Below are 56,570 nucleotides of genomic sequence, written 5' to 3'. Positions count from 1 at the left end.
GACCTGGGTGGGGCCGGCGTCGACGATGGAGGCGTGGCGCGAGCCGATGAAGTCGCTCGACACCGCGTCGGGGGCGGTCGTGAAGTCGATCTGCCGCTTGAGCGGGGAGGTGAGCGAGACCTCGCGGAGGTGGTCGAGTACCTCGGCACGGGTGGTCTCGCGGCCCAGCTTGAGGCTGAGGATGGCGATGGAGACGTCCGGAACGGGGACGCGGATCGAGCTGCCCGTGATGGTCGCCTCCAGGTCGGGCAGCGCCTTCGCGACGGCGGAGGCCGCGCCCGTCTCGGTGATGACCATGTTGAGCGGCGCGGAGCGGCCACGGCGGTCGGAGCCGTGGTAGTTGTCCAGCAGGTTCTGGTCGTTGGTGAAGGAGTGGATGGTCTCCACGTGTCCGCGCAGGACGCCGTACTCGTCGGCCATCGCCTTCAGCGGCGGCACGATCGCGTTGGTGGTGCAGGAGGCACAGGAGATGATCTGCTCGTCCGGCTTGATCATGTCGTGGTTGACGCCGTGCACGACGTTCAGGACGTCGCCCTTGCCGGGGGCGGTCAGCACGACCTTGGCGATGCCGGGCCGCAGGTGCTTGGACAGGCCTTCGCGGTCGCGCCACTTGCCGGTGTTGTCGATGAGGATGGCGTCATCGATGCCGTAGGCGGTGTAGTCGACGGAGGTCGGGTCGTCCGAGTAGATGACCTGGATCTCGTTGCCGTTGGCGACGATCCGGTCGTTGGCCTCGTCCACGGTGATCGTGCCCTGGAACTGGCCGTGGATGGAGTCGCGCCGCAGCAGCGAGGCGCGCTTGACGATGTCCTGGCCCGCTCCCTTGCGGACCACGATGGCGCGAAGCCGCAGGCCGTTGCCGGAGCCCGCCTTCTCGATGAGCAGCCGGGCGAGCAGGCGGCCGATGCGGCCGAAGCCGTAGAGGACGACGTCGCGCGCCTCGCGGCGCTCGATCTTGTTGTCCCCGGTGGCGCCGGCGACGGCCTCCGCGGTGAACTCCGCCGCGCTGAGGCCGCGGTCGTCGGCCTTGTGGGTGGCGGCGAGCATGCCGATGTCGATCTGGGAGGGGCCCAGGTCGAGGGTGGTGAGGGCCTGGAGGAAGGGCAGGGTCTCGGTGACCGAGAGCTCCGCGCCGTCGATCTGCCGGGCGAATCGGTGGGTCTTGAGGATGCTCACCACCGATTTGTTCACCAGCGAACGGCTGTGCAGGAGGACGGTGACGTCCCGCTCGCGGTGCAGCTTGCCGATGATCGGAATCATCGATTCCGCGATCTCCTCGCGGTTCTTCCAGTTGGTGAACGCGTCGTCATTGACAGTCACAGGTTTATCTTTCGAGCTAGGAGGCGCTCATATGGTAACCAGACGTTCATTCGATGCCTCACCCCGGTCCGGCACGCCGCCCTCACTCCCCCACGCGCGCCGGCCGCCCCGTGCGCCGCGAGCGGTCGGCGGCCTCCGCGATCAGCAGCGCGGCCAGGGCGTCGGCCCCGGTGCAGGGGCTGGGCCGGAGCCCGGCCGCGACCTCGGTGAAGGCCGCCATCTCGGCGACGTACGCGTCGTGGAAGCGGCTCAGGAACCCGTCGTAAGGAGCGGTGCCGGACGGCGGCCCGCCGGCGGTGGTCCGCAGGGGCGCGCGGTCGCCGTACCCGGTGGCCAGCGTGGACCGCGATCCGGCGAGCTCCATGCGCGCGTCGTATCCGGCGCCGTTGTAGCGGGTGGCCGTGCAGCCGGCGAGGGTGCCGTCGTCGAGCGTGAGGACGGTGACCGCGGTGTCGACGTCACCGGCCGCCGCGAAGGAGCCGTCGCCCCGGTTGGCCCCGACGGCGCTGACCTCCACGACCTCGCGGCCGGTGACCCAGCGGACGCTGTCGAAGTCGTGCACGGCGCAGTCCCGGAAGATGCCACCGGACAGCGGCAGGTATCCGGCCGGCGGGGGCGCCGGATCGGCGGTGCACGCCCGTACGGTGTGCAGCCAGCCCAGCTCCCCGGCCGCGACCGCGTCGCGCAGGGCGGCGTACCCGGCGTCGAAGCGGCGCTGGAAGCCGATCTGGAGCGGCACCCCGGAGCCGGCGGTGTCGGCCAGCAGGGCGCGGGTGGCGGCGAGGGTGGCGGCGGCCGGCTTCTCGCAGAAGACCGGCACCCCGGCGGCGGCCGCCGCGCGGATGAGCGTGTCGTGGACGGCGGTGGGGGCGGCGATCACGACACCGTCCAGGCCCGAGCCGAGCAGCGCGTCCAGGTCACCCGCCCAGTCGGCGCCCAGCTTCCCGGCCAGCTCGCGGGCCTGCTGCTCGACGGCGTCGTGCAGGACGAGCCGGTCGACGGCGGGCAGGGCGGCGAGGGTGGCGGCGTGGAACGCGCCGATGCGGCCCGTTCCGATGAGTCCGATGCGCATGCGCGGGTGCCTCCGGGGCGGATGGGGGCCGGCTGGCCGACGCTCCTGGTCTTCGTCCTTGTATCGTCGCCGATCGCCTGCGCGATGACGCTGACGGCTCCTGAGGCACTCGGACGGCTGTCGAAGCGGACGCCGTACGCTGTGGTGAGCGGCGGGCCCTCCCGGCTCAGCCGGCGAGCAGCCGTTCCAGGGTCCGCCAGAGCGCCGCACCGCCCTCGAAGACCACGGCGGTCAGCCCGAGCTCGCGGGCCGCCCGGACGTTGGCCTCCCGGTCGTCCACGAAGAACGCCTCGCCGGGGGCGGCCCCGAGCAGCCCGAGCGCGCCGGCGAAGGCTTCCTCGGCGGGCTTGGTCGCGCCGAGCGCGCACGAGAAGGCGAGCACGTCGAAGCGGTCGTTCACCTCGGGCAACCACTCGGACAGCCCGGCGCGCAGCAACGCATCGTTGTCCGTGAACAGGGCCGTCGGACGATCCCGTACGAGGTCGACCGCGGCGAGAACCTCGGGGTCGGGCTCGAACGCCCGGCACCAGACGCGGCGCAGTTCCCCGGCCGTACCCGCGAAGCCGAGGCGCCGGCGGATCTCCCGCTCGACGTCGTCGGCGCTCCCCTGCCCCCGGTCCCAGGCCGGGATGAGCCCGGAGGTGTAGAGGTCCGACTCGACGCGCCGCGCGGAGAGCCCGCACGCCGCCCCGAGGAGCTCCAGTCGCCGCTCACGGTGAAAGCGGCACACCACACCGCCGAGATCGAAGAGAAGGGCTTGCGGCTTCTTCATGGGCGGCAGCCTAGTAGTGCTTGGTCATGGTGGTGCGGGGTCCGGTATGTCGCGGTGGCAGGCGGGGCAGGCGGCGGTCCAGGCCGCGCGGAGTGTCCGCAGCTCGCGAACGACTCGGTAGAGGCTCAGGCCGACGCCGTCCCAGCCCGAGCCGGTCAGGGGGAACATGCGGACGGCCGCCACGCCGTTGGCCAGGGCGGTGCCCACGCTGAAGTCGGCGCGCGCCTTCTCTGTCCCCTTGAGCCCGGCCCGAATCGTGTACGTCTGCTGTTCCGGGACGAGGCCCTCCTTTCGCTCCTTCGCGTACGGGATGGGGCCGACGGCGTCACGGCGTGCATGGTGTTCCTTGGTCGGGCGGCTGCCTGCGGTGTGGCAGGCCCGCCCTGCGGCTGTCTTGCAGGCCGGGCATCCGACACGGCGCATCCACGAGCGCACGAGATCCCTATCGGCGCCGGAGCGGAGGTGGCGTCGCCACTCGCCGCCCCACGGGAGGCTCTGCGGTCCGTTCTCCACGCCCCTTGCCCCCCGGGTGCGGTGGTGTGTGCCGTCGTCGATGCCGTGATGATGACCGTACCTGCGGTGACGCCCCTCAGCGGTCGATCGGGAGAACGCCGTCCAGGCCGCTCTCGGAGAGGATCTGTCGGACCGTGTCGTCCAGAGTGCCCGCCGCGTCGACGACGGTCTCCAGGCCGTTGGGGAGCAGGTCCTTCTCTCGGTACCAGTCGCGTAGATGATCCTCGTTGACGTGCGCGAGGTACGTGGCGTCTGGTTTCGTCGCGTGCCGGAGCACTGTCTCCTCGAAGGGCACGTGGAGGTAGTAGCACCGTGTGACGCCCTGGTGGGCGCGCACCAGGCCCTGGAGCATTGTGCCGTAGCGGTCGGCGTACAGGATGCCCTCCAGAACAACGTGGAAGCCGTTGTCGAGGGCGTAGCGGGCGGTGAGGTCGATCAGGCCGATGTTGGCGCCGCCGGGCCGGTCGCGTTCGCGCAGTACGACCCGGCGGAGGTTGTCCTGGGCGACGATGGCGAGGTTGCGGCCGAACTTTTCGCGCAGGCCGGCCGCGACGGACGACTTGCCCGAGGCGCTGTTGCCGCGGAGCACGATCAGGCGCGTGTCGCTGGTCCCCACGGTGCCGTGCGCGGTCTCAGTCACCGCGGCTGACCTGGATGCGGTTCTCGTGGAAGTGCTCCCAGTCCATGACCAGGCGGAAGCGGCGGTGGGCCTCCAGGCGTTCCGCGTCGGCCGGCTCCTCGCCTCGCTGGACACGGGCGTCGCCGGATTTCACGAGCTCCACGAGAGCGAGCCGGACGTCGTCGACGTTCTGGCCTGTGGCTGACGCCAGCCGGTCCAGGGAGGTGAGGGTCTCTGTCGGTTCACCCAGATCGTCGATCAGGTGGTCGACGAGGGTGTCGAGGAGCGGGCCGGTGCGCATCGTCCAGCGGATCCCGTCGAGGCGCTCGGCGAGTTCGGGGTCCAGAGGCAGCAGGTCGCCGGGCAGCGGCAGCGCGGCGGGCATCGACCACCGGGTGCCGTCCGGCGTCTCCTCGCGGCGGGCCAGGCCCCACGTCAGGTAGAGCTCGGACAGGTCACGCACGGTGGTGGGCACCGGGTAGCCGGCTGTCGTCAGCATGGCGCTGAACTGCTCCCAGCGGGCCGCCTCGCATGCCTCGCGGCCCTCCGGCGCGGCCTCGTAGTCCCATTCCTCATCCGTCCAGGAGAAGGTGAGGGGACCGTCGAGGTCGCCACCGATCATGTCCCAGTGCCCGTCGAAGATCTCGTGCACCAGGTCGTCCAGGGAGCCGGTGAAGCCGGGCTGGCACGCCGTCCCGATCAGCAAAGTCAGCGGGAAGCCCTGGCGGGGCAGGACATGCTCCCAGCCCGCCGCCCACCAGTCGTTGTGCATGACCATGTCCCGGCGCGGCCCGGGAACAGACGCCTTCTCAGTCATCCGCAGCTCTTCCTCGCAAACACCTCGATGCTCGCAGCGTACGCAGCGAGACACAGCAGGTTCTCACGGACGTCCCGCCCACGCCTGGTAATACGGGGCGACGCGCAGCCGCTCGCCGGAAGCCCGCACAGCACTCCGACGCGGGTGCGGCCCTCCAAGGCCTGCAGACCGCTGGCCTCCGGGCCCCAGGAGGCGCCGGTCGATGAGGAGCGGCGGGCGCATCCACGTCCCGTGGTCCTCCCAGTGCCGGCCGACTTCCACTCACCCCTCGGCGAGGGCGGCGCGTAGGCGTTCCCCCAGGGCAGTCGTCTCCGCATCCGTGTAGGACAGCGTGCCGTTCTCGGTCATCAGGGCGTGGAACTGCTGTTTCCTGTACGGCGTTCCCGGAGGCAGGCCGGCGATGTGCCAGTGCAGGTGCGCGTTGCCCTGCTGGCTGCCCACGGAGAGCAGGTAGGTGCGCTCGGGCTCGACGACCGCTTCCACCGCGAGCGCCACCTTGCGGACCACCGACATCAGCGCGAGGTAGGCGGGCTCCTCAAGATCGCGGACAGCATGCTCGATGTGAGCCTTCGGAGCCACAAGCACCTTCCCCGGCACCGTCGGATACCGGTCGAGAAAGGCGATGTGCTGGTCGTCCTCGTACACCGTCACATGTCCGGGCTCGCCCGCCACGAACGCGCAAATGAAGCAGGGGCCGTTACGCACCCTGGCCTCGTATGCCTCCAGGTCCATAGGGCTCCGATCCGCTACCACAGACTTTCCCTCTCGACTTGGTCGCCGGTCGGCAGTCTGTCATGGCGTCACCGCAGGCATTGAGGGCCTCAGGCAGATGCTCCGGCGCGACCACCAACAGCGCCCGGGCTTCCGGTCCGTCACAGCCTCGCTCCGGCCCGGGTACTGCTCCTGGTCGTGGCGCTCGGGACGGTGGTGGAGTGTCTGGGCGAGCTGTACGGCGATGAGGGCACGTCACAGGCGGGGCAGTCCAGGCGCGGCCTGAGGGAAGCCATCGGGCTGCCAGCTTTGGACGGCGTTCTCGACGGCTCGGGCCCTGGACGACACCGGCGCCGCACTCGAAGTCGAGCGGGGCACGGTCTTCCGATGGGCCACCCACTGCAGCACCAGGCGGAGGCACCCCCGCATCGGCCAGATCAGCCCGAACACCCTCGAACGACGGACAGTTACGCTGACTACCGCCGTACGAACCGGTGTTACGGATCTCGGGCCAAGCCCCGGGCAGCAGGCGGCGGGGCCATGGCGGCGTTTCCACAGGCCCCCCACGCGCAACAATAGGAAAGGGAAATTATGAGCCTGGCATTCAAGACCTCGGTCGTAGGAGCAGTCCTCGCCTCAACCGCCGTACTGGCGGCTCCGGGAACCGCATCGGCTGATGAACCCGTGACCCGCTGTGAAGTAGGCCAGATCTGCCTCTACGATGGCCACAACCTCACCGGTAACAACCTGCAGCTCCAGTATCGGGTGGACATCCCCAACATCGGCTGGGCGTGGAATGACCGAGCCAGCTCGGTCTGGAACCGCGGCGAGGGGTTCGTCTGCATCTACACCGACGCCGACTACCGCGGTTACCACTACACCATTGAGCCGGGTGAGAAGCAGGAACTTCTCTTCCTCTACGACAACGCAGTGAGCTCCCTCGAGTACGGTGGCTGTGGGGGCTGAAACAACTGGCCGGCCGATCCCCTCAACCGCCCGCCCCGCCAGAAGCGCTGGGAGGCGAGGCTCGCCCCCCCTCGCACGCGGGTGTACGCGTGCACCTTGGGCCGGATCGGACCGGAACCGCCCGGCCGGGGTAGATAAGTAATCGCCGCCCGCAGGGCACCGGACCCCGGCGCCGCTCCCGCCGACAGCCCTGGCGAACCGGAGCCGCGTCCGGCCGCCGGACGTCGCGTACTCGAGGCCGGCCAGCCACCCTGATGTGAAGCGGCTCCCCATCCTGGGCCGATGCGGGGAGCTGCTTCACGCGAACCGGCCTGGGACTGCAAGGCTCGGCGGTCCTCCTGGGCACGGACATGGAGGTAGAGCCCGGTAGAGCGGATGAAGGAGGGCAGGAGTCCGAAAGCTGCCCTTCCTCGCAAGCTTCCGAGCCCGGACTCCTGCGGCCCTGCTACGCCGATCGAAGCGCCTCGCACCGCCGTGGACCAGGGACGACGGCCACGGCTCGGCCGAAGAACGCCGGCATCCACGCTGGTGAGGGAGTCCGCGTTTCTGATGACACCAGCGCATGGGCACGGTGCTCACCGATCCCCGGGCGCTGATCCGAGTGTGGTCCTCCTGCCTTTGCCGTCAGGGACGTTGCCGCACAGCGGCCTTCTGGGCGGCAGCGCTGCACCTCGACGTCGGCGACACCGTGGCACACCCTCTCCAACCGGGGCGGCATGGGCCCGGCCTTCGCACCGAGCGAAGGCAAGCCCTGGAAGGCGGTCGACGTGCGCATCAGCAGGGCGCACCGTCGGCCCGCGAGCCCGGTTGAGGGGTGAAGACGAGCAATGCTCAGGACTTGTGGATCGGCTCTGGAGGACGCATGAAGGGCTACCTTCCCGAGTGAATGATCGTCAAGTCACCGAGTGGGCACGTGCTGCGAACGCGGGTCCGGAAGGCGCGCCCGTGCTCAGCGTAGTCAACGAAGAAGGCACCACCGAGGCCGGTTCTCTGATTGCCGAGATCGTCCGGGACAGCCCTGGGCGATGGTCTTCAAGCTCGTCGAGTCCGCCCGGGCGCGACGGCGCGCGGTCAACGCGCCTCACCTGGTTCTTGGCCCGTGCCGGAGCCCGCTTCGAGAAGGGCGTCCTCGTCGAGCGCGAAGAAGTCTCAGCAGCCTGAGCTACGTCGTGATCAGAGGACTTGGCACCTGCACGTTCATGGCCGGCCTCATACGGATGGCCGACAGCGCCCAAGCAGTCCGCTCACCTCGCCGGCGAGGGCGACCGAGGCATCGATCTCGACCTTGCGGATCGACACGCTCTCCACGAGGAAGCCGAACGGCATGCCGAGCCTGCGGCAGAAGGCGGCCAGGTCACGGGCGTTGGCCAAGCAGTACTCGTACGACTCGGCCAGGGTGTCGTCGGCGTGGACCAGCGAGTTCTCGATCCAGCGTGGCACGTCGACTCCGAGCCATTTGAGGAACCTCAGCGTCTTCACCGAGCCGCACACCGAGAGCGTGAACACGACGGGCCTGGGTGTGAGCCGCCGCTCGCGGCAGGCGTAGTAGTAGTCGGAGACCATGCTCTTCACCGCATCGGCGTTGTAGACGACCTGCGAGATGAAGTACGCGCATCCCGCCTCCTGCTTGGCAAGCAGCCGCAGATGCTCGTCGGGGCGCTCGGTGATGGCGACGCCGCCGAGCAGCAGCTCCGGGCGGACGTCGCGGCGCAGAGCCTGTGCCTCGGACAGGCGAGTCCGCACCGTCTTGTCTTTCGAGGCCGCACCGACGAAGACGCTGAGTACTCGGTCCGTGTCGGCCATCTGCAGCCAAGTCCGCAGCTCCGCCTCGGGGTACTTACCGACGCACCGGTAGATAACCACAGGGCGGTTCCATTCGCCGAGGTATTCCGCGTGGTAGGTGGCGGGGTCCACGGTCGGCAGGTACGGAAACGGCCGCTCCGCAGGATTGCGGTCGCTCTCGTCGTCGATGTCGTAGAGCGCCAGACCGTCCAGGTCAAGGAGGTCCAACCGCGCCAACGTGGCCGCGGTGATCTCCCGTATCCGCTCGGGAGCGGCACTCAAACGCGGCGGCGTGATACCGAACAGCAGGATGCCGCTCTCGGCCTCGGCCACCAGCGCCCGGAGAGCCGTCCTGCCTCTGTGGTCCATCATGTCGCGGAAGCTACCAGCTCATTCACCAGGCAGCAGGCGAACGCCGCTCTGTGAGACCGGATCCGACCGCTCGTGCCCGAGGGGGCCATAACAAGGCGCCGATGGAAGGACCGCGTTGATCAGATCCACAGGATTTGACATTAACTCTCCCCACGGGGCACCGCGATATGGCCGGGCACCCCCTGGCCCCTCAACTTCCTTGCCGGGCACCATCGTTGCATGCCGAGTTTCAGGGATGCGCCCGGAAGGGGCCCCGCGGTGACGGACCCGGTCGGGACCGTGGACACCGACGACATCTCGCTGCCGGACCGGTTCGGCTGGTGGAGCGACATGGTCGGGCGGGAAGTCATGCCCGTGTCGATCCGCAGTCCGCACGCTCGCGATTTCCGGGGCCGGGCGGAGTGCGTGGACCTCCCCGGCAGCCGGCTCGCGACCTTCGGCTTCTCCCCCCTGACGGCCCGGCGCTCCCCCGCCCAGATCCGCGGGGAGGACCCCGAGGACGGTTTCCTGGTGCTGGTACAGCAGGGCGGGGTCCGCCTGGAGCAGGGCCGCAACGACATCGGCCTCGGGCCGGGCGACCTGTCCCTGTTCTCCAGTTCGAAACCGCTGGCCTGCGCCTTCGTGGACACGGGTGCCTCCGTCCGCATCACCCTGCTGCGTCTCCCGCTGGCGCTCCTCCCCCTGTCCGGGAGCCGCGCCGACCGCCTGCTGGCCGAGCCGCTGGCGACCGGGACCGCCTCCGGCGCACTGCTCGTCCCGTATCTGACCGCCTTGCCGAAGGCCGCCCGGACCGCGGGCCCCGCCGAACTCGCGAGGCTCGGCACCGTCGCGGTGGACCTGGCCACGTCTCTCCTCGCGACGCGGCTCGACGACCGGCGCGCGCTGCCCGCCGAGTCGCGCCGAAGGGTGCTCCTGGCCCGGATCGACGCCTTCGTCGACCAGCACCTCGACGACCCGTCCCTCGGTCCGGCGGCCGTCGCCGCCCACCACCACATGTCCGTACGGACCCTGCACCATCTCTTCCGCGACGAGCCGGAGTCCGTCGCCGCCACCATTCGGCGCCGGCGGCTGGAGCGGTGCCGCGCCGACCTGGCCGAGCCCGGCCTGCTGCACCTCTCGATCGGCGAGATCGCCCTGCGCCGGGGCTTCCGTCACCCCGCCGACTTCAGCCGGGCCTTCCGCAGGGCGTACGGGTTCCCACCGAGCGAGGTCCGGGCCGGCATGCGCTGAATGCGTACCAGGTCTGCGCTGCTCGCCAAAGACAGGGCGTCCCGGGGCGGGCCACATTGGGGCGCACCACGCCGCACGTCGTGGGGACGGCGAGAACCGGGCGTGGCACCTCGCGGGGGCCGGACGCCGGGATCGGGGGGAGCGCATGGAGGCATCCGCGTTGGCGGCCATGGTCGTCGCGATCATGACCGCCACGGCGACCGAGGCCGCGGGCGCCGTCGGCCAGGGAGCGGGAACCGCGCTCACCGACGCCCTGCGCGCCCGGCTGGCCGCGACGGAACGGGGGCGGACGGCCCTGAACACGCTGGACCGGGCCCCGGACGACCCCGCCGCACTGACCTCGGCCAGGTCGGCGATCCAGGAGGAGATCGAGGCCGACCCGGAGCTCTCGCGCCAGCTGCGGGTGCATCTGAACGTCCCCTCGACCCACGCCACGGGCAGCGTGATGATCAACGGCAGCAAGGTCTCGCGCAGTTCCATAGCCCTCGGGCCGCTGACGGTCAACAACACCCGGGCCGGGCGGGCGGTCATCGCGTTGATCGCCGCCCTGCTGGTCGCCCTGGTCGTGGTGGCCGTCTACGGAGGAGCAAAGGTGCTCCTGCCCGACGACTCCCCCGGGTTGTCCCAGGGCGGCGGCGGCCGCAACGCCGTGCGCACCCTGAACGCCGACGAGGTCAGGCGGGTCATCCCGGACCTCGCGAGCATGCCCGGCGACTGGAAGAGAGACGGGTCGGTCGAGTCCGGCGAGAACAAGAAGGCGGGGTGCTCGGTGGCCCAGGGGAAGTTCGTCTCCGCCTACGGGCGCGACAGCTCGGGAACGGTGGTCCGCAGCATGTTCCGCGTGTGGTCCTGCTCCAGCGCGGCGGCGAGCGCCAAGGCTTTCGAGGCGAGCCGGGCGGCCCTGGCCGACGGGACGGACGAGCTCCCCCTGTCGGAACTCGGCGATCAACGTGCCGCTGCGACCACGCGCGATGCCGCCCTGGACGAGACGACGGCCCGTGCCGCGATCCGCGTGGGCACGGTACTCATCGGACTCGAATACGGGCCGGCGCTCTCCACCGATCAGGAGTGGACCGCGGAATTCGAACAGCTGGCCACGGTGGTCGCCGACCGCGCCCAGCAGGTCCAGAACGCCTGACCGCCGGTTCGGGTCGCGGCACCCGGCCGTGAACGATCGAGGGCCGGTCCTGGATTCCTCCAGAACCGGCCCTGACCCACGACTGTCTCCAGTCGGGACGACAGGATTTGAACCTGCGACCCCTTGACCCCCAGTCAAGTGCGCTACCAAGCTGCGCCACGTCCCGATGCCCGCCTGACCTGGGGTTTCCCCCTGGCCGAACGCGCATGAGAACAATACCGCACTTCATCGGGTGGTCACGAACCGCTTTCCCGCAGGCCGCCCTCCGTGTCCGGGCGGGCACGCTCAGTGGATCAGCACCTGGGAGAGGGCGACCCGGCCCGTGCCGGTCGTCACGACGCGGACCGTGCGGGTGCGGCTGTCCAGGCCCACGACGGTGGGGCGCAGGGCCTTGCCGCTGACGTGGACCGTGGTGTCGTCGGTGACGATGTCGAAGTCGGACGTCGTCGTGGAGGCGTCGTTCCAGACCTCGACCTGGCGGATGTGCCGGGTGGCTCCGAGGTCCGCCTGCCACCAGGCGCCGGGCTCGGCGAGGGTGCGGGTGTCGGTGGTGGTGTCGCCGTCCAGGGCGAGCGCGGCGCCGGCGGTGCCGTCCGTCGAGGACTGGGTGGCCGTGCCGGTGCGGGCCAGGTCGGTACACAGCTGCTCGACCGGGCCGCCGTGGGCTCCGGCGAGGGCGGCGACGGCGAGGGCGGCGGCCGGGAGGCGGTCCAGGCCGGTGTGGTTGCCGGTCATGACGGAGCCGGTGCCGCCGAGCACGGGGGCGGCGGTGTCGGTCCAGTTACCGCGCGCGGTGTTGTGGATGCCGTAGTCCGCCCAGTTGGAGACCCACTTGTAGCCGATGCGGGTGATGACGTTGTTCTCGACGGTGATGTACGAGGACTGCTCGTCCAGGTAGATGCCGTTGCCGTCGCGCTCGGTGTTTCCGTACGCGGAGCGGTTGATGTAGTTGCCGCTGACGACGGTGCCGGGCTGGGCGCCCTGGGTGTAGACGGCGCCGCCGTCGTGCTGCTGGCGGGCGACCTCCATGACGTCGGTGATGCGGTTGCCGGTCACCTTGTTGTCGCGCAGGACGGACTTCTGGGCCTCGGGCTGGTTCCAGCCCCAGCCGACGGAGACCGCCGAGTACGGGAGGTGGTCCAGACTGTTGTGGTCGACGGTCAGTTCGGCCTCGTAACCGGCCCAGATGCCGACCGCGTCGGTGTACTCGACGCCGGTGCGGCTGATCGTGTTGTACGCGACGGTGTTGCGCTCCCCGGCGAGTGCGGGCTCCGGCATGGGCTCGGTGTCGCCGACGTAGACCGCGCCCGAGGAGAGGTCGGTGAAGGTGGAGCGGGTGAGCGCGCTGTCCTTGGAACCGGCCTCCAGGATCGCTCCGGCGCCGCCGAGGTGGGTGAAGCTCGCGGAGTCGACGGTGACCCGCCGGCCGCCGCGCACGGTGAGCGCGGCGGCCGGTTTGGTGTAGTAGCGGCCCGCGTGGTCGACGGGGCCGGTGGCTCCGGTCAGGGTGAGACCGGCCTGCATGCCCGCGTAGCCCTCGTCGGTGCCGGGCTGCCGGTAGGCCGCGTACGCGAAGCCGATGCCGCTGACCGTGAGGTCGTGGGCCCCGTCGACGGTGAGCAGCCGTTCGGTGTCCGGGGTGACGGCCCGCGCGTGGCGCATGTTCTCGCCCTCGCGCGGGAGGTAGGTGACGGTGCGGTCGGCGGAGCTCCATACGAACTCGCCGGGCTCGTCGAGAAGTTCGGCGGCGTTCTCGAAGAACGCGACACCGCTGTAGCGCGCGGAGTCGACGGCGGTGGAGTCCCAGGCGGGGCCGGTGCGGTCGGTGCCGCTCGCGGAGTTGGTCCAGCAGGGCTGGGCGAAGGTGAGGGTGTCGCCGCCGACGCCCGCGATCCGGCAGTGGTAGTTGCGCCAGCGGACACGGATGACGGCCTCGGCGTCCGTGGGGTGCGCCCAGTGGCCGATGCCGGTCGCGGTCGCGCCGGTCATGCCGGTGGCGGTGGCGTCGCAGGTGGCGGCGGGGCACGCCTCGCCCCGGGCGCGGGTGGCGCGGCGGCCGTCCACGAAGAGCTGGCGCGGGGTGACTCCGGCGGGGACGGGGGCGGTCCAGGTGCCGTCGGCGTTCTTCCGCCAGCCGGTGAGGTCCCGGCCGCCGGAGAGCACCGGGTGGGCGCCGGGGGCGGCGGTCCAGGTGGTGCCGGAGTCGGCGGCGCCGAGCTTCAGGGGCGCGTCGAGCCGGTAGGTGCCGTCCTTCAGGAGGACCCGGACGGCGCGGCGGTGCTCGGTGCGGGCCAGGTCACGGGCGCCCTCCAGGGTGCAGGGGCGGGCGGCCGTGCAGGCGGAGCCGCGGCCGTCCGGGGCGGCGTACAGGGTGCGCGTCGCGGGCGCGGCTCCGGCGGAGGGGGCGGCGAGCAGGGCGGTCAGGAGGGCGGCGGTGGCGGACGCGGCGGTGGCCCGTACGACGTTCAGGGCGCGGTTCACACGGTGGCCTTCCAGTCGGGGTGGCCGGGCATGGGCGGGTTGGCGGCTCCGAAGAGCCAGTCGCGCAGGAACGGGTCGAGCGAACGGTCGCGGGTGACGTCCACGGTGTGCCGGATGAACTGCTCGGAGGTGTACGTGGAGTCCTTGAAATGTCTCACCCACTCGCGCATCACCGTGTCGAAGGAGCGCCGGCCGATGCGCTGGTTCAGGGCGTAGAGGACGAGGGCGCCACCGTCGTAGATGTTGGTGCCGCCGAGCGCCTTGGGCAGTCCGGGCGGGCCGTCGGCGGCGCGGACGGCGTCGAGCTTCTCGTACGTGGCCTTCATCTTGTCCGCGAGGACGGACCAGCCGCGCTCCTCGCCGTACAGACCGGCGTAGTAGACCGCGGGGCCCTCGTTGAGCCATGCCTGCTGCCAGTCGTGCGGGGTGACGGAGTCGCCGAACCACTGGTGGACGAGCTCGTGGACCATCGTGGTCTCGTAGCCGGGCTGCCCCTGGGCGTTGAGTTTGAACCAGTTGGTGCCGAAGAGGGACAGCGTCTGGTTCTCCAGCGCGTCGGTGTAGCCGTCGTAGATGTGCACTCCGTAGACGGAGAACGGGTAGCGGCCGAACTTCGCCTCCAGCCAGGCCAGATGGTCAGCCGTGCGGGCGACGACCGGGGCGTACGTGTCCTCCTGGCCGCGGGGCACGATGTGGCGCAGGGGCAGGCCGCGGTGGCTGTGGCCGTAGAGGTAGGTGCCCTTGACGACGGCTATGCCGATGAGCTCGGTGGCCATGCGCTCGCGGAGGGCGAAGTGCCAGACGGTGGAGCCGTCGGCGCGCGGGCTACGGTGCGTCAGCTCGCCGTTCGCGGTGGCGACGAAACCCTCGGGGGCGCTGATGTGGAAGGTCCAGGTCGCCTTGTCCGACGGGGTGTCGTTGCAGGGCAGGAAGGTGTCGGCGCGGGAGGACTGGGCGGCCGAGGCGAAGCCGCCGTCGCTGCCGAACCGCCAGCCGGTGAGGCCGAGCCGGGGCGCCTTGCCGTTGCCCCGGTACCGGATCTCGACGGTGAACGCCTGGTGGTCGCGGAGTGGGCGGGCCGGGGTGACGGTCAGCTCCTGGCCGCTGCGGCCGGCGGTGAGCTGCCAGGGGGCGGGGCGGCCGGAGACGGTGACGGCGTCGATGGTGTGGCCGTCGGTGTCCAGGTTGAAGGCGGACAGGTCCTGGGTGGCTATGGCGCTGATCTTGACCGTGGCGGTGAAGTCGTACGTCACCGGGGTGAAGTCGAAGGTGAGGTCGTAGTGGGTGACCTGGTAGCCGCCGTTGCCGAGGGTCGGGAAGAGCGGGTCGCCGACGCCGTCGGAGCCGGGCTGCGGGTGGAAGCCGTGCGGCCGGGCGGCGGCGGGGGCGCCGAGGGCCGGCACGGTGACGGCTGCCGCGACCGCCGCGCCGCCGAGCGCGAGGACCGAGCGTCGGGTGGTCACTTCTTCCCCTTCTGGAAGGCGTCCTCGAACTCGCCGCGGGCCTTCTCTCCGCCCTTGGCCAGGTAGTCCTTGACCAGCTGGTCGTAGGCCGACATCGGCTTGCGGCCGGCGACGATGTCCTTGATGACGTCGCCCTTGAGCGTGCTGAGGCTGCCGTAGCCCTTGGAGTCCCAGGTGGGCGAGGAGTAACGGAGCGTCGCGTCCGGCACCATCATCGGGATCATCTTGGTGAAGGCGTCGTGGACGTAGCGCACGCCGTCCTCCGAGTCCGCACTGAAGACCGCGGGCACGGCGGACGCCGTCATCCTCCAGGGCACGGTGACGTCCTGGGTGCCCCGTTTGGTGAGCGCGGGGTTGCCCTTGGCGTCGCGGGTGAAGTCCTTGCCCTCGACCCCGTAGTTGATGAGGGTGTACTCCAGGCTGCCGAACGGCGAGGCCACGAAGTCGGCGAACCGCAGGATCTCCTTGACCCGGTCGCCGGACGCCTTGCTGATGTGCGTGTTCTGGAGCGAGACGTTGTCCATCCACGTCACGGCATCCTTGCCGACGGGCACGAACGGGCGTGGGTCGAACTTCTTGTCGATCGCCTTCATGGTGGCGACGTAGCCGACACCGGGCGCCAGGTAGCCGGGCATGCCGTCGTAGACGTACGCGCCCTTGCCGTTCTTGAACATGTCCGTGTACTGGGCTTTCTGGGCCCCGGACATCTGGAGGGTGCCCGGGTAGTAGCAGCCGGCCTTGTACAGCAGCCGGGCCGTCTCGACCGCCTTGCGGTACTCCGGGGTCTCCAGGTCGAGGGTGAACTTGCCGGTCTTCTCGTCAACCCGCCAGGAGGCGGGGGCTCCGGCGGACATGGCGATGACGGTGGTGGCCCCGGCGATGATCGCGTACTGGTCCTTCTTGGGCCGGGTCAGCTCCTTGCAGACCTCAACGAAGCGGTCCAGGTCGGTGATCTGGTCCAGGCTGGTGACGCCGACCTCTTCGAACAGATCGTGGCGGTAGAAACCGGCGCCGCCGGTTCCGGAGCGGGCGATCGGGATGCCGTAGAGCTTGCCGCCGAAGATCGCGCCCTGCCAGGCGGCCTCCGGGATGGCGGCGAGGTTGGGGTAGTCCTTGACCGCGTCCCCGGCGAGGTGCGGGGTGAGGTCGGCGCACTTGGCCTGGAGGAAGGCGGCCTTGTTGTCGACGCCACCGCTCTCCGGGTACATGAAGAGATCGGGCAGGCTGTCGCTCGCGACCATCGTGGAGAACTTGGTGCTGTAGTCGTCGGAGGGCACACCGGTGATGTCCACCCGGGCTCCGAGCAGCTTCTCGATCTCCTGCCAGGCCACGTTCTTGCCGCGCGAGGGCGGCGGCGGCGCGAAGGTCTCCATCGTGGCGCTGATCGCCTTCGCGCCCTTGAGCGGAGTGCCCTTCGTGGCCCGCAGCGGCTTGGCCGGGTAACTGAAGAAGCCCTGCGGAACGCCGGCCGCGGTGCCCGCCAGGTCGGGCTTGAGCCCGATGTTGCGGACGGCGCTGTGCGGGAGCAGGGACGCGCTCTTGGCCTCGGCCTTCGCGGTCGTGCCGCCGTCGCCGCAGGCCGTGAGCAGCGGAGCGGCGGCCAGTCCGAGGCCGACGCCGGCGCCCAGGCGGAAGAGCGCTCTGCGGTTGATGGGGGTGGAGCTCGACACCTGGATCTCCTTGGAAGAGGGAAGGGAAGGAGCGGGGGGGGCTGCTGCGCTCAGCCCTTGACGGCTCCGGTGAGCACGCCCTTGGTGAAGTAGCGCTGGAGGAACGGGTAGACGCAGAGGATCGGGACGACGGCGATGACCAGGACCGCCATCTGCACGGCCTGCTGCGGGGCGAGCACTTCGCCGGCCGAAGCGGCGTCGAGGCTCTGGCCCTGGAGGACGTAGGTCCGCAGCACCATGGGCAGCGGCCACTTGTCGGAGTCGTTGAGGTACAGGAGCGAGTTGAAGAAGGCGTTCCAGTACGTCACCGCGTAGAAGAGGCTGATGACGGCGAGGACAGCCTTGGACAGCGGCAGGACGATGCGGACCAGGATGCGGAAGTCCCCGGCGCCGTCCACCTTCGCCGCGTCGTACAGCTCCTCCGGCAGGTTCATGAAGAAGGACCGCAGGACGACCAGGTTGAAGGCGCTGACCAGGGTGGGCATGACGAGCGCCGCGTAGGTGTCGTACAGGCCGAGCCCCTTGACCAACAGGAAGTTCGGGATGATGCCGGCGTTGAACAGCATCGTGAAGAGGGCCGTCATGAGGATGAAGCGGGAGCCGGTGACCTCGCGGCGGGAGAGCCCGTACGCCATGCCGACGGTGACGAGCAGACTGGCGAGGGTGCCGAACACGGTGATGCCCACGGACACGATCAGGGCCCGGCTGACGACGCCGCCGGTGAAGATCGTGCGGTAGGCGTCGAGGGTGGGGTGGTCCGGCCACAGGACGAGGCCGGAGCTCTTGATGATGTCGGTCTGCGAGGCGAAGCTCGTCCCGATGACGCCGACGAGCGGGTACGCGACGGCGAGGACGACCACGACGACGGCGACGGCCTTCGCGGTCTGACCGGCGCGGGTCGGGCGCTCCATCCACGGCGGACGGCCGTCGGACCTGCGTACGGGGGCGGGCGGGGACTGCGGCGCGGTGGTCCGGGCCGTGGCGCGCGTCTTCTCAGCGGTCAGCACCGCGGTACACCCCTTCGTGGCCGAGTCGGTGGGCGAACTTGTTGGCGCCCAGTACGAGTGCGGTGCCGATGACCGCCTTGACGAGTCCGACGGCGGCGGCGACGCCCCAGTCGTTGTCCCTGATGCCGTGGTAGTAGACGTAGGTGTCGAGCACCTCGCCGGCGTCCGGTCCGACCGCGTCGCGCTGGAGCAGGATCTGCTCGAAGCCGACGGAGAGGATCTGGCCGAGGTTGAGGATGAGCAGCAGGATGAGTACGGGGGCGATGCCCCGGCAGCGTCACGTGCCACAGGCGGCGCCGGGGCCCGGCTCCGTCGATCGCGGCGGCCTCGTACTGCTGCCGGTCGATGTTGAGGAGGGCGGCGAGGATGATGATCGTGCCCCAGCCGGCGTCCTTCCAGGCCACCTGGAGGGTGAGCAGCCAGGGGAAGGCGTCGGGGTCGCTCATCATGTCGTAACGCGGCAGGCCGAGACCACCGAGGACGTCGGGCAGCACGCCTGCGCCACCCAGGATCTGCTGGAAGATCGAGACGATGATGACCCAGCCGATGAAGTGCGGCAGATAGACGACGCTCTGCACGAAGCGCCGGATGCGGTCGCTCGCGATGCTGTTGAGCAGCAGGGCCAGGGCGATGGGCACCGGGAAGAAGAACACCAGCTGGACGAGGGCGATCTCCAGGGTGTTGAACGTCGCGCTCCAGAAGGCCGGTTCGCTGAACGCCGCGGAGAAGTTGGCGAAGCCGACCCAGACGCTGTGCATGTACCCGAGGTACGGCTGGTAGTCCTGGAACGCCACCACGTAGCCGAGCAGCGGCACATAGTGGAAGACGATGAAGTAGAGCAGGCCGGGCAGGGTGAGCAGCAGCATCACCCGGTCGCGTCTGAGGCGCTGTCCGAGTGTGAGCCGGTGCGGGGCGGCGAGGGCCGGGCCGGGCGGCGGGGCAGGCTCCTCGGCCTGCTTTCGCCGCGTTCGCCGCTTTTCGCGCGGCAGCGGGGGTGCTGTGTCAGCCATGGTGGGTCCTGTTCGGCTGGGTGGCGCGTGGTGTGCCTTCTGCGGCGGCAAGTTAGTAAGCGGTTAACCCAAGCGTCAAGGGATCCGAGCGAACGTCTTCGCCGACTGTCGGTCTTCGGGGCGATTTCCGGGGCGACGAATGCGAACAAAGCTCCTGCAACGCCGCATTGAGGCAGGTCGTGCGCTTGACGGTCGGCCGTCGACCTCCCTAGCGTGCCGGTCACTTGATAGAACACGATTACTATCCGGAGGCAGGGTGCGAACCACCGAAGAGGCACCGGCCCGTTCCGGTACCGAGGCAGCGAAGCCGCCCGGGCGGCGGCCGCGCACGGTTCTGGTCATGAGCACGGGGCTACTGGACGACGTCTTCCCGCCCGCCGTCCGGTCGCGTCTCGAGGAGACCGCCGAACTGCTCGATCCGGCGGTGATCAGCGAGTTCGACTCGCCGGCCGCCGCCCGGGCGCTGTCCGAGGCGGAGGTGCTGCTGACCGGCTGGGGCTGTCCGCCCGTGGACCCGGCGCTGCTGGACCGGGCGCCCGCGCTGCGGGCCGTCGTCCACGCGGCCGGCACGGTGAAGACGTTCCTGTCGCCGGCGGCCTTCGACCGCGGGATCGTCGTCTCGTCGGCCGCCGCGGCCAACGCCGTGCCGGTGGCCGAGTACACCCTCGCGGCCATCATCATGGGCGCCAAGCGCGTCTTCCCGCTCGCCGGCCTCTACCGGGCCCGCCGCACCCACCGCACCGCCGCCGACCTGGACCGCCACCACTGGCTCGGCACCCACGGACTGACCGTCGGCGTGGTCGGCGCCTCCCGCATCGGGCGCCGCGTGATCGAGCTGCTGCGGACGGTGCTGGACGCGGAGGTCCTGCTCCACGACCCGTACGTCGGCGCCGCCGAGGCCGCCCTTCTCGGCGTGACCCCGGTCGACCTGGACACCCTGGTGGCGACGAGCGACGTGGTGACCCTCCACGCCCCGGACACGCCCGAGACCCGGAACATGGTCGACGCCCGCCGGATCGGCCTGATGCGGCCCGGGACGCTGCTCGTCAACACCGCGCGCGGCCCGCTCGTGGACACCGAGGCGCTGACAGGGCACCTGGTCAGCGGCCGGCTCGACGCGGTCCTCGACGTGACCTCGCCCGAACCGCTGCCGGCCGGCCACCCCCTGTGGGACCTGCCCAACGTGTTCCTGACCCCGCACCTGGCGGGCGCCCAGGGCAACGAGGTGGGACGGCTCGGCGCGCTCGCCGTGGACGAGCTGGCGCGGTACGCGCGGGGCGAGCCGTTCGGGCATCCCGTGCACCGGGCGGACCTGGGGCGGATCGCGTGACCGCCCTTCCGCCGCGGGCTCCGGTACCGCGGCCGGCCACGCCCGCCACGGCACTAGGCTCGTCGTCACACAACAGCCTTCAGGGGGTGAGCCGGATGCGCCGGCAGAGCACGGCCGGGGACGGACAGCGGCGGGCGACGGTCACCGACGTCGCCCGGCGCGCGGGCGTCTCGACGGCCACCGTCTCACGCGTCCTGAACCGCAACTACCCCGTCGCCGACGCCACCCGGGAGCGCGTCGAGTCCGCCATGCGCGAGCTCGGCTACGTGGTCAACGCGCACGCCCGTGCCCTGGCCGGCGTCTCCAACCGCACCGTGGGCATCATCGTCAACGAGGTCATCGACCCCTTCTACGCGTACATCGCGCGCGGCGTGGAACGGGAGGCGGCGCTCGGCGGACGGCTCTGCCTGGTCTGCTGCACCCAGGGCGACCCGCAGCGCGAACTGGCCTTCATCGACCTGATGCACGAGCGCCGGGCGGACGCGGTGGTCGTCGTCGGCGGCTCCATCGCCGACCGCGGCTACACCTCGGAGCTGGCCCGCCGGGCGCGCGAACTGGACGCGGGCGGCTCGAAGCTGGTCCTGTGCGGCCGGCCCCCGCTCGGCGAGTCCGCGCCGACCGCCGCCGTGGAGTACGACAACGAGGGCGGCGCCTTCGCGATCACCGACCACCTGCTGATGCAGGGCCACGAGCGCATCCTCTACCTGGGCGGTCCGCCCAAGCTCTCCACCACCCGTGACCGGCTCGCCGGGCACCGCCGCGCCCTGGAGCTGCGGGGAGTCCCCATCGATCCCGAGCTGGCCCAGCCGGGCGCCTTCAGCCGTGGCTTCGGGTATCGCAGGATGGCCGAACTCCTCCGGGACGGGCCGGAGTTCACTGCCGTGTTCGCGGCCAATGACATGGTCGCGGCCGGTGCGGCACAGGCCCTGGAGGAGGCGGGCGTGCGGGTTCCGAAGGACATCTCGCTGGTGGGGTACGACGACATCCCGGTCGCCCAGGAGCTGCGCCCCCGGCTGACCACCGTCCATGTGCCGCTGGAGGAGATGGGCCGCCAGGCGGTGCGGCTCGCCGTGTCCGGCGGGGACGAGGACGACTGGCGGGAGCCGACCACCGGGGCGCTGCGGCTCGGCACGCACATCGTGGTACGCGATTCCGTGGCGCTCCGCTCCGGCAGACCGCCACGGAAGTGACCGGTTACTTCCCCGCTGTCCGCAGTTGGCCATAGAAAATCACAGTAACTTCCCGACTCCTCTTGCGGCTCGACAGCAACCGCTTACATGCTGACGGAGCACCCCCGCCGTTCCGCACGCCTTCGCCCCTCGTTCATGACTGCAGGGAGAGTTCCGCATGCGTCAGCACACCCCCTCGCACACCCGCTCCGTCGCCCCGACCGCCTCCCCCGTGGGCCGCCGCGCCGTCCTCGGCGCCGCGGCGGGCGCCGGAGCCGCGGCGGCCCTCGGCCTCACCGCCACCGCCGCCCACGCCGGGCCCGCGACCGCCCGCCCCGTCTCTGTGACCGTCACCGGACGCCCGGCCGCCGAGGCCGAACGGCTGCGCCTCGCCCAGGCGTTGCGTGGTTCGGAGTTCCAGCCGACCGGCCTGTACGTGCCCCCCGGCACCCCGCTCGCGCTGACCGTCCAGCCGTACGACGACCTGGTCCCCACGCTCTGGATCGGCGCCTGGGACTACTACGGTGAGGTCACCGAACCCCGCAGTTACCCGCTGACCGCCGGTGCCAACACGGTGACCGACCCGCACGGCGGCCCGGTCTACCTGACGCTCACCGGAGACGGCGAACGGGCGGGCGTGCTGTTCCGGTCCGGTGCGGTCCGGATGCCCGTCCTCACCCTGGGCCGCACCACCGAGGCCGACTACCAGCACCAGCTGGACACGCTGACCGAGTCCCCCTGGGTGGAGTTGCACGCCCCGCACACCATCATGACGCTGACCCGCGAGGGCGCGCTGCTGTACCGCGACGAGGACCACGCGGCGCTGCTCCGGCTGGTCGAGACCATCATCGACTCGCACGCCCGGATCAGCGGGCTCGACGGCTCGAAGCCGGTGCACCGGCGCAAGGCGGGGCCGTACCACTTCACCGAGGTCAGCAAGGTGCCCACCGGCGTCGGTGCCTACGCCACGCACGGCTACAACGGCTTCCCGCGCGCCTACCTGGACCGGGCCACCACCGTCGAGGGCCTGCGCACCCGGGGCTGGGGGCTGTACCACGAACTCGGTCACCTCCATCAGCAGATGGCGTACAAGCCGGGCGGCCTCACCGAGGTCACCGTGAACATCTACTCGCTGGCCGCGCAGCGCACCCTGAAGCAGCCGTCGAACCTGCTCACCGTCGACCCGGCGACCGGGCTCACCGTCTTCCAGAGCTCGCGGGCGAAGTTCGGGACGGCCGGCCTGTCGTACGAGAAGTCGTTCGGGGCGTACGAGAAGCTGGTGCCGCTGCGCCAGCTGGAACTGGCCTTCGGGGAGGACTTCTGGCCGCGTCTGCACAAACTGGTGCGCGAGGAGAACCCGCAGTCCGCCTACACCGAGGACGCCAAGCGCTACCGGGCCCTGGCCACCTTCTCCAGCCGGATCGCGGGGTACGACCTGACGGACTTCTTCGTGAACACCTGGGCCTTCCCCATCGACGCCACGGGCCGCGCCGAGCTCGCCGCGCTGCGTCTCCCCCAGCCGCCCGTCGACCCGAGCACGCTCTCCGACTGAGACACGACGACGAGGAAAGGGAGTCATCATGCGACTGAGCAGAAGGACCCTTCTCGCCGCGAGCGGGGCCACGGCGTCGGTGGTCCTGACGTCGGGTCCGGCCGGGGCGGCGCCGACCGGAGCAGCCGAGGAGGATCCGGTCAACGACTTCGAGGTTCTCCTGGAGCGGGCCGGAACCCTCCTCACCGGCGGCGCGTTCGACCCCGCGGACCCCGACTTCGCCGCCGGCGTCGCCGCCCTGGACAGCACGACGGGCGCCCTGTGGGACACCCTGGACCGGACCGCCGGGCGGACGGCGCTGTGGCCCGATCTCGTGCCGCTCACCGACCCGGGCAACTTCGGCCAGAGCTACACGCGGCTGCGGACGCTCGCCGTCGCGTGGGCCACGCCCGGCACCGCGCTCTCCGGAAGCCCGGAGACGGCCGACGCCCTGCTCGGCGCGCTGCGGTTCGCGTACGACACGGCCTACCACCCCTCGGCGCGTGAGACCGGCAACTGGTGGTTCTGGGAGATCGGGGCGCCGCGCGCGCTGATGGACTGCTGCGTGCTGCTGCGCGAGCGGCTGCCGGCCGCCGACCTCGCGGACTTCCTCGCGGTCGTCGACCGGTTCTGCCCCGACGCGGACCGCCGCACCAACTCCCCCACGCTGCCGGAGACCGGCGCCAACCGCACCGACAAGGCGGTGATCGTGGCGCTGCGCGGGCTGCTCGGCAAGGACGCGGACAAGGTGGCGTCGGCCCGCGACGCGCTCTCCGACGTACGCGACTCTGGCCGCAACAGCCTTTTCCGCTATACGACTTCCGGTGACGGGTTCTACGAGGACGGCTCGTTCGTCCAGCACTCGGAGGTGGCGTACACCGGCTCCTACGGCACCGTCCTGCTCGGCGGCGCGGCCTGGCTGCTCTCGCTCCTCGCAGACTCGCCGTGGGCGGTGGCCGACCCCGAGGTGTCGGTGATGTACGAGGCCGTGGAGCGGAGCTTCGTCCCGGTGATCTTCGACGGGCTGATGATGGACGCGGTGCGCGGCCGGGCCGTCTCGCGGGAGCGGGCGGGCGACCACCGGGACGGGGCGGCGGCCGTCGCCGCGATCCTGCTCCTGGCGACCGGCGCCCCGGCCGGCCTGGCGGACCGCTGGCGCTCGCTGGTCAAGGGCTGGCTCACCCGCAACCGCACCACCCCGTTCACCGCACTGGCCACCCTGCCCCAGCTCGCCCTGGCCAAGGCGGTGCTGGCCGACCGCGAGATCCGCCCCGCACCGCGCACCACGGGCAGCTTCGTCTTCGCCGACATGGACCGCGTCGTCCACCGCCGCCCCGGCTGGGCCTGCACCCTCTCGCTGTCCTCGAAGCGCATCTCCGCGTACGAGGCGGGCAACGGCGAGAACCTGCACGGCTGGTACACCGGCGACGGCATGACGTACCTCTACGACAGCGAGGACCTGGGGCAGTACAACGACGGCTTCTGGCCGACCGTCGACCCGTACCGCCTGCCGGGGACCACGGTCGACACCCGCCCGCGCGACGACCTCGGCACCGGCGCCGGCACCTCCACCTACCGGCCGCCGAACGCGGTGGCGGGCGGCGCCGCGCTGGACGGCCGGTACGGCGCCGCCGCGATGGAGCTGATCGGCGCCGCGGGCAGCAGCCTGCGGGCCAGGAAGGCGTGGTTCCTGCTCGACAACACCGTCGTGGCACTCGGCGCGGGCATCACCTCGCACGACGGCCGCCCGGTCGAGACCGTCATCGAGAACCGCAACCTGGGCGCGGACGGCCGCAACCGGCTGCTCGTGGACGGCGTCCCGCACTCGGGAAACGACGCCTCCGAACGGGTCCGTTGGGCGCACATCGAGGGGGTCGGCGGATATGTGCTGCCGGGCGGGGCCGCCCTGCACACCCTGCGCGAGGAGCGCACCGGCACCTGGCGGTCCATCGACACGGGCGCGGACACCGGCGGCAGCACCGACCCCGTCACCCGCCGCTATCTGACCCTCTGGCTCGACCACGGCACCTCGCCGGACGGCGCCGGGTACGCCTATGTGCTGCTGCCCGGTGCCTCGGCGGCGGCGACCGCCGTCTGGTCGGCGTCCCGGCCGGTTCGCGTCCTCGCCAACGACGCCACCGCCCAGGCGGTGGAGGACCGCAGGACCGGCCTGACCGCCGTGCACTTCTGGGCCGCCGGTACGGCCGCGGGCATCACCGCTTCCGGTCCCGCGACGGTCCTGGTGCGGCGGCGCGGTGGACGGGTGTCCGTGGCGGTCGCCGACCCGGGCCGGACGGGGACCTCCGTCACGGTCGGGCTGCCCTTCACCGTCCGCGGGGCGGCCGAGGCCGACGACACCGTCGAACTCACCCCGGGTCGACGGCCGTTGCTCACCGTCGCCGTCGGCGGCTCCCGCGGCCACACCCACCGCGCCGAACTCGTCCAGTAACCCCGCACACACCAGGAGCACCACCGCCATGTCCGTCGCCCCGCATCTGCACCTGCCGCCCACCGACCGGATCCTGTCCTCCCGCACCGGCTGGACCCGGGCCCACTGGGAGGCGACCGCCGACCGGATGCTGGACGCGCTGACGCCGTACGCGACACCGGGCTTCGCCCAGTACCGGCTGCCCGGCCGGAACAGCTGGTCCGGTGTCGTGTCGGACGGGCTGGAGGGTTTCGCCCGGTCGTTCCTGCTGGCCGCGTTCCGGATCGCGGGCGCGGGCGGGGCGGTCGACCCCGCGCTGACCGAGCGGTACGCGGCGGGGCTCGCCGCGGGCACCGACCCGGGGAGCGGGGAGGCGTGGCCGCGCCTCACGGACTGCTCGCAGCAGCTCGTGGAGGCGGCGTCCGTCGCGATCGCGCTGCACGAGACCCGGCCGTGGATCTGGGACCGGCTCGACGCAGGGGTGCAGGAGCGGGTCGCCGACTGGTTCTCCGGCTTCGTCGGCGGACGCACCTGGGACAACAACTGGCGCCTCTTCCAAGTCGTTTCGGAGCAGTTCCTGGCTTCGGTCGGCGCCCCGTACAGCCGGTCCGACATCGAGGGCGGCCTCGACAGGATCGAGGACTGGTACGTCGGTGACGGCTGGTACACCGACGGCAGCGGGCGCAACTTCGACTACTACATCGGCTGGGCCATGCATCTGTACCCGCTGCTGTGGGCGCGGATCGCCGGCCCGGACGGCGACGGGGGCCGGGCCGCCGTCTACCGGGAACGCCTCGGCCGCTTCCTGGAGGACTATCCCCGCTTCTTCGGCGGGGACGGCGCCCCGGTCCACCAGGGCCGGTCACTCTGCTACCGCTTCGCGGCGCTGGCCCCGGTGTGGATGGGCGCCCTCGCGGACTGCACCCCGCTCGCGCCCGGGCTCACCCGCCGCCTCGCCTCCGGGGCGCTGCGCCACTTCGCGGAGCGCGGGGTGCCCGACGAACGGGGGCTGCTGACGCTCGGCTGGTACGACACGTTCCTGCCCACCACACAGCCGTACTCCGGTCCGGCGTCACCGTACTGGGCGAGCAAGGGCTTCCTCGGGCTGCTGCTCCCGCCAGGCCACGAGGTATGGACGGCGCGCGAACTGCCTCTGCCCGTCGAGGAGTCCGACACGTACACCGCCCTGCCGGCGCCGGGCTGGCTCCTGCACGGCACCCGGCACGACGGGATCGTCCGGCTCGTCAACCACGGCAGTGACCACCACCCTCTCCCGGAAGCGGGCGACACCGACCCGGACGCGGGGGCGGGCGACGACGATCCGCACTACGCGAAGCTGGCGTACTCGACGGCGACCGCCCCGGAGTCCGCGCCGCACGCCTTCACCCGGAACATCGACAACCACCTGGCGCTGCTGGCCCCGGACGGCACCCCGTCCCGGCGGCGCCGCATCCACCCGCTCCGCTGCGAGGACCGCGTCGCCGCGTCCTGGTCGGCGGCCCGGCTGCCCGGCGACGCGCGCGCGTACCGGATCTCCACGACGAGCGTGCTGCACGGCCCGTGGGAGATCCGGGTCCACCGGGTCGAGGCGCCCGAGGGCGCCGTGGTCCGGGAGGGCGGTCACGCCGTGGCGCACCGGACGAGCCCGTTCGCCGCCTCGGGGCCCGGCTGGGCGCTCGCCCGGACCGCCGACGGCCTGTCCAGCGCGGTGGTCGGGCTGTACGGCTGGGACGGCGGGCCCGAGGACGCCGAGGTGGCTCGGGACGTCGAGGCCAACGCGTACGGACCGCACTCGGCGGTCCCGTATCTGCGCGGCACTCCCCACCCGGGCGGCGTCACCGTCCATGTCACGCTCGTGGTGCTGTCCCGGGACAGCGTCCACCCGGAGGCGCTGCGCTCGGCCGTACGGGTGCGGGTGGCCGGGGACGCGGTGACGCTGGGCTTCCTGGACGGCCGCACGGTCGAGGTCTGATCAGAAGCGGGGGGCGTGGTCCTCCCTGCGGTCGAGATGGCTGACGATCTCCCTCGCCAGGGACTTGATGGTGTCGAGCCCCGCCCTTCCCCAGGGGCGGGGCACGGTGTCCACGGCGCAGACGGCGCCCAGGGCGATTCCGGTGCGGTCGATGAGCGGTGCCCCCAGGTAGGAGCGGATGCCTATGTCGTCCACGACCGGGTTGCCCGCGAAGCGCGGGTAGTCGCAGACGTCCTCCAGGACGAGCGCCTTGCGCCGGACGACCACGTGCGGGCAGTAGCCGTGGTCGAGGGCCACGTACCGGCCGTTGCGGCCGCTCCCCGCCGCGGTGGCCCCCAGGTCCGAGCCCTTGCGGGTCCCGGCGGGGGTGTGCAGTCCCGCGTAGAACTGGCGGTTGCCGTCGATGAAGTTGACCATCGAGAACGGCACGCCCGTCACTTCGGCCACCCGGTCGGCGAAGGCGTCGAAGTTGTCGAACGAGGCGTCCTCCCGCTCCCCGAGGCCGAGGCTGCGCAGCCGACGGGTGCGGGCGGGCGCCTCGCTGTCCACGGGGGTCAGCAGCAGCCGCCCGGCGGCGCGCGGGATCACGACCGGGCCCCGAATCCGGCGTGCCCGGGGAGCGGCACGGCGTCGTCGGTGGCGTTGATGAGGTGCTGGACCAGTGTCACGAGGGTGCCCGTGCCGGAGCTGGCCATGCGGGCGTCGCAGAGGACCACCGGCACCTCGGGCGACAGGTCGAGCGCGGCCCGTACCTCCTCGGGGCCGTAGCGGTAGGCGCCGTCGAACTCGTTGACGGCGACGACGAACCCGATGCCGCGCCGCTCGAAGAAGTCGACGGCCGCGAAGCACTCCTCCAGCCTGCGGGTGTCCGCGATCACGACCGCTCCCAGCGCGCCCTGCGAGAGTTCGTCCCACATGAACCAGAAGCGTTCCTGGCCCGGTGTGCCGAACAGGTACAGCACATGCTGGTCGTCCAGCGTGATGCGGCCGAAGTCCATCGCCACGGTGGTGGAGGTCTTCGACTCGACGCCCTCCAGGCTGTCGGTCGCGGCGCTCGCCTGGGTCAGCAGTTCCTCCGTGCTCAGCGGCGCGATCTCGCTGACGGCGCCGACGAATGTCGTCTTGCCGACCCCGAATCCGCCGGCGACCAGCACCTTCAACGCGACGGGGAAGCCCTCGGGCGCGGCCGGCGGCGTGGTGTGTGCGGCGGTGGCGGTGTCCTGCCCGTACCCGCCTCCGGAACCGTCGTCCGCGTAGCCGTAGCCATAGCCGGAGCCGTCCGGGTAGCCGTAGCCGTCAGAGCTGTCGTCGTAAGCCATCGAGCACTGCCTCCAGCAGATGTCGGTCGGTGGGCGTGTCATGGAAGGCGGGCGCGTGGGCGGTGACGGCACCGCAGTCGACCAGGTCGGAGAGGAGGACCTTGGTCACGACGGCGGGCAGCCGGAGGTGTGCGGCGATCTCGGCCACCGACGTGGGGCCCTCGCAGAGGCCCAGGGCCACCGAGTGCTCGGGGCCGAGGTGGGTCTGCGGAACGCTCCCGGTGGCCATCACGAGGGACAGCAGGTCGAGCACGGCCGTGGGACGGGTACGGCCGTTGCTCACCGTGTAGGGGCGGATGAGGCGGCCCGCGGCGTCGTCGAGCAGCGGCCCGTCCTGGGTGACCGCCATGGTCACAGCCCCGCGGTGCCCGGTGTCCCGGCCGTCTGTCTCACCGGGGTCATCAGATAGGGCCGCACACTCTTCACCAGCATGGTCATCTCGTAGCCGAGGACGGCGGCGTCGGCGTTGCGGCCGGCGAGGACGGCCAGACAGGTGCCGGAGCCGGCGGTGGCGACGAAGAGGAGCGTCGAGTCGAGCTCCACGACCACCTGCCGGACCTCGCCGTTGTCCCCGAACCTCGCTCCGGCGCTGCGGCCGAGCGAGTAGAGGCCGGCCGCCAGCGCCGCCATGTGGTCGGCGCTGTCGGCGTCCATGCCGTGAAGGGACTTCACCAGCCCGTCGGCGGAGAGCAGGACCGCGCTGCGGGTGTACGGCACGCGCTGGACCAGGCCGCTCAGCAGCCAGTCGAGGTCCGAGGCCTGACCGGACGGCATATCGGTCGCCATGGGGCATTCACTCCTTGATGGGGTTCACTGCGAGTGGGTCGTGGTCGCCGGGGCGGGGACCGGCTCCGCGCAGTTGCGCGGGGGCGGCGCCCCGGACGGGGAGCGGCCGGGCCGGCGCGCCGAGCTGGTCGGCCGTCGTCCTGTGCGTGGCACCGGCCGGTGGATCCGTCGCGGGCTCCTGCTCGGCCTCGGCCCGGGCCTCGGCGAGGTCGATCCCGCGCCGGAAGGCGGCGACGAGCCCGGGGTCGTGCAGGACGGTTTCCTCCCCGGACCTGGGCGCGGGGGCCTCCCTGAGCTGCGGGACCAGGTGCTCCTGGTTGGCGCGTCTGGGCAGCAGGGGCCGGTCGGCCGCGGTCCCCGGTCCGGTCCGGTCGTCGGGCGGTACGTGGTCCGCCGGGCGGTCCGTGCGCTCGGCGCGGAGGGGCAGGGGCGGGGCCTCGCCCTGGCGGCCCGGGCCGGGCTGGGGCGGGGTGCGGTGCGGGCCGGGCTGCTGGCTGGGGACGTAGGGCCGGCGTTCCGGCTCGGGGGCGGGCGCCGGCTCGCGGGGTGCCGGGCGGTCCTCCAGGGGCGGCGGGCGGTGCACGGGGCCGGGGGGCGGGACGGGCGCCTCCTCGGCCGCACCGCCGGCGTCCTCGTCGGCGCCGAGCAGGGTCTGCGGGAGGACCAGGACGGCCTGGGTGCCTCCGTAGATGTTGCTCTGCAGCCGTACGGCGATGCCGTGCCGCCGGGCCAGCGAGGCGACCACGAACAGGCCGATGCGGCCGTCCTGGAGGAGGCGGGCGACATTGACCTGGTCGGGGTCGGTGAGCAAGGCGTTCATCCGCTTCTGCTCGTCGCCCGGCATGCCGAGTCCGCGGTCCTCGACCTCCAGTGCGAGCCCGGCGGTGACGCGCTGGGCGCGCAGCAGGACCTGGGTGTGCGGAGCGGAGAACACCGTGGCGTTCTCCACGAGTTCGGCGAGGAGGTGGATGACGTCGGCCACGGCGTGCCCGCGCAGGGTGCCGTCGATCGGGGGGACCAGCTTGACCCGGGGGTACTGCTCGACCTCGGCGATCGCCGAGCGCAGCACCTCGGTCATGGTGACCGGGTTGCTCCACTGGCGGCGGGAGACGGCGCCGCCGAGCACGGCGAGGTTCTCGGCGTGGCGGCGGATGCGGGTGGCGAGGTGGTCGACGTGGAAGAGGCCCTTGAGCAGGTCGGGGTCCTCGACCTCGTTCTCCAGCTCGTCCAGCAGCTGGATCTCGCGGTGCACGAGCGACTGGAGGCGGCGGGCGAGGTTGACGAAGACCTCGACCTTCTGGTCCTCGCCGCTGGACTCGGAGAGCCGGGAAGCCTCGACGACCGCGACCACGGCGGCCTCCTGCTGGCGGCCCAGCTCCTGGGCCAGCAGCTCGAAGGGGTCGCCGCCGGGCGGCGGGCTCTGCGGGGCGCGCCGGACGGGAACGGGCTCGCCGTTGCGCAGCTGTTCCACGACGCGCTGCAGTTCGGCCTGGCTCTGGGCGCTGGTCCGGCGCAGCGCGAGGCAGCGGCCGAAGACCGTCGTGGCGGCCCGGTTGGCGGCCAGGAAGGCGGCGAGGACCGCGGTGAGCGCGAGGGCGGCCGCCGAGCCGAGGGCGATCCATAGTTCCGTGGACGGGCGTGCGTGGCCCGCGCGGGCGGTGAACACGACGGCCGCGGCGCCGGCGAGGGCGACCGCGAGGGCCGGCAGCACGGCGGTGCGCAGGAGTTGAGGGCGCATGCGCACCTCGGGGGTCGGGCGGGCGGCGCGCGGTCTGGCCGCGGCCGAGTGGGAACGGGCGCCCGTTCGGCCGTGCCGCCCGCCCTCTCGTCGGTCCGGTCGCGCGTCGGGTGCGCGAAGTTGAGACATCAGCGTCCTCGGTACGTGGGGCCCCAGGCATCTGCGTTCACGTGGTGGCACCTACGGTGGTCGGGCATTCTCGGGTCATCGGCCGGGCAGGCCCGGAGAATATGAGCCCACCGTTGATCACCGGGCACACACGGTAGTCGCCAGAAGTGCGGGCGCGATGGGCAGTTGTGGAACTTGCCCGCCATCCGTCCCGCTCTGGTATGAGCGCTCGTACGGGCGACCGATTCCGACGGGCCCGTTTCCGGGGCGCGGACGCGCGCAGGCCCCCTCGACGCGGATCGAGGGGGCCTGCCTGGAACGTGAGCCGCCCGGTCTCAGGGCTGAGGTGTCCGGTCGCGTTCCCGGCCGGGTTCGCGGGCGGCGGCCGCCGGATCGTGCAGTGGTACGTGGACCGGGGGCCAGTTGCCCCAGCCGGGGGCGGGCTCGGCCGCCACGTCGCGCCACCACGGCTCGACGGGCGGCGGATCGGCGGGCTCGAACGGCTGGCCGGGGCGCGGGGAGACCATGGTGACGCCCACGGACCGGGTGGCGCGCATCGACCATTCGGCGGGCTCGGCCCACGGGTGCAGCGCGAGGTTGAACGTCCCCCAGTGGATCGGCAGCATGACACCCGCCGCGGGGTCGTCGCCCTGGAGGTCGAGGTGGGCGCGCACGCCCTCGTCGGGGCTCATGTGGATGTCCGGCCAGGCGCCCGGCTCGGGCATGTCGTCCGTACGGTCCTTGGGCCAGTACTGGCTGTACGCCCCGATCTGGATCATGGTCGCGTCGAACGGACCGTGCTCGGCGCCGATGGTCCGGAAGCCGGAGAAGTACCCGGTGTCGCCGCTGTGGTAGATCCGGTGCCCGGGTCCGGCGACGGCCCAGGAGGCCCAGAGCGTGTGCTGCTGGTTGCGCAGGCCCCGTCCGCAGAAGTGGCGGGCGGGGGTTGCGGTGAGGCTGATCCCGGCGACCGTGGTGGTCTCGTTCCAGTCGAGCTCGCGGAGCCGGCCGGGCGCGACGCCCCAGCGCTCCAGATGCGCGCCGACGCCGAGCGGAACCGCGAAGACCGTGTCCGTGCGGGCCAGGGCGCGGATCGTCGGGAGGTCCAGGTGATCGTAGTGGTCGTGCGAGATCACCACCACGTCGACCGGCCCCAGGGCACCGAGCGGCACGGGGGCCGGGTGCAGGCGCCGGGGGCCGGCGAAAGCGAAGGGGGAGCAGCGCTCGCCCCAGACCGGGTCGAACAGCACGCGCCGGCCGTCGATCTCGGCGAGGACGCCGGAATGCCCCATCCAGGTGATCCGGAGCCCGGAGGCCGGCGGCTTGGCGAGGTCGGCGACGGTCGTGGCGTGCACGGGGACCGGGGCAGCCGGGGCCCTGAGCACCCGCTCCTCCTTGCGGAAGTAGACCCGGGCGAAGTCCAGGGTGGAACCGGAGGGTCTGATCCGCGCGCCCACCGGGTTCTGGAAGACACCGTCGGCGAAGTTGGGGGAACGGCGGATGCGCTCCATGCGCGCGCCGTCCGGGTCGGCCCCGAAGGCAGCGGGGCGCAGCGCGCGCAGCCGGGTGCGGAGCGGAAGCCTGTGGTCAGCGCCGGTCACGGGGTCTCCTGAGGGGTCGGGGTCGTCCCATTATGGACAAGGGGTACGACAGTGCGAGAGCGGAACAGCCGGGTGGGTGGCGTTCCGCACCGACCGCCTTGGCCGCGTCGCCGTCCGTACACATGCCCGCCCCGAGCACGCGGCCCCCGCTCCCGCTCCCGCCGGGGAGCCGGAACCGCGCCTCCCGCCGCTCGCGCACCGGCGCCTTCCGGCCACCGGGGCCGCACGGCGGCCGAGGCCGCGTTGACAGGGCGGCCCCCGGCTCCCGATACTGACCCGCGATTCAGTAATGCGGCGGCTGACGCCGGCCCGCCGGACCGCCCGCCCAGGACCGCCCGCCGACAGTGACCGAGGAGCACTCCCGATGACGACGCCTCCGGTGTCCCCGCCCGCCCCGCTCATCTCACTGACCTGGACCGACCACGCCACCGGCTGCCGGGGCCACCTCGTGGTCGACCGGCTGGTGCGCGGGGTGTCCAGCGGCGGCCTGCGGATGCGCCCGGGCTGCACGCTGGAGGAGGTGGCCGGTCTGGCCCGGGGCATGACGATGAAGGAGGCCCTGCACTTCGACGCGGACCGGCCCGGGGCCCGCTACATACCGCTGGGCGGCGCGAAGGGCGGCATCGACTGCGACCCGCGCGACCCGGCGGCGTACGGCGTCCTGGTCCGCTACCTGCGGGCGATGCGCCCGTACATCGAGAGCGTCTGGACGACCGGTGAGGACCTGGGCCTCTCCCAGGACCTGGTGGACCGCGCGGCGGCGGAGGCGGGCCTGGTGTCCACCGTCCAGGCCGTCTACCCGCTGCTCGAGGACGAGGCCGCGGCACGGCGCCGGCTGGCCGACGCCTTCGCCCTGGAGGTGGACGGCATCGGCCTGGACGAGCTGGTCGGGGGCTGCGGGGTCGCCGAGGCGGTGCTCGCCGCGCTGGACCGGGACGGGGTCGCCCACGACGGTGCGCGGGTGGCGCTCCAGGGGCTCGGGACCATGGGCGGGGCGACCGCCCGCTTCCTGGCCCGGGCGGGGCTGCGGGTGGTCGCCGTCGCCGACGTCAAGGGCACGATCGCGAACCCGGCCGGGCTCGACGTCGAGGCGCTGCTCGCCGCGCGCGACGCGCACGGCACCGTGGACCGGGGCGCCCTGCGCGCCGCCGACCGGGAGCTACCGGCCGACGCCTGGCTCGTCCAGGACGCGGAGGTGCTCGTCCCGGCCGCCGTGTCCTACGCCGTGGACGCGGTGAACCAGGCCGGGATCAGGGCCCGTTGGGTTGTGGAGGCCGCCAACATGCCGGTGCTGCCGGAGGCGGAGGCACTGCTCGCGGCGCGCGGGATCACCGTGCTGCCCGACGTGGTGGTCAACTCCGGGACCAACGCCTGGTGGTGGTGGACCCTGTTCGGCGACATCGGGGCCGACGCGGACGAGGCGTTCGCGCACACCCGGCGCGCGATGCGCGAACTGGTGGGCCTGGTGCTGGCCCGCGCGGCGGCGGACGGCTGCACACCGCGGGCGGCGGCGCACGCGGTGGCCGCCGGCCGGCTGCCGGTGATGGCCGAGCGCTTCGGCTGGTACCGCTGACCGGTGCCGGCTGTCCGCGCCCGTCCGCCGGGCCTGCCCGCGCCCGGCATTGGTTAGGGTGACCGCGTGGCAAGAGTGCGGTTGGGAGTGGCGGAGCGGCGCGAGGAGTTGCTGCGTGCCGCCGTCGAACAGATCGAGGTGCGCGGTGTCGCGGCCGTGCGCATCGCCGACGTGGCGTCCGTGCTCGGGGTGAGCAACGCACTCGTGCTCTATCACTTCTCCACCAAGGAGAAACTGGTGGCGGCCGCCTTCGCACACGCCGCCGAGTGTGATCTCGCCCATCTGCGCAAGCTGTTGAGCCGCCGCACGACCGCCGTGCGCAGGCTGCGCGCGGCCGTCCGCTGGTACGCGCCGACGGGCCAGGCCAAGGGCTGGCGGCTGTGGATCGAGGGCTGGGCGGCCTCCCTCCGCGACCCGGCACTGCGCGATGTGGCCGGCGATCTCGACCAGCAGTGGAAGGCCGAGCTGGCCGAGGTCATCGAGGAGGGGGCGGCGGCGGGCGAGTTCCACTGCGACGACCCGATGTCCGTGGCGTGGCGGCTGACCGCCCTGCTGGACGGCCTGGCCGTCCAGATGACCTCGTACAACGGTCCGCTGTCCCGGGCCACGATGCTGGAGTGGACCGAGCAGGCACTCGCCCGTGAACTGGGCATCGACCACGAGGCTCTGACGGCCTGAACGCGCTCCCCCTCCCTTCTCCGGCCCCCTCCCCCGGTCAGGTCTGCTGAAGCGGCTGGTAGACGTCGCCGTCGAGGCCGAAGGTCCAGGCGACGCCCTCCCTGGCCGTCCTGGTCCTGGGCGGCACCCGGAGCCAGTACGTGCGGTGGGTGCCGTCCGGCTCGGGCGTCGAGTTGACCACCTCGACCATGACGACGTCCTCGTCGCCGGAGAGCGCGATCCGCCAGAGGATGCCCGTCTCGTCGCGGTGGACCGGTTCGGCGCCCGACTCGGTGAGATAGCGGTCGTAGCCGTAGTACTCCAGCATCACGCGGCGCAGCTCCGCGTTCTCCTCGGAGCGGATGCGCTCCGGGGTCAGCGCGGCCAGCTCGTCCAGGAACTCCGAGGGCACGGGCATGCCGCGCCAGGAGTACAGGGCGAAGCCGTCCGGGTAGGAGAGCGCCGGTCCGTCGCCCCGGTCGAGGCGGCCCGCCTCGTCGCGGTGCAGGGCCTCGGGGCGCTCGCAGAGCACCACGACCCGCTCGTAGGGCCACCACCAGCCCGCGTTCCGCGCCACCGCCGCCAGCCCGTCGAGCCGGTCGCCCCGGCCGTCGAACGCGGCGAGCCACGCCGCGTCGTGCTGCCCGAGGACCGCGTCGAGCAGGACCAGGCGCACCCGGGACTCGGCGTCCGCGTCCTCACCGGCGAGATCGGCGACCACCCCGGCCCGTATCCGCTCGGCGAGCCCCGCCGTCGTCTCCCAGAGCTGGGCCCCGGTGGCCGACCAGAGGGCGGACCAGCCGGCCGGGCCCAACGCGTCGTACACCCGGCGCCGTTCCTCCGCCCAGGGGCGGGTGCGCACCTCGTCGCGCACGGAGCGCCCCGGGTCGGTCAGCTTGCCGACGGCCTCCACGGCCTCCCTGGGCGAGCCGGCCCAGACGAACTCCTCCGGCTCGGCGAGCCCCGCGCCACGGTAGGCGAGCCGCACCCCGTCCTCGGCGGCCGCCCGGTCCGCCGCGCCCGTCGCCGCCGCCACGGCCCGCCAAGAGTCCACGTACTGCATCGTTCTGCCCGTCCCCTGTTTCCGCTGTTCCGCTGTGATTCCCTGCTGCCGCACCGTGCGGTCCCGCTGCCGTGCCCGTCCCCGCCGCCGCTCAGTCGGCGACGATGCGGACCGCCCCCGGCGCGTACTCCCGCTGGCGCACCACGCGGAACCAGCCCTGGGGCAGCGGGATCGTCGCGTGCTCCTCGTGGACCACGCGCCCGCCCTCGGGCAGGTGGAGCAGCATCGGGCCGAAGACCCCGCCCTCCCGGATCAGCCGGCCGGGCCCCGGCACGGCGTGCGCGTGTCCGGTCACCTCGCCGAGCGCGAGCACCAGCCGGCCCCGCGCGTCGCGCAGTTCGCCCGTCGCCTCCAGGAGGTGCGTGGGCACCGCCGACTCCTCCAGTGGCACGATCAGTACATCGCCCTGCCGGTACACGGACCTCTCCCCTCCGTGGCGGCACCCGGTGCGCCGGCCACAACGAAAACGCTACGGCGGGGGTCTGACAATCGGCCCTCCAGCCGCCCCGGGCGGGGGCGGTCGCCGCGTTGTCAGTGGGCCTTGATAGACCTTGCGGACATCAATCCGTCGCCGTCATCAGGAGCTCAGGGCATGTCCGTGGACCACCTGCACGAGTTGCTCGGCCTTCCGGCCGTCGATTTCCAGTCCGGCACGGACGGCGGCCCCCGGCCCGCCGCCGATGCCGCCGCCTGGCGGGTGTCGATCGACGCCTACGAGGACGAGGGCACCTGGGAGGAGGAGTTCGACGCCTTCCTGGCGGAGGTCGATCCGGCGGGCGTCCGGGCCCTGATCATCGGGCAGTGGGGCGAGTCGTACGAGGAGAAGTCGTCGTATCCGATCGGTCTCGTCATCGCGGCCGCGGACCGGCTGACGTCGCTGGAGGCCGTGTTCGTCGGGGACCTGACGATGGAGGAGGCGGAGATCTCCTGGATCGAGCAGAGCGATGTCACGGCGCTGCTCGACGCCTTCCCCGCGCTGGTGGAGCTGGGCGTGCGCGGCGGCTCCGAGCTGGTGTTCCCGGCCGCGAAGCACGAGCGGCTGCGGGCGCTCACCATCGAGACGGGCGGGCTGCCGCGCGAGGTGGTGCGCGGTGTTCTGGAGAGCGAACTGCCCGCGCTGGAGCAGCTGGACCTGTGGCTCGGTGTCTCGGCCTACGGCGGTGACGCGGACGTGTCGGACCTGGCACCGCTGCTGGCGGGGACGCGCTTCCCGGCCCTGCATCATCTCGGCCTGCGCAACAGCGAGATCCAGAACGAGATCGCGGCCGCGGTGGCCTCGGCCCCGCTGGTGGCCCGGCTGAAGACCCTGGACCTGTCCTGTGGCACGCTCGGCGACGAGGGGGCGGCCGCCCTGCTGGAGGGCCAGCCGCTGACCCATCTCGACGTGCTGGACCTGCACCACCACTTCCTCACCGAGGCAATGGAGCAGCGCGTCACCGAGGCGCTGGCGCCGCACGGGGTGCGGGTGGACCTCTCGGAGCGCTGCGAGCCGTGGGACGACCGGGGCCCGGCGGGCCGGTACGTGACGGTGTCGGAGTGACGGCGCGATGATCGACATCGATCACCCCTGCTCCTTCCATCACCTGCCCGTGTTCACCCTGCCGGAACCGGGCGACGACCGCCCGCTGCCGGCGGCGGACGCCACGGCCTGGCGGCTGGACTGCGGCTGGGAGGGGCAGGAGTTCGCCACTCTCTGGCAGCACTTCCTTAAGACGGTCGACCCGGCGCAGGTCCGTGCCCTGGTGATCGGCCCCTGGTGGCACGGCGACTACAGCTCGCTGGCTCCCGTGGTGGAGCTGATCACCTCGGACGCGGCCCGTTTCCCGGCGCTGCGCGCGCTGTTCCTCGCCGACGTCGTGGGCGAGGAGTGCGAGGTTTCGTGGCTCCGGATGTGCGACATCACGCCGGTGCTCCAGGCCTTCCCGCGCCTGGAGGAGCTGGTGGTGCGGGGCGGTGGCAGCGGGCTGGGCGAGGAGACGCTGAAGCTGCACCCCGTGCGGCACGAGGCGTTGAAGGCCCTGCGCTTCGAGTCCGGCGGTCTGCCCGGCCATGTCGTGCGCGCGGTCGGCGCCTGTGAACTGCCCGCGCTGGAGCGGCTGGAGCTGTGGCTCGGCTCCCAGTGGTATTCCGGCGACGCCACGGTGGCGGACCTGGCCCCGCTGCTGTCCGGGGGCGGCCTTCCCCGGCTGCGTCATCTCGGACTCCAGAACAGCGAGATCCAGGACGAGATCGCCGTCGCGGTCGCCTCCGCCCCGGTCGTCGCGCAACTGGACTTCCTGGCGCTCTCGATGGGCACCCTCAGCGACACGGGGGGCCTGGCCCTGCTCGAAGGCCAGCCGCTCACCCATCTCGGCGGCCTGGACCTGCACCACCACTACCTCGGCAACGCGGTGATGGAGCGCTTCAGGCACCTGTCCGAGCGCTACGACGTCCACGTCGACCTCTCCGAGGCGGACTACTGGGATCCCGAGGACGACGAGCCCCGCTATGTCGCGGTCAGTGAGTAGCGGCGGTCCGCCGCGCCTCGCGGTCGTCGGCAACCCGGGCAGCCGCCGCGTCGCCCTGTTCCAGGACGCGGTGGCCGCCGCCGGCCTGCCCGAGGCGCGTACGGTCCCCTGGCTCGGCGTGCTGCGGGACGGGGCGCGCTTCCTGCCCGGGGAGACTGTGCGCATCGAGTCACCGGGCGAGGACGCGGAGGTGGACCGGCTGCTGCGCGACGCCGACGACCCGACGCGGGTGGAGGGTTCGGCCCTCTGGTACGAGCGGTTCACGGCCGCCGTACGCGAGGTGGCGCGCGCCGCCCGGGAGGCCGGCGCACAACTGCTGGACGCCCCGGCGGACATCGCGGCGCTCTTCGACAAGCGACTGTGCCACGGGCTGCTGGACGCGGCCGGGGTGCCCGTTCCCGCCTCGCCGACCTCGGGACCGGCCGGGGCCCCCGTGCACGGCTGGGACGACGTACGGGACCTGATGGCCGCCCACCGCATGCCCCGGGTGTTCGTGAAGCCCGCGCACGGCTCCTCGGCCTCCGGTGTGCTGGCCGTGGAGACGGCCGGCGGGGGCCGGGTCCGGGCAGCCACCTCCGTCGAGCGGGACCCGGCCGGCCGGCTCCACAACTCGCTGCGGGTCCGCCGGTGCACGACGGAGCGCGAGGTCGCGGCGGTGATCGACGCGCTGGCGCCCGACGGGCTGCACATCGAGCGCTGGCTGCCCAAGGCCACCCAGCGCGGCCGGGCCGCCGACCTGCGCGTCGTCGTGGTCGCCGGCCGGGCCACCCACGCCGTGGTGCGCACCAGCGCTTCACCGATGACCAATCTGCACCTGGGCGGGGCGCGCGGCGACCTGGCCGGGGTGCGGGCGGCCGTCGAGGCGGCGGGAGGCAGTTGGGGCGATGCCCTGGCGATCTGCGAACGGGCCGCCGCCGCCTTCCCGGACACCCTGTGCGTCGGCGTCGACCTGCTGCCGCTGGCCGGCTGGCGGCGCTTCGCCGTCGCCGAGGTCAACGCCTTCGGGGACCTGCTGCCGAACCTCACCGGCCTGCCCGGCGGCGGTGCCGAGGGCCTGGACACCTACGCGGCGCAGATCGCCGCCGTACTGGAACGAGCAAGGAACGACCGTGTCAGCACCACCCCCTGAGTACAGCTCCGAGCACGTCTCCGAGCACTGCTCGGACCCCGATATGAGCGAGGTCGTGGGCAGCCACGACCTGCTGTTCGTCACCCTGGACACCCTGCGGTACGACGTCGCGGCCGAGCTCGCCGCCGCCGGGCGCATCCCCAACCTGGCCCGCCATCTGCCGGGCGGTGTCTGGGAGGAGCGGCATGCCCCGGGGAGCTTCACGTACGCCTCCCACCAGGCGATGTTCGCGGGGTTCCTGCCGACCCCGGCCACGCCCGGTCCGCATCCCCGGCTGTTCGCCGCCCGGTTCGCCGGCAGCGAGACCACGGCGGAGCGCACCTTCGTGTTCGACACCCCGGACCTGGTGTCGGGGCTCGCGAAGGAGGGGTACCGCACGGTGTGCGTCGGCGGTGTCGGCTTCTTCAACCTCCAGGGGCCTCTCGGCTCGGTGCTCCCCGGGATGTTCCAGGAGGCGCACTGGGAGCCGGAGTTCGGTGTGGCCTCGCCCACCTCGTTCGAGGCGCAGGTGACCCGCGTCGAGGAGGTGGTCGCCGCCCTTCCGCCGGACCGGCGGCTCTTCCTCTTCGTCAACGTCTCCGCGCTCCACCAGCCGAACTGGTTCCACCGGCCCGGGGCGACCCGGGACACCGGTGACAGCCGCGCGACGCACGCCGCCGCCCTGGAATACGTGGACGCCCACATCGGCCGGCTCTTCGCCGCCGCGAGCAGCCGCCGCCGTACCTTCGCCATCGTCTGCTCCGACCACGGCACGGCCTACGGCGACGGCGGCTACACCGGTCACCGGCTCGGCCACGAGTCCGTCTGGACCGTCCCGTACGCCCACTTCTTCCTGGAACCGGGGGCCGCCCGATGACTCTGACGCACACCGTCCGACCGTACGAGAGCTATGTCTACGCCTACCCGCACAAGACGGCGTACCGCCCGCTCGCCGGACAGCCCGGCGGGCGGCCGGCGCTGCACGAGCTGTGGGCGGGGGAACGCAAGGACGCGCTCTCGCTCTATATGCACATCCCGTTCTGCGAGGTCCGCTGCGGCTTCTGCAACCTCTTCACCCGGATCGGCGCCCCCGGCGAGCTGGCCTCGCGTTATCTGGACGCACTGGACCGGCAGGCGAGCACCGTACGGGAGGCGCTGGGCGACGGTGAGCCGGTGCGGTTCGCGGCGGCGGCGTTCGGCGGGGGCACGCCCACGTTCCTGACAGCGGGCGAGCTTGAGCGGCTGTGCGACATCGCGGAGAAGCGGATGGGCGCCGATCTGCGGTCCGTTCCGCTCTCCGTGGAAACGTCCCCGTCCACCGCGACGGCCGACCGGCTGGCCGTGCTCGCCGAGCGGGGCGCGACCCGGATCAGCATCGGGGTGCAGAGCTTCGTGGAGGCCGAGGCGCGCGCGGCGGTGCGCCCGCAGCACGCGGCCGACGTGGAGCAGGCCCTCGGCCTCATCCGGGACACCGCGATACCCGTGCTCAACATCGATCTGATCTACGGCATCGACGGCCAGACCGAGCGCACCTGGCAGACCTCGCTGGACGCCGCGCTGCGCTGGCGGCCGGAGGAGCTGTACCTCTACCCGCTCTACAAGCGTCCGCTGACCCCGCTGGGCCGGCTGTCGAAGAGCGAGGCCGACGCGGCCTGGGACGAGCAGCGCCTGCGCCTGTACCGGGCCGGTCGCGACCACCTCCTGGCCCACGGCTACGAGCAGGTGTCGATGCGGATGTTCCGCCGCGCCGACGCCCCGCGCGCGGAGGGGCCCGACGACTACGCCTGCCAGACGGACGGCATGATCGGCCTGGGCTGCGGCGCCCGTTCCTACACCTCGCGGCTGCACTACTCCTTCGACTACGCGGTCGGGACGAGCGAGGTCCGGGGCATCATCGACACCTACACGGCCACCGGGGACTTCTCCCGCGCCGAGGTCGGGCGGTACACGGACGGGGACGAGGCACGACGCCGCCATCTCCTCCAGTCGGTGCTCCAGGCGCGGGGCATGCCCGTGGCCGAGTACCGCGAGCGGTTCGGCACCTCGCCGTACGAGGACTTCCCGGAGGAGCTGGCCCGGTTCGGGGCCCGGGGCTGGCTCGACGGCGGGGCCCCGGCCGAGGGACTGCTGCGGCTGTCGCCGGAGGGGCTGGCGTACTCCGACGCGCTGGGCCCGGAGCTCTTCTCCCCCACCGTGCGGGCCGCGATGGCCGCGTACGAGCTGAAGTGAGTCACCCGTGGACCTGACCATTCTCTACCGGGGCCCGCTCGCCTCCTGCGACTACGACTGCCCGTACTGCCCGTTCGCCAAGCGGCGCGACACCCCGGAGCAGCTGCGGGCCGACCGGGCGGCGCTCGAACGGTTCACCGCGTGGGCGGCGGCGCAGACCGGTGACCGGATCTCGGTGCTGTTCACACCGTGGGGCGAGGGCCTGGTGCGCTCCTGGTACCGCCGGGCGATCGTGGAGCTGGCGGGCCTCCCGCACGTGCGCCGGGTCGCGATCCAGACGAATCTGAGCGGCCGGACGCGGTGGCTGGCCGAGGCGCCGGAGGCGGCCCGCGAGCGGATCGCGCTGTGGTGCACGTACCACCCGGGGCAGACGCCGTACGAGCGTTTCCTCGGCCGGTGCGCGGAGCTGGAGGACCTCGGGGTCCGGTACAGCGTGGGCGTCGTGGGGTTCGACGCCCATCTCGGTGAGGCGCGGCGGCTGCGCGCGGCGCTCGCGGACGAGGTGTACCTCTGGGTCAACGCGGCGGAGGGGCACACCTACACGGACGAGGAGGCGGAGCGGTGGACGGCGATCGACCCGCTGTTCCCGTACAGCCGCCATCCGCACCGCTCGGCGGGGCTGCCCTGCCGGACCGGTGAGTCGGTGATCTCGGTGGACGGGGACGGCACGGTGCGCCGCTGCCACTTCGTCCGGGCGGAGCTGGGCAATCTGTACGACGGGAGCTATCGGCGGGCGCTGGGGCCGCGGGCCTGCCCGCTCGCCGTCTGCGACTGCCACATCGGATACGTCCACCTGGAGACGCTGCCGCTGTACGACGTCTTCGCGGGCGGGGTCCTGGAGCGGATCCCGGCGGCGCTGCCGCTGTCCCCGGTCGCCGCGACGCGGTCGCGGGGCGACTGAGGACAGCGGGGGCTGTTCAGAGCGGCAGCAGGTCCGGCCGCTTCGGCTCGACGTGGTCCCCGGAGGACTCGCCGCGCAGCCGCCGCCCGATCCACGGGACCAGGTACTCGCGCGCCCAGTGGATGTCGTCGCGACGGATCTCCAGCGTGCCGCGCGGGGGCTGTGGCGGCCACGGCTGGTCCGGGTCGGCCGGCACGTCGAGGCCGAGGACCTGGGCGGCGCGGAGCGCGACCCGGGTGTGCCCCTCGGGCGACAGGTGGAGCCGGTCGCCGTCCCAGGCGCGCCGGTCCTGCACGGAGCGCAGCGACCAGAGGTCGAGGACCGGGCAGTCGTAGCGGTCGGCGATGGCCCGGACGTGAGCGGTGTAGGTGGCGATCTTGCCGCGCAGATGGCGCAGCACGGGGACGCCACGGGTGTCGAAGCCGGTGGTGACCATGACGGTGCCGACCGACCGCGTGAGGTCGGCGACCGCCCGCTCGAAGCGTTCGGCCACGTCGTCCGGGTCGGTGCCCGGCCGGATGATGTCGTTGCCCCCGGCGCAGAAGCTCACCAGATCGGGGGCGAGTTCCTTGGCGCGGGGCACCTGCTCCTCGACTATCTGGTCGAGGAGGCGTCCTCGTACGGCGAGATTGGCGTACCGGAAGTTCCCGTGCGCGGAAGCGGGCGAGCCCTCGGGGCCCGTCGGTGTGCCGGGCTCGGGAAGCCGGTCCGCGAGGAGTACCGCGAGCCGGTCGGCCCAGCCGACGAATGTTCCGTCGGGGCCGGGGTCGCCGACTCCCTCGGTGAAGCTGTCGCCAATCGCCGCGTACGACCCGATGGCGCCCTGTCGGTCGATGACGCCCTGTTGGATGTTGCTCGAATCGTTTGCCACAAACGCATATCCTGCACCCCGGAATGTGACCTACGCGACCGTAATAAGGGGTTGACGGGGGGTGAGATAAACCACCCGGTCAGTTTTCGGTAAAGAGGGAATAAGCAGAGGGACGGAGTGCCGCGGCACTCCGTCCCTCTTTGCCGATCAGTGACCCGGATCACCGGGCCGGTACTGCCTGGATCAGACGTAGATCCCGTGCGACGCCAGGTAGGCGATCGGGTCGATGTCCGAGCCGTACTCCGGGCCTGTGCGGACCTCGAAGTGCAGGTGCGGGCCGGTGGCGTTGCCGGTGGAGCCGGAGAGGCCGACCTGCTGGCCCGCGGTCACGGTCTGGCCCGCCGAGACGGAGAGCGAGGACATGTGGCCGTACTGGGAGTAGTGGCCGTCGGCGTGCTTGATGACGACCTGGTTCCCGTAGGCGCCGCCCCAGCCCGCGGTGACGACGGTGCCGGAGGTGATCGCCTTCACGCTGGTGCCGGTGGAGACGGGGAAGTCGATCCCGGTGTGGCTGCCGCTGGACCAGTTGGCACCGGAGGCGCGGTAGGCGGTGGTGTGGTTGCCCGGGACCGGGTGGACGTAGCCGGAGGCGTTGTCCTGGGCGGCCGGGGCTTCGGTCTTCGCCTCGGTCTTCGTCTCCGCCTTGGGCGCCGCGGTCTTCGCCTCGGTCTTCTCCGCCGTCTTGGCGGGGGCCTCGGACGGCGTGGCGGCTGCGGCCTTGGCGCCGAGGGTCAGCTTCATGCCCGGGAAGATCAGGCTCGGGTTCTCGCCGACGACCTCGCGGTTGTCCTGGTACAGCTTCTGCCAGCCGCCCTTGAGGTGGTACTGGGCCGCGATCTTCGACAGGTAGTCGCCGGAGACCACGGAGTAGGTGGTGGTGCCGGTGCTCTTCACGGGCGTGGCCGGGGCGGTGTGCGCGGCGGCCGACTTCGAGGTGGCCGGGGCGGTCTGCTCCGCGGCGTGGGCACCGGTGGCGCCGAGCAGCGGAAGCGCGATGACGGCGCCGCCGGCGCTCGCGGCGACGACGCCGCGGGCGATGGTGCTGGACTTGGGACGGCGGTGCTTACCCGAGTTGGGCATGAAGAATTTCCTCTCCGGCGCCTGCGAGGTGAGCTGTCGGGTTCGGGCTGGAGATGCCCGGCCGCGCCTGGCGCGACTTCACCCCTAGCCGTCCGGTCGTCCCGGTCGGCGGCTTACCTGGTTCCCCCGCTCCTGCCACACGGTGAGTGGATGCGAATTCCGGACGGCGGCAGGATTGGGCGTTCCATCCGGATGGACATGGAACGTAAGCGAGCCGGGACGACGGAAACAAGCCACGGGTTCGGCACCGGATTCCGCTTCGGAATTGCGGTGCGGAATTCCGGTCACACTCCGTGGATTACGGATCTTGGCTTTCCGCGCGGCGCGGGGGCTACCCAGCCGGGGCGCCACCACACACCGTCACGGATATGATCCCGCTCACGAGCGGGTGATCATCTCCCGCGCAACCGGGGCGATTTGTCCATAACGCATCAATACGGACATGCCATGGCCATCATCCGCGGCGCAGCCGCACCACCCGCGCGTCCAGGTCGCCGCGCAGCCCCGTCCGCAGCCCGTGGTGCATCAGCACCGAACCGTGGTGCACCGCCCCCGTGTCCAGGCAGGTGTACGCCGCCTCCGGGTCGAGCCCGCGCAGCCGCAGCGCCGGCGGCTCCTCCCCGTACCGCTGCGCGTGGAGCCACGCCAGCACGACGGTGTCAGCGCCCCGCACGTACTGCACGGCGCTGAGCCCCGGGCCCGGCGCGCGCAGCCGGTACAGCTCGCCCAGCTGCACGACCGGGCGGATCTCCTTGTACAGCTCCACCCACCCGCGCGCCTCGTCCAGCTCGGCCGCGCTCCACTCGGTGAGGTCCCCGCCGATCCCCAGCACCCCGGCCATGGCGCTGACGAACCGGAAGCGCAGCGAGGAGCGGCGGCCGTTCAGCTGGACGTTCGGGCTGTCGGTGACCCAGGCCGCCATCACGCGCGCCGGGTGGAGATGCCCGAAGCCGTCCTGGATGGCGAGGCGGTCCAGCGGGTCGGTGTTGTCGGACGTCCAGACCTGGTCGGTACGGGAGAGGATGCCGAGGTCGATCCGGCCACCGCCGCCCGAGCAGGACTCGAAGGCGACGCCGGGGTGGGCGGCGCGCAGCCGGTCGATCAGCTCGTAGAGGGCCTCCACGTGCTCGGTCCACAGTCGCTGCGGGTAGTCGGCGCCCGGCCAGCCGGCGTCCGAGAAGCAGCGGTTGAAGTCCCATTTCACGTAGTCGACGGGCGTGCCCGAGAGCAGGGCATCCAGGCTCTCCCACAGATACGCCCGTACATCGGGGCGGGCCAGGTTGAGGACCAGCTGGTTGCGGAATTCGGTGCGCTCCCGGCCGGGGAAGTGCTGGACCCAGTCGGGGTGGGCGCGGTAAAGATCGCTGTCGGGGTTGACCATTTCCGGCTCGACCCAGATCCCGAACCGCATGCCGAGGCCGTGGACATGGCGGGCGAGCGGCCCGAGACCGTCGGGGAAGCGCTCCGGATTCGGCGTCCAGTCGCCGAGTCCGGCCCGGTCGCTCACCCGCTGCCCGAACCAGGCGTCGTCGACGACGAACAGCTCGACGCCCATCGCGGCGGCACGGCGGGCCAGCGCCCGCTGCTGGTCCTCCGCGATGTCGAAGCCGGTGGCCTCCCAGGAGTTGTAGAGCACCGGACGCGGCTCGAAGGCGTCGGGGACGACATGGGCGAGCTGCCACGCGTGCCAGGCCCGGCTCGCCCCGCCGAAACCGCCCTCGCTCCACAGCCCGGCGAAGACCGGGCTGGTGTACGACTCCCCCGGCGCGAGCCGCAGCAGCCCGGAGTCGTCGTGGCCGGCGCCGCCGGTGATCTGTACGAGCCCGTCCGGCAGCCGCTGTACGGCGATGCGCCAGGACCCGGACCAGCCGAGCGCGCAGCCGTAGACCTCCCCGGTCTCCTCGGTGGCGGCACCGTCCGCGTCCAGGGCGACCCAGGGCAGGCCCTGGTGGCCGGTGTGGCCGCGCCGGCTGGAGAGCAGGTGCTCCCCGTACGCGAGCTCCGTGCGCTCCAGCCGGGTCTCCGCCGCCCAGCGGCCGTGCAGCCGGCTGAGCCGCCAGCGGTCGCGGGCGGGCGGCGCCCAGGCCGCCGCGTCGGCGCGGAGCAGTTCGAGGGGCGGGCCGTCCGGTCCCGTGTGGGTCAGCGTGGTCCAGCGCTCGATGACGTCGGAGTCGTCCCGCATCCGGTAGTGCAGCGTGATCGCGAGGCGGTGCACCGGGTCGTCGAAGGACAGCCGCAGCTCGTCGCCGTCCACCGCGTCTCCGGCGAAGACCCACGCGGTCCCGCGCACCTCGTCGGTGCGCACCGACAGGGCGGGACGGACGAACCGGGGGCCGCCCTCGACCGGGTACTCCTCGCGGCCGTCGAGCGGGGACTCGAAGCCCCGGACGGGCGGCGCGGGTGCCGACGCCAGGGCCTGGGCGGCGGCCAGCGAGATGCGCGGGCCCCAGTGCAGGTGCAGCAGTTCGTGCCGTCCGGTGAGACGGAGGGCGTAGCTCCCGCTCGCCCCCGTCAGCAGCCAGATCCGGTCGCCCGTCTCGATCATCGCGCCCCCGTCCGCATGCCCACGGATTCACACAGGTCCGCACATCATCGACCGTCCTCAGTGGCGGGGCAACGGTGCCTGCCCGGAAATCCCGCGCCGCCGGCCGAGATGATTGTCCCAGGAACCGATGTCGTATCGTCGCGGTCGTGGACCCGTCGGCGACACGCGCCGGGGCAGAGCCTCCAGGAGTGACCGTGACGCAGCAGCTGCCGCAGACCCCGCCGACGGAGCCCGTGCTCACCGGCGTCCGCAACTTCCGCGACCTGGGCGGCCTCCCCACCACCGACGGCCGCCGGGTGAGGCACGGCCGTCTCTACCGCAGCGGCCACCTGGCGCACGCCACGGCCGAGGACGCGGCGTTCCTCGGCGGGCTCGGCCTGCACACGGTCTTCGACTTCCGCAACGCGGCGGACCACAAGCTGGACGGCCTGGACATCGAGCTGCCGGGCGTGCGGAACGTGAGCATCCCGCTCAGCGACCCGGCGGACGGGGCGCAGTTCTGGCGGATGGTGCGCGACGGCGACCTGGCGGACCTGCGCTCGATCCTGGCCGACGGCAAGGGGACCCGCCGCATGGTCGCCTCGTACCGCTCGATCATCCTGGAGCGCACCGCCGAGCACAGCCGGGTGCTGCACGCCCTGGCCGAGGACAGCGTGCCCGCGCTGATGCACTGCGCGGCCGGCAAGGACCGGGCCGGGCTGTCGATCGCGGTGACGCTGCTGGCGGTGGGCGTCGGGCGGGAGGCCATCGAGGCGGACTACCTCAAGTCGAACGACGCGCACCGCCGCTACCGCATCCGGCGCAGCGACACCTCGGCGGCCGGGATGTCCCCGGAGGTGCTGGAGCTGCTGAACCCGCTCTTCGGGGCCCAGCCCGACTACCTCGCCGCGGCCTTCGCCGCCATCGACGAGACCTGGGGCGGCACCGACCGCTATCTCGCCGACGGCCTGAAGCTCGCGCCCGCCACCCGGGAGCGGCTGCGCGAACGCCTCCTCGACGAGAGCTGAGCCGGCTCGGCCTACTGGTTGTGCATGCCGACCGCGAAGAGCAGGTACAGGAACGCGGCGATGACGTGTCCGGCCACGAGGTAGGCGAAGAGGCGGATGACGAGTCCGCGCGGCATCTTCTTCTCCTGGGTGTCGGCACCGGGACGCGGGGCCGGGGTGAGCGGGTCGTAGTGCTCTGAATCGGACATGACTGGCCTCTCTGACTGCCGGGGGTGCGGCGGCGGAAACGTCTCAGCCGCGGTGGACCGGGCCGCCGAGGCACAGGTCGGCGGCCGGGCTCTGCAGCAGGGTGTGGACGAAGAGCAGATCGGAGCCCTCGGGTTCGGCGGCCGCGATCCGGTGCGGGGTGAGTGAGTCGAAGTGCGCGCCGTCCCCGGGCGCGAGGTCGTGCACCGTCTCACCGAGCGTCACCCGGAGGCGGCCGGTCAGGACGTACAGCCACTCCTCGCCGGGGTGGACGCGGACCAGGTCGCCCTGGGCGCCGTACGGGACGCGGACGCGCAGCGCCTGCATGGCCCGGCCGGAGCCGCCGGCCTGCTGGTACGTCCAGCCGTCGGCGGCCGGGCCCTCGAATGGGCGGCCGCGGACGATCGCGTCACGTTCCGGGGGCATCTCGCCCAGGAGCTCGGAGACCGTCGTACCGTAGATCCTGGCCAGCTGGAGCAGCATCGGCAGCGAGGGCTGGCGTCGGCCCGTTTCGAGCCGGGAGAGGTGGGCGGGCGAGAGCCCGGCCCGCTGGGCCGCGGTCTCCAGGGTGAGACCACGGCCTCGGCGCAGATCGCGCAGGCGTGGCGCGACACCGGGCAGCTCGCCGGCCGCCAGGTCGTCCGGAGGGTTCATGCCTCCATTGGGCCAAAGTCTTTCCCCTGAGGCAAATTTCTTGCCTCAGGGGCAAAAACGCCTCAGCGGTTGGCGACGGCCTGCTTCACCAGGGTCCGTCCGAAGTCCCACATCAGACCCCCGCCACTGTGTGCGTCGTCCATGACGGCGGTGAACGCCTCCACGAACCGGTCGACGTCCGCGTCGTCGATGACCAGAGGCGGGATCAGCTTGATCACTTCCAGATGGTCGCCGGAGACCTGCGTCAGGATGCGGTGCTTCTGGAGCAGGGGCACGACGACCATCTGCGCGAAGAGGCCCTTGCGGGCCGCCTGGAGCATGGCCCACCGGCTGCGCAGCTTGAGCGAGGTGGGGCGGCCGAACTCGATGCCGATCATCAGCCCGCGCCCCCGCACCTCGTGCAGCAGCTCGTAGCGCCCGACGAGCGCGGACAGCCGCTCGCGGAGCAGGTCGCCGGTGCGGCGCGCGTGCGCGACGGTCTCCTCGTCCTCCATCACCGACAGCACCGCGAGCCCCGCCGCCATGGCCTGGGCGTTGGCGCCGAAGCTTGCGGAGTGGACGAGGACCCGGTCCATCGAGGAGTAGACGCGCTTGAAGATCCAGTCCTTGCCGAGCGTCGCCCCGACCGGGACGTAGCCGCCGGAGAGCGCCTTGGCGACGCAGACGAGGTCCGGTTCCACCCCTTCCTCGTGCTGGTACGCGTAGAAGTCGCCGGTCCTGCCGAGCCCGGTCTGCACCTCGTCGGCGATGAGGAGGGCCTTGTGCTTGTGCAGCAGCTCCTGGGCCTCGCGGAGGTATCCGGGCGGGGCCGCGAGCACCCCCTTGCCCTGGATCGGCTCCACCACCAGGGCGGCCACGTCGCCCCGCTTCAGCTCCCTGCTCAGCGCGGCGAGGTCGCCGAGCGGGATCGCGGTGTCGGGCAGCAGCGGGGCGAAGCCGTCCCGGAACCCGCCCTCGCCGTTGACCGAGAGGGAGCCGGTGGTCAGCCCGTGGAAGGCGTGGTCGCAGTACAGGACCCGGGGCCGGCCGGTGGCGTACCGGGCGAACTTGAGGGCCGTCTCGACGGCCTCGGTGCCGCTGTTGCCGAAGAACACCCGGTCCAGGTGCGGGCTGTGGCTCAGCAGCTTCTCGGCGAGCAGCCCGGGCAGCGGCTGGCAGTCGAACCGGGTCAGATCGGCGAGCGAGGCGTCGAGGACGTCGTGCAGCGCCTTGCGTACGACGGGGTGGTGGCGGCCCAGGCCCATGACACCGAATCCGGCGAGCATGTCCAGGTAGTCGTTGCCGTCCGCGTCCCAGAAGTGCGCGCCCTCGGCCCGTTCGTAGACCTTGTCGAAGCCGATGGTGTGCAGCATGCGCGGGAGCTGGTGGTTGAGGTGCCTGGTGTGCAGCTCGTAGCGTTCGGCGCCGCGCTCGGCGAGAAGCCGCGCCAGATCGAAGCCCTTGGGCTCGTCGTCCTTCATGCCCCGCTCTCCTTGTGCCTGTTGCCCGGGGCGGCGTGCCCCGTGCCGCCGGCCGCCTTCCGGGCGGCCGTGACGGCGCTGATCCGGCCGGCGATCTCGACCGGTGTGAGTCCGATGTCGGCCAGCACCTCGGACCGCTTGCCGTGCGCGAGGAACTGCTCGGGGATGCCGAAGGTGCGCAGCGGTACGTCGACCCCCGCGTCCCGGAGCGCCTGCCCGACGGCCGAACCGACGCCCCCGGCCCGGCTGTTGTCCTCGACCACCGCGACGAGCCGGTGCCCGGCGGCGAGCGGCGGCAGCGTCACGTCGACCGGTTTGACCCAGCGCGGGTCCACCACGGTGCAGCGGGTGCCGGCGCCCGACAGCAGTTCGGCGGTGCGCAGGCAGACGGAGGCCATCACGCCGACGGCGACGAGGAGCACATCGGCGTCCTCGTCGCGTCGCAGCACGTCCATCCCGCCGATCCGGCCGACCGCCTCGATCGCGTCCCCCACCGACTCCTTCGGGAACCGCACCAGGGTCGGCGCGTCGTCCACGGCGACCGCTTCGCGCAGTTCCTCGCGCAGCCGGTCCGCGTCGCGCGGGGCCGCGATGCGCAGCCCCGGCACGACCTGGAGCACGGACAGGTCCCACATCCCGTTGTGCGAGGCCCCGTCGGGCCCGGTGACGCCGGCCCGGTCCAGGACGAAGGTGACCCCGCACCGGTGCAGGGCGACGTCCATCAGGACCTGGTCGAACGCCCGGTTGAGGAAGGTGGCGTAGACGGCGACGACCGGGTGCAGCCCGCCCGTGGCGAGCCCGGCGGCACTGACCGCCGCGTGCTGCTCCGCGATGCCCACGTCCCAGACGCGGTCCGGGAACGCCTCGGCGAACTGCGTCAGCCCGACCGGGCCCGGCATCGCCGCGGTGAGCGCGACGACGTCCGGGCGCTCCGCCCCGATCGCCGCGATCTCGTCCGCGAACACGGAGGTCCAGGACGGACCGGCGGCGGGCACGAGCGGGGCGCAGGTCAGGGGGTCCATCGCGCCGACGGTGTGGAAGCGGTCGGCGTCGTCGCGCAGGGCGGGGGCGTAACCGCGCCCCTTCTCGGTGATGCAGTGGACGAGGACGGGGCCCCGGTAGCCCTTGGCGCGGTGCAGGGCGGCCTCGACGGCGGCGGTGTCGTGCCCGTCGACCGGGCCGATGTACTTCAGCCCCAGGTCCTCGAACATGCCCTGCGGGGCGACGAAGTCCTTGAAGCCCTTCTTGGCCCCGTGCAGCGACCCGTAGAGCGGCTGCCCGATGACGGGGGTGCGTTCCAGGAGGCCCTTGCCCCAGGACAGGAAGCGCTCGTAGCCGTCGGTGGTGCGCAGGGTGGCCAGGTGGCGGGCGAGGCCGCCGATCGTGGGGGCGTACGAGCGCTCGTTGTCGTTGACGACGACGATCAGCGGGCGGTCCTTGGCGGCGGCGATGTTGTTCAGCGCCTCCCAGGCCATGCCGCCGGTGAGGGCCCCGTCCCCGATGACGGCGACGACGTGGCTGCCGCGCCCGCGTACCTCGTCGGCCTTGGCGAGGCCGTCGGCCCAGCCGAGGACGGTGGAGGCGTGCGAGTTCTCGATGACGTCGTGCTCGGACTCCTCGCGGGACGGGTAGCCGGAGAGCCCGCCCTTGCCGCGCAGCTTGGAGAAGTCCTGGCGTCCGGTGAGCAGTTTGTGCACGTAGCTCTGGTGGCCGGTGTCCCACAGGATGCGGTCGACGGGCGAGTCGAAGACCCGGTGCAGGGCGATGGTCAGCTCCACCACCCCGAGGTTGGGGCCCAGATGGCCCCCGGTCCTGGCCACGGCCTGCACCAGGAAGGTGCGGATCTCCTCGGCGAGTCCGCCGAGTTGTGACGCGTTCAGTGCCTTCAGATCGTGCGGCCCCCGGATGCTCTGCAGCAGCGTCATGCCCGGGCCCCCTCTCTGTGGTCCTGTTCCTGCTCACGGTGATGGCCGGGCTCCGCGCGGGAGCCCGGCCGGGTGTCGCGGCTCAGCCGTTGCCGCTGACGGTCTCGCGCATGGCGCGCAGGGACTCCTTCAGGGAGCCCATGGTGGCGAGGACTGCGGTGGGTTCGTAGCCGCAGTGCGCCATGCAGTTGGCGCAGCGCGGGTCCTTGCCCCGGCCGTACTTGTCCCAGTCGGTCTCCTCGATGAGCTGCCGGTACGTCGGCACGTAGCCGTCGCTCATCAGGTAGCAGGGCCGCTGCCAGCCGAACAGGGAGTAGTTGGGGATGGCCCAGGCGGTGCACGGGAAGTCGGCCTTGCCCTCCAGGAAGTCCAGGAAGAGCGGCGAGTGGTTGAGCCGCCACCGGCTCCGGTTGCCGCCGGCGAAGGACTTCTTGAACAGCTCGCGGGTCTGCTCGACGCCCAGGAAGTGCTCCTGGTCGGGCGCCTTCTCGTACGCGTAGGCGGGCGAGATCATCATCTCGTCCACCTTGAGGTCGTCGTTGAGGAAGTTGAGCACCTCGATGATGGTCTGCGGGGTGTCGGTGTTGAAGAAGGTGGAGTTGGTGGTGACCCGGAAGCCGCGCCGCTTGGCCTCCTTGATCGCCGCCACCGCCTCGTCGAACACCCCTTCCTTGGCAACCGATTCGTCGTGCCGCTCCCGCAGCCCGTCGATGTGCACGGCGAACGCGAAGTAGGGCGAGGGAGTGAACTTCTCGATCTTCTTGCGCAGCAGCATCGCGTTGGTGCAGAGGAAGACGTACTTCCTCTTTGCCACCAACTGGCGCACGATCTCATCGATCTGAGGGTGCATCAGGGGTTCGCCGCCGGCGATGGAGACCATCGGGGCGCCCGATTCGAGCACGGCTCCGACGGCCTGGGCCACCGGCATGCGCTGCTTGAGGACTCCGGCCGGGTGCTGGATCTTCCCGCAGCCCTCGCAGGCGAGGTTGCAGGCGTACAGCGGCTCCAGCTCGACAATCAGCGGAAACTTGTCCCGCTTGCGGAGCTTTTGTTCAATGAGGTACGTCGCAACCTTGATGGACTGGCGAAGCGGCATGGCCATCTAGCTCACCTCCTGGGGAGCAGCAAAGATCGGTGCCATTCATAGAAAGCCGGCAGGACTGCACGGAGAACACGGAAAGCCGATATTCCACCGCGGAACGTGCCGATGCGGACGAGCTCATGCTCCGGAGCGTCGACGACCACCCGTACGGCGGCAACCGGGCGTGGCCCGGACCGAAGGGCGGTGCGCAGGGTCGCGGCGGACTCCATGTCCACCGCGATCGCCCCGGTGGCCCGCAGTTCGGCCCGCTCATGTCCCCGGACGACATGGTCGGACCCGGTCAGCGGGCCGGTGTGTACGGTGCGCCCCGGTACGGCCCTGGCCAGCGCTTCGGCCAGCAGGTCCGCTCCGGTGCACGGGACGGGGTCCCCGGCGGCCCGGGTCTCCTCGGCCACCACCAGGTCGCCCGGGTGCATCCCGGGCGCCAGGCCGGCGCAGAACCCCGAGGCGATGACGGCGGTGTCCGCCGCCCCGCCGTCCCGCCCGAGCGCGCGCGCCACGGCGGTCTCGGCCGCCCTGGGGCCCATGCCGGTGCGGAGCACGGTGACCCGCTCCGGGGCGTCCACCGTCCTCCCCCTGCCGGTGCGCAGGGCGAGCTGTTCGATGCCGAGCGCGCAGGCGATCAGCAGCGGGGCGGCCGGCCCGGACTCCCCCATCAAGCCCCCTCGCGCGTCGGCGTGCGGCCCGCGAACGGGTCGCCGTGCACGTACCGCCCGAGCGCGGTGAGCGGGAAGACCTGCCGGTAGAGGTGGTAGTTGATGGAGAAGTCCCAGGGGAAACCGGTGCCCGTGAAGTAGGGCTCGTCCCAGGAGCCGTCGGCCTGCTGGGTCTCGGTCAGCCAGGCGATGCCCCGGGTCACGGCGACGGTGTCCCGCCGCCCCGCGGCGAGCAGCGCGAGGAGTGCCCAGGCGGTCTGGGAGGCGGTGGAAGCCCCCTGGCCGATCCACTTCTCCTCGGTGTAGGAGCGCAGGTCCTCGCCCCAGCCGCCGTCGTCGTTCTGGACGGACTCCAGCCACTCGACCGCGCGCCGGATCGCCGGGTGCGACGGGGGCAGCCCGGCCGCGGTCAGCGCGGGGACCACCGACCCCGTCCCGTACACGTAGTTGACACCCCAGCGCCCGAACCAGCCGCCGCCCGCGTCCTGTTCGGACAGCAGCCATTCGATGCCGCGCCGGGTGACGGGGTGCGCGGCGTGGCCCTCGACGGCCAGCATCTCCACCACGTGCCCGGTGACGTCGGCGGACGGAGGGTCGATGACCTCGCCGAAGTCACAGAAGGGCAGCCGGTTGGGGAACGGGCTGGTGTTGTCCGCGTCGAACGCGCCCCAGGCGCCGTTACGGGACTGCATGCCGACGTTCCAGCGCACCCCGCGCTCGATCGCGGCGTCCACCCGGGCCTGGTCGGGGTGGCGGACCCGGCGCAGGGCGAGGACCACCTCCGCGGTGTCGTCGATGTCGGGGTAGTTGTCGTTGTGGAACTCGAACGCCCAGCCACTGGGCTCCAGTCCGGGCCGGCGCACCGCCCAGTCGCCCGGCCGGACGACCTCCTCCGCGAGCATCCAGTCCGCCGCCCTCACGAGCGCCGGGTGGTCGGGGGCGACCCCGGCGTCGGCGAGCGCGATGGTGGCCAGGCAGGTGTCCCAGACCGGGGACTGGCACGCCTCGATCATGCGGGTGCCGTCCTCGCGCCACACCGCGAAGCGGTCGAGCGATTCGAGACCCGCCCGCATCACCGGGTGTTCGAGGTCGTAACCGAGGAGGTGCAGCGCGATGACCGAGTAGACGGCGGGCGGCTGGATGCCGCCCCAGCAGCCGTCGTTCTCCTGGCGTTCGATGATCCAGCGGGCGGCGGCGTTCATCGCGACCCGTCGCAGGCGGCGCGGTGCGAACCGGTGGTAGACGTGCAGCGCCTTGTCGAGCCGCTGGAAGAGCCCGTCCCAACTCCGCGCCGGCGCGGGGCGCTTGGGCGGATTCGGGTTCTCCGGGTCGGTGTGCAGCTCGTCCAGGGCGAAGGGGGCGGGCCGCACCGGCCGCTTCGCCGACACGATGGTGAGCGGCACGATGGTCTGGCGGGCCCAGCATCCGAAGTCGTAGATGTTGAGCGGGACCCACTTCGGGAAGAACATCAGCTCCGGAGGGAGCTCCGGCAGGTCGTCCCACTTCCACCAGCCGAAGAGGGCCAGCCAGATCCGGGTGAAGACCCGGCTCGCGGCGATGCCACCCTGCTCCCTGACCCAGCCGGCGGCCCGGGCCATGTGCGGGTCCTCGGGCCGGTCGCCGGCCAGCCGCAGTGCGACGTACGCCTCGATGGTGGTGGAGAGGTCCGCGGGGCCGCCGTGGAAGGTCGCCCACGTCCCGTCGCCGAGCTGTTCGCCGCGGATGAACCCGGCGGCGGCCCGGACCGTGGCGGGGTCCTGGATGCCGAGGAACTGACGGAGCAGAAGGTCCTCGGCGTCCATCGTGACGTTGGTGGCGAGGTCGCCCTTCCACCAGCCCTGCTCGTCCTGCCTGCCGAGGAGATGCTCCACCGAGCGCTCCGCGGCCCGCCGCGCGGCGGCCTGTACACCGTCCGCGGCGATCGTTGATTCGGTTGTCTTCCTGCTGGCCGAGGCTGCGCGGGGGTCAACGGCCCCGGTGCTTCCGTCGGTCGTCGCTGTCATGGCTTCCCCTTCGTGCAGGTGGTCCTCTGCTGTGCTGGGGTCTCCGTCGGGCGGGCGCCGGGGGGGGGGCCGCCCGCCGCGGGGGGGGCAATTGGACAAAAGGTGGTGTTGAATTTGG

At 72.2% G+C, this 56,570-nt stretch carries 48 protein-coding genes, 1 tRNA gene, 1 pseudogene and 1 riboswitch (1 of these 51 running past the window's edge); of the genes and pseudogenes, 18 read left to right on the top strand and 32 right to left on the bottom strand.

Annotation, left to right across the window (positions count from 1 at the left end; translation table 11 throughout):
* The 7 genes from ACLQ2N_RS33380 to ACLQ2N_RS33350 all read right to left on the bottom strand — a co-directional run.
* Positions 1-1,320, bottom strand: the 5' portion of a protein-coding gene (locus ACLQ2N_RS33380; protein ID WP_425819099.1) for a glyceraldehyde-3-phosphate dehydrogenase. Its footprint begins 126 nt before the window's first position; 1,320 of the gene's 1,446 nt are visible here — the first part of the coding sequence; the start codon lies at positions 1,318-1,320; the stop codon falls past the left edge of the window.
* A gap of 82 nt (positions 1,321-1,402) precedes the next feature.
* Positions 1,403-2,392, bottom strand: a complete 990-nt coding sequence (locus tag ACLQ2N_RS33375) for a Gfo/Idh/MocA family protein (protein WP_425819097.1) — start codon at positions 2,390-2,392, stop codon at positions 1,403-1,405.
* Positions 2,393-2,558: 166 nt separating this feature from the next.
* Complete coding sequence (locus ACLQ2N_RS33370; protein ID WP_425819095.1) at positions 2,559-3,164, bottom strand: HAD family hydrolase; 606 nt, start codon at positions 3,162-3,164, stop codon at positions 2,559-2,561.
* Between the two features lie 24 nt (positions 3,165-3,188).
* On the bottom strand, positions 3,189-3,587 hold the full coding sequence (locus tag ACLQ2N_RS33365; protein ID WP_425819093.1) for a zinc finger domain-containing protein: 399 nt from the start codon (positions 3,585-3,587) through the stop codon (positions 3,189-3,191).
* A 166-nt stretch (positions 3,588-3,753) separates the two neighbouring features.
* Positions 3,754-4,317, bottom strand: coding sequence for an AAA family ATPase (locus tag ACLQ2N_RS33360; RefSeq protein ID WP_425819091.1), 564 nt, complete (start codon positions 4,315-4,317; stop codon positions 3,754-3,756).
* Positions 4,310-5,113 carry a DUF6042 family protein gene (locus tag ACLQ2N_RS33355; protein WP_425819089.1) on the bottom strand — a complete coding sequence of 268 codons (804 nt, stop codon included), beginning with the start codon at positions 5,111-5,113 and terminating at the stop codon, positions 4,310-4,312. Before ACLQ2N_RS33355 ends, ACLQ2N_RS33360 begins: the two co-directional genes overlap by 8 nt.
* A 261-nt stretch (positions 5,114-5,374) precedes the next feature.
* Positions 5,375-5,845, bottom strand: a complete 471-nt coding sequence (locus ACLQ2N_RS33350) for an HIT family protein (RefSeq protein WP_425819087.1) — start codon at positions 5,843-5,845, stop codon at positions 5,375-5,377.
* A 570-nt stretch (positions 5,846-6,415) separates the two neighbouring features.
* Here ACLQ2N_RS33350 and ACLQ2N_RS33345 point away from each other — a divergent pair.
* A complete protein-coding gene (locus ACLQ2N_RS33345; RefSeq protein ID WP_425819085.1) occupies positions 6,416-6,790 on the top strand; it encodes a peptidase inhibitor family I36 protein in 375 nt (124 codons plus the stop codon).
* 945 nt (positions 6,791-7,735) lie between these two features.
* The gene (locus ACLQ2N_RS33340; protein ID WP_425819083.1) at positions 7,736-7,951 is read left to right on the top strand and encodes a hypothetical protein; all 216 of its coding nucleotides are present in this window, start codon (positions 7,736-7,738) and stop codon (positions 7,949-7,951) included.
* A gap of 48 nt (positions 7,952-7,999) precedes the next feature.
* Here ACLQ2N_RS33340 and ACLQ2N_RS33335 read toward each other — a convergent pair whose 3' ends face one another.
* Positions 8,000-8,944, bottom strand: coding sequence for a hypothetical protein (locus ACLQ2N_RS33335; protein ID WP_425819081.1), 945 nt, complete (start codon positions 8,942-8,944; stop codon positions 8,000-8,002).
* Between the two features lie 258 nt (positions 8,945-9,202).
* Between ACLQ2N_RS33335 and ACLQ2N_RS33330 the strand changes: the two genes are divergently transcribed.
* Both ACLQ2N_RS33330 and ACLQ2N_RS33325 read left to right on the top strand, forming a co-directional pair.
* Positions 9,203-10,174, top strand: coding sequence for a helix-turn-helix domain-containing protein (locus tag ACLQ2N_RS33330; RefSeq protein WP_425819079.1), 972 nt, complete (start codon positions 9,203-9,205; stop codon positions 10,172-10,174).
* 145 nt (positions 10,175-10,319) lie between these two features.
* Complete coding sequence (locus ACLQ2N_RS33325) at positions 10,320-11,312, top strand: hypothetical protein (protein ID WP_425819077.1); 993 nt, start codon at positions 10,320-10,322, stop codon at positions 11,310-11,312.
* 92 nt (positions 11,313-11,404) lie between these two features.
* On the opposite strand, the gene ACLQ2N_RS33320 is transcribed toward ACLQ2N_RS33325, so the two are convergent.
* The 6 genes and pseudogenes from ACLQ2N_RS33320 to ACLQ2N_RS33295 all read right to left on the bottom strand — a co-directional run bounded on the left by ACLQ2N_RS33320 (position 11,405) and on the right by ACLQ2N_RS33295 (position 18,943).
* Positions 11,405-11,478: transfer RNA gene (locus ACLQ2N_RS33320), tRNA-Pro, on the bottom strand.
* Between the two features lie 119 nt (positions 11,479-11,597).
* Positions 11,598-13,793, bottom strand: coding sequence for a right-handed parallel beta-helix repeat-containing protein (locus tag ACLQ2N_RS33315; protein ID WP_425819075.1), 2,196 nt, complete (start codon positions 13,791-13,793; stop codon positions 11,598-11,600).
* Positions 13,790-15,256: a M1 family metallopeptidase gene (locus tag ACLQ2N_RS33310; RefSeq protein WP_425819073.1), complete on the bottom strand. Its 1,467-nt coding sequence runs from the start codon at positions 15,254-15,256 to the stop codon at positions 13,790-13,792. Before ACLQ2N_RS33310 ends, ACLQ2N_RS33315 begins: the two co-directional genes overlap by 4 nt.
* Positions 15,253-16,926, bottom strand: coding sequence for an extracellular solute-binding protein (locus tag ACLQ2N_RS33305; protein WP_425819071.1), 1,674 nt, complete (start codon positions 16,924-16,926; stop codon positions 15,253-15,255). Before ACLQ2N_RS33305 ends, ACLQ2N_RS33310 begins: the two co-directional genes overlap by 4 nt.
* A 50-nt stretch (positions 16,927-16,976) precedes the next feature.
* Positions 16,977-17,837, bottom strand: a complete 861-nt coding sequence (locus ACLQ2N_RS33300; protein WP_425819214.1) for a carbohydrate ABC transporter permease — start codon at positions 17,835-17,837, stop codon at positions 16,977-16,979.
* 82 nt (positions 17,838-17,919) lie between these two features.
* Positions 17,920-18,943, bottom strand: a pseudogene (locus ACLQ2N_RS33295) (ABC transporter permease).
* Between the two features lie 340 nt (positions 18,944-19,283).
* On the opposite strand from ACLQ2N_RS33295, the gene ACLQ2N_RS33290 reads away from it, so the two are divergent.
* From ACLQ2N_RS33290 to ACLQ2N_RS33270, 5 genes are all read left to right on the top strand, one after another.
* Positions 19,284-20,273 carry a hydroxyacid dehydrogenase gene (locus ACLQ2N_RS33290; protein ID WP_425819069.1) on the top strand — a complete coding sequence of 330 codons (990 nt, stop codon included), beginning with the start codon at positions 19,284-19,286 and terminating at the stop codon, positions 20,271-20,273.
* Positions 20,274-20,368: 95 nt separating this feature from the next.
* Entirely contained in the window at positions 20,369-21,463 is a 1,095-nt protein-coding gene (locus tag ACLQ2N_RS33285; protein WP_425819212.1) for a LacI family DNA-binding transcriptional regulator, read from the top strand.
* A gap of 157 nt (positions 21,464-21,620) precedes the next feature.
* Positions 21,621-22,994 carry a M60 family metallopeptidase gene (locus tag ACLQ2N_RS33280; RefSeq protein ID WP_425819067.1) on the top strand — a complete coding sequence of 458 codons (1,374 nt, stop codon included), beginning with the start codon at positions 21,621-21,623 and terminating at the stop codon, positions 22,992-22,994.
* A 28-nt stretch (positions 22,995-23,022) separates the two neighbouring features.
* The gene (locus tag ACLQ2N_RS33275; RefSeq protein WP_425819065.1) at positions 23,023-25,422 is read left to right on the top strand and encodes a polysaccharide lyase 8 family protein; all 2,400 of its coding nucleotides are present in this window, start codon (positions 23,023-23,025) and stop codon (positions 25,420-25,422) included.
* Between the two features lie 28 nt (positions 25,423-25,450).
* Positions 25,451-27,373, top strand: coding sequence for a DUF2264 domain-containing protein (locus tag ACLQ2N_RS33270; RefSeq protein ID WP_425819063.1), 1,923 nt, complete (start codon positions 25,451-25,453; stop codon positions 27,371-27,373).
* Here the strand turns inward: ACLQ2N_RS33270 and ACLQ2N_RS33265 are convergent, their stop codons facing one another.
* The 6 genes from ACLQ2N_RS33265 to ACLQ2N_RS33240 all read right to left on the bottom strand — a co-directional run bounded on the left by ACLQ2N_RS33265 (position 27,374) and on the right by ACLQ2N_RS33240 (position 32,925).
* Entirely contained in the window at positions 27,374-27,961 is a 588-nt protein-coding gene (locus tag ACLQ2N_RS33265; RefSeq protein WP_425819061.1) for a GAF domain-containing protein, read from the bottom strand.
* On the bottom strand, positions 27,958-28,692 hold the full coding sequence (locus ACLQ2N_RS33260; RefSeq protein ID WP_425819059.1) for a GTP-binding protein: 735 nt from the start codon (positions 28,690-28,692) through the stop codon (positions 27,958-27,960). The genes ACLQ2N_RS33265 and ACLQ2N_RS33260 overlap by 4 nt, the downstream gene beginning before the upstream one ends.
* Positions 28,670-29,041, bottom strand: a complete 372-nt coding sequence (locus ACLQ2N_RS33255; RefSeq protein ID WP_361021156.1) for a DUF742 domain-containing protein — start codon at positions 29,039-29,041, stop codon at positions 28,670-28,672. Before ACLQ2N_RS33255 ends, ACLQ2N_RS33260 begins: the two co-directional genes overlap by 23 nt.
* 2 nt (positions 29,042-29,043) lie before the next feature.
* Positions 29,044-29,478, bottom strand: coding sequence for a roadblock/LC7 domain-containing protein (locus ACLQ2N_RS33250; RefSeq protein WP_425819057.1), 435 nt, complete (start codon positions 29,476-29,478; stop codon positions 29,044-29,046).
* 7 nt (positions 29,479-29,485) lie between these two features.
* Positions 29,486-31,345, bottom strand: a complete 1,860-nt coding sequence (locus ACLQ2N_RS33245) for a sensor histidine kinase (protein ID WP_425819055.1) — start codon at positions 31,343-31,345, stop codon at positions 29,486-29,488.
* A gap of 314 nt (positions 31,346-31,659) precedes the next feature.
* Entirely contained in the window at positions 31,660-32,925 is a 1,266-nt protein-coding gene (locus ACLQ2N_RS33240; protein WP_425819053.1) for an MBL fold metallo-hydrolase, read from the bottom strand.
* A 364-nt stretch (positions 32,926-33,289) separates the two neighbouring features.
* On the opposite strand from ACLQ2N_RS33240, the gene ACLQ2N_RS33235 reads away from it, so the two are divergent.
* Together ACLQ2N_RS33235 and ACLQ2N_RS33230 are read left to right on the top strand one after the other, a co-directional pair.
* Positions 33,290-34,498 carry a Glu/Leu/Phe/Val dehydrogenase dimerization domain-containing protein gene (locus ACLQ2N_RS33235; RefSeq protein WP_425819051.1) on the top strand — a complete coding sequence of 403 codons (1,209 nt, stop codon included), beginning with the start codon at positions 33,290-33,292 and terminating at the stop codon, positions 34,496-34,498.
* Between the two features lie 87 nt (positions 34,499-34,585).
* A complete protein-coding gene (locus ACLQ2N_RS33230; protein WP_425819210.1) occupies positions 34,586-35,176 on the top strand; it encodes a TetR/AcrR family transcriptional regulator in 591 nt (196 codons plus the stop codon).
* 37 nt (positions 35,177-35,213) lie between these two features.
* On the opposite strand, the gene ACLQ2N_RS33225 is transcribed toward ACLQ2N_RS33230, so the two are convergent.
* Together ACLQ2N_RS33225 and ACLQ2N_RS33220 are read right to left on the bottom strand one after the other, a co-directional pair.
* Positions 35,214-36,218 (bottom strand): DUF6745 domain-containing protein, encoded by a 1,005-nt coding sequence (locus ACLQ2N_RS33225; protein WP_425819049.1) that lies wholly within the window; start codon positions 36,216-36,218, stop codon positions 35,214-35,216.
* 91 nt (positions 36,219-36,309) lie between these two features.
* The gene (locus ACLQ2N_RS33220; protein ID WP_425819047.1) at positions 36,310-36,636 is read right to left on the bottom strand and encodes a hypothetical protein; all 327 of its coding nucleotides are present in this window, start codon (positions 36,634-36,636) and stop codon (positions 36,310-36,312) included.
* A gap of 174 nt (positions 36,637-36,810) precedes the next feature.
* Between ACLQ2N_RS33220 and ACLQ2N_RS33215 the strand changes: the two genes are divergently transcribed.
* From ACLQ2N_RS33215 to ACLQ2N_RS33190, 6 genes are read left to right on the top strand one after another with little or no spacing between them, the layout of a single operon-like run.
* Positions 36,811-37,758, top strand: a complete 948-nt coding sequence (locus ACLQ2N_RS33215; protein WP_425819045.1) for an STM4015 family protein — start codon at positions 36,811-36,813, stop codon at positions 37,756-37,758.
* Positions 37,759-37,765: 7 nt separating this feature from the next.
* Positions 37,766-38,725 carry an STM4015 family protein gene (locus tag ACLQ2N_RS33210; RefSeq protein WP_425819043.1) on the top strand — a complete coding sequence of 320 codons (960 nt, stop codon included), beginning with the start codon at positions 37,766-37,768 and terminating at the stop codon, positions 38,723-38,725.
* Positions 38,706-39,854, top strand: coding sequence for an STM4014 family protein (locus ACLQ2N_RS33205; protein ID WP_425819041.1), 1,149 nt, complete (start codon positions 38,706-38,708; stop codon positions 39,852-39,854). Before ACLQ2N_RS33210 ends, ACLQ2N_RS33205 begins: the two co-directional genes overlap by 20 nt.
* Before the next feature lie 43 nt (positions 39,855-39,897).
* A complete protein-coding gene (locus tag ACLQ2N_RS33200) occupies positions 39,898-40,710 on the top strand; it encodes an STM4013/SEN3800 family hydrolase (RefSeq protein WP_425819208.1) in 813 nt (270 codons plus the stop codon).
* Positions 40,707-42,062 carry an STM4012 family radical SAM protein gene (locus ACLQ2N_RS33195; RefSeq protein WP_425819039.1) on the top strand — a complete coding sequence of 452 codons (1,356 nt, stop codon included), beginning with the start codon at positions 40,707-40,709 and terminating at the stop codon, positions 42,060-42,062. Before ACLQ2N_RS33200 ends, ACLQ2N_RS33195 begins: the two co-directional genes overlap by 4 nt.
* 7 nt (positions 42,063-42,069) lie before the next feature.
* Positions 42,070-42,963 (top strand): STM4011 family radical SAM protein, encoded by an 894-nt coding sequence (locus ACLQ2N_RS33190; RefSeq protein ID WP_425819037.1) that lies wholly within the window; start codon positions 42,070-42,072, stop codon positions 42,961-42,963.
* A gap of 16 nt (positions 42,964-42,979) precedes the next feature.
* Here ACLQ2N_RS33190 and ACLQ2N_RS33185 read toward each other — a convergent pair whose 3' ends face one another.
* From ACLQ2N_RS33185 to ACLQ2N_RS33175, 3 genes are all read right to left on the bottom strand, one after another.
* On the bottom strand, positions 42,980-43,834 hold the full coding sequence (locus ACLQ2N_RS33185) for an SGNH/GDSL hydrolase family protein (RefSeq protein ID WP_425819035.1): 855 nt from the start codon (positions 43,832-43,834) through the stop codon (positions 42,980-42,982).
* A gap of 183 nt (positions 43,835-44,017) precedes the next feature.
* Positions 44,018-44,914, bottom strand: coding sequence for a M23 family metallopeptidase (locus tag ACLQ2N_RS33180; RefSeq protein ID WP_425819033.1), 897 nt, complete (start codon positions 44,912-44,914; stop codon positions 44,018-44,020).
* Between the two features lie 3 nt (positions 44,915-44,917).
* Positions 44,918-45,073, bottom strand: a riboswitch (cyclic di-AMP (ydaO/yuaA leader).
* Positions 45,074-45,368: 295 nt separating this feature from the next.
* Positions 45,369-47,459: an alpha-galactosidase gene (locus ACLQ2N_RS33175; protein ID WP_425819031.1), complete on the bottom strand. Its 2,091-nt coding sequence runs from the start codon at positions 47,457-47,459 to the stop codon at positions 45,369-45,371.
* Between the two features lie 194 nt (positions 47,460-47,653).
* On the opposite strand from ACLQ2N_RS33175, the gene ACLQ2N_RS33170 reads away from it, so the two are divergent.
* On the top strand, positions 47,654-48,466 hold the full coding sequence (locus ACLQ2N_RS33170) for a tyrosine-protein phosphatase (RefSeq protein WP_425819029.1): 813 nt from the start codon (positions 47,654-47,656) through the stop codon (positions 48,464-48,466).
* Positions 48,467-48,477: 11 nt separating this feature from the next.
* On the opposite strand, the gene ACLQ2N_RS33165 is transcribed toward ACLQ2N_RS33170, so the two are convergent.
* From ACLQ2N_RS33165 to shc, 7 genes are all read right to left on the bottom strand, one after another.
* Positions 48,478-48,654, bottom strand: a complete 177-nt coding sequence (locus ACLQ2N_RS33165; protein WP_425819027.1) for a DUF6126 family protein — start codon at positions 48,652-48,654, stop codon at positions 48,478-48,480.
* Positions 48,655-48,697: 43 nt separating this feature from the next.
* Positions 48,698-49,306: a helix-turn-helix domain-containing protein gene (locus ACLQ2N_RS33160; RefSeq protein ID WP_425819025.1), complete on the bottom strand. Its 609-nt coding sequence runs from the start codon at positions 49,304-49,306 to the stop codon at positions 48,698-48,700.
* A gap of 62 nt (positions 49,307-49,368) precedes the next feature.
* Positions 49,369-50,766 (bottom strand): aspartate aminotransferase family protein, encoded by a 1,398-nt coding sequence (locus ACLQ2N_RS33155; RefSeq protein ID WP_425819023.1) that lies wholly within the window; start codon positions 50,764-50,766, stop codon positions 49,369-49,371.
* Positions 50,763-52,691: a 1-deoxy-D-xylulose-5-phosphate synthase gene (gene dxs, locus ACLQ2N_RS33150; RefSeq protein WP_425819021.1), complete on the bottom strand. Its 1,929-nt coding sequence runs from the start codon at positions 52,689-52,691 to the stop codon at positions 50,763-50,765. Before dxs ends, ACLQ2N_RS33155 begins: the two co-directional genes overlap by 4 nt.
* Before the next feature lie 82 nt (positions 52,692-52,773).
* The gene (hpnH, locus tag ACLQ2N_RS33145) at positions 52,774-53,793 is read right to left on the bottom strand and encodes an adenosyl-hopene transferase HpnH (protein WP_361020709.1); all 1,020 of its coding nucleotides are present in this window, start codon (positions 53,791-53,793) and stop codon (positions 52,774-52,776) included.
* Positions 53,794-53,798: 5 nt separating this feature from the next.
* Positions 53,799-54,449 carry a 1-hydroxy-2-methyl-2-butenyl 4-diphosphate reductase gene (locus ACLQ2N_RS33140; protein ID WP_425819018.1) on the bottom strand — a complete coding sequence of 217 codons (651 nt, stop codon included), beginning with the start codon at positions 54,447-54,449 and terminating at the stop codon, positions 53,799-53,801.
* A complete protein-coding gene (gene shc / locus ACLQ2N_RS33135; protein ID WP_425819016.1) occupies positions 54,449-56,452 on the bottom strand; it encodes a squalene--hopene cyclase in 2,004 nt (667 codons plus the stop codon). Before shc ends, ACLQ2N_RS33140 begins: the two co-directional genes overlap by 1 nt.
* Positions 56,453-56,570: the final 118 nt, after the last annotated feature.

Source organism: Streptomyces sp. DT224 (assembly GCF_049844595.1).
Classification (GTDB): Bacteria; Actinomycetota; Actinomycetes; order Streptomycetales; family Streptomycetaceae; genus Streptomyces.
This window is presented reverse-complemented; position numbering and strand designations above follow the sequence as displayed.

Bases quoted from the DNA above. Each gene is read 5' to 3' on its own strand.
- ACLQ2N_RS33375 (WP_425819097.1), bottom strand. From the start codon at position 2,392: ATGCGCATCGGACTCATCGGAACGGGCCGCATCGGCGCGTTCCACGCC.
- ACLQ2N_RS33370 (WP_425819095.1), bottom strand. From the start codon at position 3,164: ATGAAGAAGCCGCAAGCCCTTCTCTTCGATCTCGGCGGTGTGGTGTGC.
- ACLQ2N_RS33365 (WP_425819093.1), bottom strand. From the start codon at position 3,587: ATGCGCCGTGTCGGATGCCCGGCCTGCAAGACAGCCGCAGGGCGGGCC.
- ACLQ2N_RS33355 (WP_425819089.1), bottom strand. From the start codon at position 5,113: ATGACTGAGAAGGCGTCTGTTCCCGGGCCGCGCCGGGACATGGTCATG.
- ACLQ2N_RS33350 (WP_425819087.1), bottom strand. From the start codon at position 5,845: ATGGACCTGGAGGCATACGAGGCCAGGGTGCGTAACGGCCCCTGCTTC.
- ACLQ2N_RS33345 (WP_425819085.1), top strand. From the start codon at position 6,416: ATGAGCCTGGCATTCAAGACCTCGGTCGTAGGAGCAGTCCTCGCCTCA.
- ACLQ2N_RS33335 (WP_425819081.1), bottom strand. From the start codon at position 8,944: ATGATGGACCACAGAGGCAGGACGGCTCTCCGGGCGCTGGTGGCCGAG.
- ACLQ2N_RS33325 (WP_425819077.1), top strand. From the start codon at position 10,320: ATGGAGGCATCCGCGTTGGCGGCCATGGTCGTCGCGATCATGACCGCC.
- ACLQ2N_RS33300 (WP_425819214.1), bottom strand. From the start codon at position 17,837: ATGGAGCGCCCGACCCGCGCCGGTCAGACCGCGAAGGCCGTCGCCGTC.
- ACLQ2N_RS33290 (WP_425819069.1), top strand. From the start codon at position 19,284: ATGAGCACGGGGCTACTGGACGACGTCTTCCCGCCCGCCGTCCGGTCG.
- ACLQ2N_RS33285 (WP_425819212.1), top strand. From the start codon at position 20,369: ATGCGCCGGCAGAGCACGGCCGGGGACGGACAGCGGCGGGCGACGGTC.
- ACLQ2N_RS33280 (WP_425819067.1), top strand. From the start codon at position 21,621: ATGCGTCAGCACACCCCCTCGCACACCCGCTCCGTCGCCCCGACCGCC.
- ACLQ2N_RS33275 (WP_425819065.1), top strand. From the start codon at position 23,023: ATGCGACTGAGCAGAAGGACCCTTCTCGCCGCGAGCGGGGCCACGGCG.
- ACLQ2N_RS33270 (WP_425819063.1), top strand. From the start codon at position 25,451: ATGTCCGTCGCCCCGCATCTGCACCTGCCGCCCACCGACCGGATCCTG.
- ACLQ2N_RS33260 (WP_425819059.1), bottom strand. From the start codon at position 28,692: ATGGCTTACGACGACAGCTCTGACGGCTACGGCTACCCGGACGGCTCC.
- ACLQ2N_RS33255 (WP_361021156.1), bottom strand. From the start codon at position 29,041: ATGGCGGTCACCCAGGACGGGCCGCTGCTCGACGACGCCGCGGGCCGC.
- ACLQ2N_RS33250 (WP_425819057.1), bottom strand. From the start codon at position 29,478: ATGGCGACCGATATGCCGTCCGGTCAGGCCTCGGACCTCGACTGGCTG.
- ACLQ2N_RS33245 (WP_425819055.1), bottom strand. From the start codon at position 31,345: ATGTCTCAACTTCGCGCACCCGACGCGCGACCGGACCGACGAGAGGGC.
- ACLQ2N_RS33235 (WP_425819051.1), top strand. From the start codon at position 33,290: ATGACGACGCCTCCGGTGTCCCCGCCCGCCCCGCTCATCTCACTGACC.
- ACLQ2N_RS33225 (WP_425819049.1), bottom strand. From the start codon at position 36,218: ATGCAGTACGTGGACTCTTGGCGGGCCGTGGCGGCGGCGACGGGCGCG.
- ACLQ2N_RS33215 (WP_425819045.1), top strand. From the start codon at position 36,811: ATGTCCGTGGACCACCTGCACGAGTTGCTCGGCCTTCCGGCCGTCGAT.
- ACLQ2N_RS33210 (WP_425819043.1), top strand. From the start codon at position 37,766: ATGATCGACATCGATCACCCCTGCTCCTTCCATCACCTGCCCGTGTTC.
- ACLQ2N_RS33205 (WP_425819041.1), top strand. From the start codon at position 38,706: ATGTCGCGGTCAGTGAGTAGCGGCGGTCCGCCGCGCCTCGCGGTCGTC.
- ACLQ2N_RS33200 (WP_425819208.1), top strand. From the start codon at position 39,898: ATGAGCGAGGTCGTGGGCAGCCACGACCTGCTGTTCGTCACCCTGGAC.
- ACLQ2N_RS33195 (WP_425819039.1), top strand. From the start codon at position 40,707: ATGACTCTGACGCACACCGTCCGACCGTACGAGAGCTATGTCTACGCC.
- ACLQ2N_RS33180 (WP_425819033.1), bottom strand. From the start codon at position 44,914: ATGCCCAACTCGGGTAAGCACCGCCGTCCCAAGTCCAGCACCATCGCC.
- ACLQ2N_RS33175 (WP_425819031.1), bottom strand. From the start codon at position 47,459: ATGATCGAGACGGGCGACCGGATCTGGCTGCTGACGGGGGCGAGCGGG.
- ACLQ2N_RS33165 (WP_425819027.1), bottom strand. From the start codon at position 48,654: ATGTCCGATTCAGAGCACTACGACCCGCTCACCCCGGCCCCGCGTCCC.
- ACLQ2N_RS33160 (WP_425819025.1), bottom strand. From the start codon at position 49,306: ATGAACCCTCCGGACGACCTGGCGGCCGGCGAGCTGCCCGGTGTCGCG.
- ACLQ2N_RS33155 (WP_425819023.1), bottom strand. From the start codon at position 50,766: ATGAAGGACGACGAGCCCAAGGGCTTCGATCTGGCGCGGCTTCTCGCC.
- dxs (WP_425819021.1), bottom strand. From the start codon at position 52,691: ATGACGCTGCTGCAGAGCATCCGGGGGCCGCACGATCTGAAGGCACTG.
- hpnH (WP_361020709.1), bottom strand. From the start codon at position 53,793: ATGGCCATGCCGCTTCGCCAGTCCATCAAGGTTGCGACGTACCTCATT.
- ACLQ2N_RS33140 (WP_425819018.1), bottom strand. From the start codon at position 54,449: ATGGGGGAGTCCGGGCCGGCCGCCCCGCTGCTGATCGCCTGCGCGCTC.
- shc (WP_425819016.1), bottom strand. From the start codon at position 56,452: ATGACAGCGACGACCGACGGAAGCACCGGGGCCGTTGACCCCCGCGCA.